Genomic DNA, 54,861 nt, shown 5'->3' on the forward strand with positions numbered 1-54,861 from the left:
GCCGTAGTCCAGTTTTTGATTGGGTAAGTTCCTTTAAGATTGCTAATTTTTCGAGTACCGTATGTTTAGATCTGGGCATACAAAAATCCCTCCATAGTTGTTAGATGAATTATTGTATTTCATCTGACAACCATAAAGGGATTATCGCATTAGGCTCTTTTTTCGTGCGGACATTTTTGCTTATGGTAAGATGAAGCTAAAAGGTGGTGCCAGCGATGAAACCAAGTAAACGGACTCGTTTATGGCAAATTATTAAAGTGTTACGTCAATATAATGTGTTACATGATTTTACTCATCAAACGCACCCAGAGCAGGTTCGCCAAGCTTTTATTGAGCTGGGGCCCACCTTTATTAAAGTTGGCCAAATGTTATCGACACGAACGGATTTGGTGACGCCGGAGTTTGCTAATGCGCTAAAAGAGTTGCAAGATCAGGTGCCGGCTGATGATTTTACGCAGGTTAAAGCGACTATTGAAGCACAAACTGGTCAGCCCTTGACGGCACAATATCAGCAATTTGAACAACAGGCTTTTGCTTCAGCATCAATGGGCCAAGCGCACCACGCAGTTACTAAAAGTGGTCAGCAGGTAGTGGTGAAGGTGCAACACCCCAATATTCGTGCCGCGGTGATCACTGATCTGGCCTTGTTTCAAAAGGCCATCAGTCTGCTTAAGTTTGTTCCTGAAGCTAGTGTGATCGATCCGCAAGCCATTTTTCGGGAAATTAAGCATGCGTTGTTTAGTGAATTAAATATGCAACTCGAAATAACTAACGGTCAACGGTTCTATGAATTAAATAATGACTGGGATATTATCCGTGTGCCTAAAATAGATACTGAACTTTCACAGGGAACGGTTTTAGTTAATCAAGCAATGCCGGGCAAAAGTATCGCAAGTTATTTGCCGGATATGTCAACAACGCAGCGCCAATATTTAGCTGATACACTGGTCCATAATTTTCTAAAGCAAGTATTTACTGACGGTTTCTTTCATGCTGATCCCCATCCAGGTAATATTTTATTGACACAAACGAAAATCCCGCCTGTGACTCAAACTAAGCGCACTTTTCAGCGCGCTAATTTAACTTATACCCAAACAGAAAACTTGCCGGCATACCGGTTGGTCTATTTAGATTTTGGGATGATGGGGCAACTAACACCAGCGCTGATCACTGGCTTGGCTAACGTTGTTATTGCGGTCACTAGTAAGGATAGCCGCCAAATCGGTCAAGCTGTGTTAGTGATTTGTAATCGGGTCGGTACGGTGGATGAGGAAAGCTTCTACCAACAGTTAGGCGCATTTATGCAGCCGTATTTTAATGCTGGGCTAGGCGAGATCGATTTTGAGAGCTTACTTTATGGTATTATCCAGCTTTGTCGCGCTAACCAATTACAAATGAAGCCGGAAGTTACCTTATTACTTAAAGCTTTTGGCGTGTTGGAAGGAACCGTTGCCCAATTAGCGCCAGATTTATCGATGCTAACTGTGGCACAGCAATTTGCCAAAGATTATTTTCAGCAACATTTTGATTGGCGACATGAGTCTGAAGTGGGGGCACTTAGATTATGGCAACTCACTAAAGCCGTTCCACAGTTACCTTTGAAGTTACTCAGCGCGCTTGAAATTTTCGAGCGCGGCGATACCAAAGTGAATTTAGAATTTAAACAGCGCGATGGTCTGCTGGACCGACTTGAAGCAATCATCAATCGATTGGTGATCGCGATTATTTTAGCGGCGTTGATCATTGGCTCCTCGCTACTAGTTCAGTCACGGCAGCCAGGCGATGCGATCGCCAAGCTTGGCTTACTGGGTTATAGCGCTGCGTTATTGGTGATGCTGAGTTTACTTGGTAGTAATTTATACCATCGTTATCAACGCTGGCACCATAAACATTAGCGTGAGCCACAAATCTTCTATTTAAATTTAAGAGGGAATATAATGCAAACTTTAATTATTGTCGCTCACCCGCAATTGGCGGAATCGAGTACACAACAATTTTTACGGCAAGGCGCTAATTTAGCTGATGCAACTTGGCGCCCGTTGCAGGCACCATTTACACTAGCAACAGAACAAGCTAAGCTACTTAGCGCGGAGCGGATCATTTGGCAATTTCCGCTTTATTGGTACAGTGCGCCGGCGATTCTAAAAAGCTGGCAAGATCAGGTATTAACTAGTGAGTTTGCCTTGCGCCAGCAATCGTTGGCTGGCAAAGAACTAGGCATTGTGGTCACGACTGATACAAAGGCGAGTGCGTACCAATCTGGCGCTGCAGAACAATTTACGCTAGCCGAATTATTGCGGCCATATCAAGCGTTGGCCAATAAGTTGGGGTTACGTTGGTTGCCACCATTTGCGATCCATCAATTTAAATATCAAACTGAGATCCAGCAACAACAACTGTTGATCGATTATCAACAATATTTGACTTTGCCGCAGCCGGCAACTTTTGAGCAGCGGCAACAGTGGTTTGAACAGCGATTGCAGCAAATGACGACCCGTGCGCCGGCGATGCAAAAAGAAACACTACAATTATTAGGTGAGCAACTTGCCACTAATCGAGATAACTTAGCGGAATTACGCTGGACGGTAGAACAGATGCGGGAGGATGAATAATGGCCGATTCTTGGTTATATCAAACGGCACAACAATTGGCGCAAACAAGTAGCGACTATGAAGAACGGGCTTTTTTTCAAGCGCTAAGTCAGTTGGCATTGGAACAAGAAAAGCGAATTGAGCAAGCTCAAGGTGAGATCGATGGTCGTAGCTGGGATGAGCAAGCTTGGTGAAAATCAGCGTTATTTAGACTAACTCACAGCTTGAAAATTATTTGGATTGCTGTTTTCCAAGAAGGGAGACCACAATGGATGATCAAGAAACCGCTGAGTTCTGGGATGATTTTGCGCCGGATTACGTGGCGGCACAGAATGAATCGCGCTTACCGATCACCGCTGATCTAACGCGCTATTTAAGTCAACAAAATATTTTACCAGAGGCGAGTGTGCTGGATATTGGCGGCGGCGCTGGTCGGTTTGCTTTACCGTTTGCCCAGGTGGCGCGGCAAGTCACGATCAGTGATATTTCACAGCAAATGTTAAATTTTGCGCGGCAAGTTGTTGCTAATACGAGCTTGACCAATTTAAAATTTCAGCATGCTGCTTGGTCACAACTACCAGCACAGCCACAAGCTGACGTGGTTTTTGCCAGTATGTTGCCGCTAGCGCCCGATGAACTAGCTAAATTTAGCCAGTTAGCGGGTCACTTTGCGGTGCTAAATCGTGCGGTGACGCATACAGATAGCATTACTACCGAGTTGCAGCAATTACTTGAGCTACCACCAGTTGAGGATCCAACTAATGACGCGGCAATTTTTATTGCCTACGAAAAGCAGGTACAACAACTCGGTTACCAGCCGTGGCAACGCACCTTCACCTACCAGCTAACGGAACAAGTCACTCAAGCAATGCTGGAAGCTGAATTAATGGCTGACTTATCTGCGCCGCAACAGCTGATATTCCAGCAATGGTTAGCACAACGGTTTGCACAACGATCAGAGATCACGGCGCAACAAACCTATATTTTTAAGACTTTGATCTGGCGAGTTTAGCTAGATATTTTGCTGCATTGACGGTGGCTAATTTAGCTTGAGGCGGCTATAATATAAGCAAAGTAACGAAAATAATCGTGAGGTGCAAAAATGATAACGGTATTTGACGTGCTAAAAATGGTTACCATCGACCATACGCCGGTTGATGTGCAGCAACTTGTTATGACGGATACGGCTGGCAAGCCGAATAGTATTTTAACTGACTTACTCAATGATGTTTTGGGTAAGATTCGGATTTTTATCGACTTGCAAGAAATTACTGGGATCAATCAATTAGTCAATGAACTAAAAATGTTTACACCGTTGCCAGTAGATGTATTAGATGAATACGAAAAAATTTTGGCGCAACCAGTTAGCAGTATCAATTTTACACCACGCAAACAACAAATCGAATTAGTTTACGATGAATACACGTATTAATTAAATAGTAGGGTCGTGACGGAATTAATTTTGTCGCGACCCTACTATATTTGTTACTGGCAGCTTTTGAGCCAACATCGAACGCAAACGTGTGTTCTCTAATCCGTAAATATATGTTATAGTGACATTAAATAAATAATAAAAGTAACGGCTAAATAAAAATAATTTTTAGAAAGTAGGCGTAAGGATGCGCTTCTTACATACAGCTGATTGGCATATCGGTAAAAAACTACACGGCTATGATCTGTGGTCGGAACAGGAAGATGCTTTTCGGCAAATTTTAACACTAGCCCAACAAGAAAAGGTCGATGCGATCGTATTGGCCGGCGATATTTATGATCGGGCGCTGCCGAATGAACGTGCCGTCGCAACGGTTAACCAGATGTTGCAGGAAATTAATTTAACGGCACATTTACCCTTATTGGCAATTTCCGGCAATCATGATAGTGCGATTCGTTTGGAAACAGGCAGTCCGTGGTTTGCGGCCACTGATTTTTATTTGCATACAAAATTAAGTCAGGCGTTTACGCCAATCGAATTAGCGGACACGCAATTTTTCTTGCTGCCTTATTTTGAACCTTTTGCAGCACGTCAATATTTTGCCGATGATAAGTTACGAACGATCGCCCAGGCGATGCCCCCAATCGTGGCGGCAATGCAGAAACAATTTAAGCCGGATAAGAAGCATGTGTTGGTGGCGCATTTCTTTGCTGCAGGTAGCCAACAAAGCGATTCAGAGACTAAAGTAACCGTTGGTGGCTTGGATGCAGTACCAACTGATAGCTTAGCTGCTTTTGATTATGTTGCGCTCGGTCATTTACATAATGAAACGGCATTGCACACTGAGCGAATCAAGTATAGTGGCTCACCGCTAAAATTTTCTGTGTCGGAAGCCCAGCAGCAAAAGGGGGTCTGGTTGGTTGATACGGAACCATTTCACGCCGCGTTTCTACCATTAACACCATTACGGGATGTGGTTGAGCTAACGGCTAGTTTTGCTGAGCTGATCGATCCGGCGTATTATGCGCAAGTCCAGCGGGATAGTTATCTGGCAATTAATTTAACCGATACTAAAGTGATCCCCAATGTGATGCAAGAATTGCGAAAGATTTACCCCAATATTTTAAATTTAACTCGTAAAAACGGCCGTGAAGCCACTGCCGCACCGACTATTCAGGTACAAGTACGTTCGCCATTAGTACTACTAGACGATTTTTTTCAAGAAACAACGGAACAAAAGCTGACTCAGCAACAACAAAAGTGGGCAGCAACTGCGCTTAAAGATGCTCAAAAGGAGGGTGAATAAAATGCGTCCCTTAACGCTAACCATGACCAATTTTGGCCCTTATGCGCAAGAAACTATTGATTTCACAAAATTTCAGGAACTGCCATTATTTTTAATTAGTGGTAAAACAGGTAGCGGTAAGACGACTATTTTTGACGGCCTTTGTTACGCGTTATTTGGTGTGACGTCGGGACAAGAGCGTGATGGTAAGATGCTGCGCTCTGATTTTGCAACGGCAGCTGATTTAACACAAGTTAGTTTTCGTTTTACCCATCGTGATCGTGAATATGTAATCGTTCGGCAGCCAGATCAGCTAGTGGCGAAGAAACGTGGTGACGGCTACCGTGATCAACCGGCTAAGGTCTCGTTGATAGTTTATGAACACGGCCAGGAGACAGAGGAGATCACTAAGCAAACGCTTGTGCTACGTTTTATTCAGGACTTGCTCCATTTGGATGCGAACCAATTTGCCCAAATCGTCTTATTGCCACAAGGAGAATTTCGTAAATTCTTGATGGCGGATAGTAATGATAAAGAAAAAGTATTACGCAATCTATTTGGGACGCAACTTTATGAGCGGTGGGCGCAAGAACTGAAAAATCAGCGGCGCGAAGCTGATAAAGCATTGACCCAAGCAAACCAGCAAGTTAGTGCTATTTTGCAGCAAGCTTATTGGTTGCCAGAGTTTCAAGACAGGGCTACTGCAACGAATCCTAATGATACAGTTGCGGCCTTGCAGCAACAATTACCACAATTAGAACAACAAGCTAATGTGGCAGAACAACAGGTACAGGTAGCGCGACAGGCTGAGCAACAGCAACAAACGGCCTTAACGTCAGCCCAACAACAGTTGCAATGGTTGCAGGAGCAAAGTGAAAACCAAACAGCTTTAGTCGCATTGCAGGCGCAGGCACCAGCAATAGCTGCTTTGCAGCAACAAATTCAAGCATTAGAGTGGGCACAAGGCGTCCAACCATTAAGCCAGCAACAGGCGCAACTGGCACAACAACAGCAAAATTTACAACAAAAATTGACTGATCTACGCCAGCAGCAACCTGATCTACAAGCTGCACTAACGACAGCAACAACGCAGCTAGATAAACTACAAGTAGTAGCTGATCAGCAAACGACCAAGCAGGCGCAACTACGCCAAGGCCAGACTTTGCTACCACTTTATCAAGAAGTTGCTCAATTGACGCAAGCAGTCACGGCAGCAACTGCTGATGAAGGGCAAGCCCACCAAGCAGAGCAAATTTTAGTGGCCAAGCAAACTGAATTGACGACGGAACAGACGCAGTTAAATGATTTAGTCGCCACTGGGACTCAGGTCGCTAATGAACTAGCCAATTTAACCAACCAACAGCAACAACAGCAACGAATTCAGCAACAGATCATTGAATTACAGCAGCAAGCAACACAATTAAGTACAACTGGCAGTGCGTTAGCTGCGCAACAAACTAAGTTAGCACAGTTACACCAGACTAGTGCGGCGACTGAAGCTACTTTTTTACAAGTCAAAAGTGATTGGGCGTTGACGCAGATCGCTCGTTTGCAGCAGGACTTATTACCAGGACAACCGTGTCCAGTTTGCGGTTCAACCACACACCAAGTCGATACAGTGGTAACCGAAAAAGTAGTTAGTGAGCAGGATTATCAGGTGGCAGAAACAGCTTGGCAACAGGCTCAAGCAGCGGTAGAACGATTGGCGGGCCAAGTTGAAAGTGCTAGTCAACATTTACAGCAGCAACAAGCTGATTGGCAGCAAGCTGTCACGACTTTAATTGAAAATAATGATTTACCGGCAGTGGAATTAGTCGATTTAGCCACTGTTATTAGTCAACAGCAAAACCAGTTAGCAACCGAATTACAGGAAAAACAAGTACAGCAAGAACGACTGACTCAAGCGACTATACGGTTAACTGAAATTAAGACAGAATTGACGAGCAATCATGCTGCTATCCAGCAACAACAAGCCAAACGGCAACAACAACAGCAGTATTTGATTAAATTACAAACTAAGCAACAAAGCAAACAACAGCAGCTGCCTAGTGATTTTACTGATCAAGCAGCTTTACAGCAACATTTAAATCAGTTACAGCAACAGATCACGACCTATGAACAGGCCCTAAACCAGGCTACAAAACAGCAACAAACAGCCAAGGAAGCTCAGCTAGTTAATCAGACACAAGTCGATGAGCAAACTAAGCAATTGGCACTAGTCACGCAGCAGGCGCAGCAAAAACAAAAAGAGTTGGAACAAGCATTAGCCAAAGCCGATAAATCCGCAGCGCAGTTACAACAACTTTTAGCTGAATTGACTCAACTCAACGCTTATCGCAAGCAAGTGCAAGCATTTAATGATCACCAATTACAGTTAGAAACACGGCAACAGAGCTTGGCAACACAAATAACGGTCACTGCACCACCTGATTTACGTAAACTTAAGACGACACTCGAGCAGACTACGGCCGATTTACGAAGACAAGAAAAAATGTACTATCAATTGAAGGAATACTGGCAACGTGATCAGCAGGTTTTGACTAAGGTGACCGAAAAGTTAGCTGGGATCCAGCAGCAAATGACTGCGTTAGCTGAATTGTCGCAGCTGGCCGAAGTTGCAAATGGGGATGGACCGCAAAAACTTAGTCTGGAACGTTACGTTTTACAAACTTATCTGCGTGAAGTGCTGCACGTTGCCAATCAGCGGCTAAGCGAATTAACGCAAGATCGTTATCAATTCCAATTACGAACCGCTAATGGCAGTTTTCGGACAAATACAGGTTTAGAAATTGATGTATACGATGATAATTGTGGTGCTGTGCGTAGCGTCCATACATTATCCGGTGGCGAAAGCTTTATTGCCGCTTTAACATTAGCTTTAGCGTTAGGCGAAGTGATTCAGCAGGAATCTGGCGGCGTTGAGATCGAAGCCTTGTTTATTGATGAAGGTTTTGGCTCGTTGGATGAGGATGCGCTGGAAACGGCCTTAGATGCGCTGGAAACGGTAGAAGGTAAGCAGCGCATGATCGGTATTATTAGCCACGTTAAAGAATTACAAGAGCGCGTGCCAGATCAATTGCAAGTGCTGACCAATGGTAATGGGCAAAGTCATGTTCGCTACCAACTTGGTTTTGAGCTGTAGGTTTTAGTTATAAAAAGCTGTACTAACGCGGATCTTAGTTTAGTAGCATAATTTATAATTACAATACGATTAATTTAAGATTAATATTAAATTAAAAAACAAGTTGACAATCAACTTAAAAATAACTAACCTTTATATTAAGACGTGAATCGAAACTTGATTTGTTGAATAATTTAAATGGTGTGGTGAATAGCGTGATAAAAAGGTATGATAGCGAAAAAATTAAGCAATTAGTCTTTAATATTTATCAGGCGTACGGTTTTTCCACAGATGCAAGTCGTAAGGTGGCCAACACACTTATTTATACTGATCTGCACGGAATTGAATCGCACGGGGTCCAGCGCTTGGTGATGTACGATCATTTTATCCAAAATGGTAAAATTCGAGTGAATAGTCACCCTGAGATCGTCAAAGAAACTGATGTCAGCGCCGTAGTGGACGCTAATTTTGGTATTGGTCAACTAAATGGTATTTATAGTATGAATTTAGCTATTGAAAAGGCAAAAAAGCATGGCATTGGTATTGTCACTACACGCCGCTCAGGTCATTATGGCATTGCTGGTTATTACGCTGATATGGCAGCTCAGCAGGGATTGATCGGAATGTCGTCGTGTAACTCGCGGCCAGCAATGTTACCAACGCATGCGACTAAGGCATTTGTTGGAACTAATCCAATTGCGTTTGCGATGCCGGCTAAACCACATACTTTTATTTTTGATTGTGCTACGACAACCGTTCCGCAGGGAAAAATTGAAGTCTATAATAAGTTGGAAAAAGATTTACCAGCGCTATGGGTGGCAAAAAATGGCGCTGAACCAGTTTATGATCATAATCAAGTTGACGACTTCAAAGCGCTACGTGATCCTGACTCAAATGTTGGCTTAGCGCCATTAGGTGGGGTTACTGAGGAAACTGGTAGCCACAAAGGCTTCGGCTTAGGCATCATTGTTGAAGTTTTCACCTCAATTTTATCAATGGGTAATATTTCGACTGAGATCACACCGGAAAACTTAGAGGTTGGTCCTTGTCAAAGTTTTACCGCCATTGATCCAGCTATTTTTGGCGATAAGCAGCAAATTATCGATCGCTTTTCGCGTTATCTGCAAGATATTCGCGAGCTACCAGCTATTCCGGGTAAAACTATTTATGTTCATGGTGATAAGGAAGCTGCTGCCTACGAAGATCGGATAAAGAATGGTATCGAAATTGATGATCGAACACTTGAAGAAATAACCGATATTGCGCAGCGGTTAGGAATTGAATATGCTGCTTTTATGAAATAGATTCATTGAAACTTCTACCATAATCGGTGGAAGTTTTTTTAGTATTTAGTTGTTTCAGCAGCATACATAAAATCAGTTAATTTTTAGTGCTAAATAGGTGTATTTACATGAAAACAACGATAAATAACCGTTTTTAATCATTCTTTAATGTAAAAAATAAAAATATTTTGGCGTTTTTTGGATAAAAAAGCTATTTTTGTAATCTAAATAAAGGGGCATAAAAGACTATCAGAGCAAGAATATCTGCTTTGTATGAAAAAGTTGTATTGCAAGAGATTACAGCGGCATGACAATATTGCGTAAAAATCATGATCTGTAATGGTTTAGGTATTTGTTTGTTACAGCGAGTTGCTATAATCATCCTCGTTGATTGAATTACATCAGCAGTCGCGTGAACGTTGTTATTAACAAACTAATCTTACAAACCCAATTTAGGAGTGATTTTTATTTTATTAAGTAACCGTATTAAAATGTTAGTTTTATCTACTGTTGGTGCCGCTAGTTTATTCGTTGGTGGCGTTGCTCAAGCAAGCGCAGCTACCGTAACTGCTCAAGCAGGTGACACTGTTGCTGAATTGTCTAACGCAAATGGCGTTTCAATTACGGCTTTTGAACAAGCAAATGGCATTAACTCAAGCACACATTTGATCTACGCGGGACAAACTTATACATTGCCTGGTACGACACAGACAACAACTACTACTGTTGCGGCGCAACCTGCAGCAACACAAACACAAGCGGCACAACAAACAACACAGACAACTCAAGCTGCTACAACAGCTTCAACAACCACAGCTGCAGCAACAACTTCTGGCTCAAGTTCAGATGAAGCCGCTAAAGCTTGGATCGCCAACAAAGAATCTGGTGGTTCATACACTGCAACTAACGGTCAATATATTGGTAAATATCAATTAAGTTCTTCATACTTAAATGGTGATTACTCAGCTGCTAATCAGGAAACAGTAGCCAATAACTATGTAACTTCACGTTACGGTTCATGGACGGCTGCGCAATCATTCTGGCAAGCAAACGGCTGGTACTAGGCTTAAAATAAATCAGTAAAACAAGAGTGTAGCATAAGACGTTTAGCTTAGTCTGTCACTCTACAATTGTAGATATATTAGCAACTTTGCTAATATATCTTAGATACTACGAACGATGCGACTTAGACTTGCTCTTTCTAAAGTTTGCTGTAAGCAGAGTAAGTTAGCCTCCATTCCGTCGCCAGTGGACGGAGCGAGTGGCGCGTTGGCGAGCTAATTTTCCCTGGATAAACCCAAAAGCGGACGGGAAAATGGATCTCGCCAGCCACGCATAGTTCTAAATGGCATAAATCGCCATTAAGAACTATCGACACATCTGGTCCACTGGCGTCTCCATTCCAGCAGGCAATAATTGAACGTTCAATTGTTGATTGTTTAAGTAGTAATCAGAGTATAAATACCGGAAAAACAGTTGAAAGGCTGTTTTTCCGGTATTTTTATGCGCACATAACCTACGATAAAACTATGAATTCACTAATAACGATTGGTCAATCTCGATTGAACCAACTAAAACGTTTGATCCAATTCATGAAATACTGATCTAACACTGCCAACGTGCTACGCGTTCCATACGCCAGCGCCGGAATGGAACCAAACAAAATCTGTTTACAAGTTGATAGGACAGACATGCTTCAGAAAGAACTATTTTACTTATATCATAACCTTTTTTTATATTGTTTACTGAAATTCAGCTCAGATAGCACCAAATAGATGGCTTAAAAAGGTACATTTCAGCAACCAAACGTTTTTTCTGTCATAATGGAAGTTAACTTGAAGAAATGAGGTGGCAATATGCCACGAATTACCCGTTTCCAAATTCGTCAATTTCTACTGATGATCGTTGCCTTAGAGATCATTGCCGTTAGCATTAACTTATTTTATGCGCCCCATGCCGTTGCGGCTGGTGGTGTTACTGGTGTTGCTATCTTAGCGGAAGCTGCTTTTGGCTGGTCAGTATCTGCGGTGGTACTGATATTGAATACAATATTATTGATCATCGCTTATTTTTTTCTAGAGCGGGCAACAGTAGCGCGGATCGCTTTTGGCAGCTTCGTCTTGCCATTGTGTTTAGCGTTGACGCCACAAGTCAAGGTTTTGCAGGACCGGCTACTGACTGTAGTTGTTGGTGGGGTTATTTTTGCACTTGGCGTATCGTTGCTATACCGCATGGATGCTTCCAGCGGTGGAACAACGGTGCCGCCGATGATTTTGAAAAAATACTTCCAAATCAAGCCAGCGGTGAGCTTATTAGTGATCGATGGTTTAATTTGTCTCGGTAATCTATTGACCGCTAATTTTGAAACTTTTGTGCTGGCATTGTTGTCGTTGGTAGTAACTTCATTACTAATGAATTACATTGAAACGGGGCTAGATCGTAAGCGGGTGATCTACGTCATGAGTGATCGGGAAATGGAAATTAAGGCATTATTAGTTGATGATATGGCGCGCGGTTTGACTGCCTTGCAGGTGACTGGCGGCTTTAGTGGGGATGCACGGGAAATGTTGATGATAGTGGTAGAAAATCAAGATTATCCGCAAGTGATCAAGCAAATTCGGAGACTTGATCCGGCTGCATTCTTAATGGTTCACGATGTCGCGGAAGTCCATGGTGGAATTTTATGAAAACGGCAGGCTATTTTAAGCAATACTGGTTTTAGGTTACAGAAAAGTGTTATTATCGAGCCACAGCGTTAGAAATTTTTAGAAATTAGTAGGTAAGGTAAATGCAGAAAAATAATTTACGCAATAAATTATCGGTTGCTGGCGTGTTGGTCACGCTGGGAATTGTGTATGGTGATATTGGTACATCGCCGCTGTATGTGATGAACGCAATTGTCGCCGATGCTGGCGGTTTACAGAAAGCAACGCCCGACTATATCATCGGTAGTATTTCTCTGATTTTTTGGACACTAATGTTGGTGACCACCGTTAAATACGTGTTGATCGCCTTGCGGGCTGATAATAATGGTGAGGGCGGTATTTTTGCACTCTATGCTTTGGTGCATAAGCATGCACGTTGGTTGATGGTTCCGGCATTGATCGGTGGGGCTGCTTTGCTAGCGGATGGGACCTTAACGCCTGCTGTGACAGTGACCAGTGCGGTCGAAGGCTTAAAAGGGCAAGACTTTGGTCGCTTTGTTTTTAGCAATGATCAAAATGTGGTGGTCTTGACTACGATCATTATTTTGCTGCTGCTATTTACGATCCAACGCTTTGGTACCGCCACGATCGGTAAAGCGTTTGGTCCGATCATGCTATTGTGGTTTGCGTTGATCGGGACGATCGGTTTTGTTAATATGTTGCCTAACCTTGAAGTATTGAAAGCTTTATCGCCAGTCTATGCGGTCAAAACACTGTTTAGTCCAACCAATAAAGCCGGGGTCTTCATTCTCGGCAGTGTTTTTCTGGCCACAACTGGGGCTGAAGCATTGTATTCGGATATGGGTCATGTCGGCAAGAAAAATATTTATGCCAGCTGGCCATTTGTTTATGGCATGCTAACCTTGAGTTATTTTGGGCAAGGTGCGTGGTTGATTCGTAATTACCATTCACACGCTGTCAGCGGTTTTGCCAATCCTTTCTTTGCGGTTATACCAGCCCAGTTTAAATTATTTGTGATCATTGTGGCAACGTTAGCCGCAATCATTGCCTCACAAGCACTAATAACTGGCTCCTTTACGTTGGTCGCCGAAGCGATTCGACTGAAGATATTGCCACGCATGGTGATCAAGTATCCTAGTACTGAGCGGGGCCAGATTTATTTGGGCAATGTTAATTGGTTATTATGTTTGGTGACGGTAGGCGTGACGCTGTATTTTCGCACCTCTGAGCATATGGAAGCAGCGTATGGCCTAGCAATTACAGTGACCATGTTGATGACGACCCTATTGTTACACACGTATTTGCAACAAAAAATAAATCGATTAGTCGCGCTATTGATCACTTTATTTTTCGGTTCAGTAGAAATCGTGTTCTTTATTGCCAGTGTGGTCAAATTTGCCCACGGTGGCTATGTGACCGTCTTAATTACTTGCTTGATTCTGTCGGTAATGGCAATTTGGTTTTATGGCAATAAGATCCGTGATCGCCATGAATCTGAGCGTGAATATGTGTCGTTGTTAGCTTATCGCAACCAATTAGTTGAGTTATCGGCGGATGAAACTGTGCCGCTTTACGCGACTAATCTAGTTTATATGGCGAAAATGAAGCCAGGACATATGATCAAGCGCAGTATGTTATATTCAATTTTGGATAAGCGACCGAAACGGGCACGGGTTTATTGGTTTGTCACGGTGGTGATCACCGATGATCCGTATACGCAAAGTTACAAGGTTGACATGATGGATACAAAGAGCGTGGTCAACGTCACGTTATATCTGGGTTTCCGGCGTAATCAGTGGATCAATGTCTATATTCGGCAGATCATTCAAGATTTAATGCGTGAGAAGAAAATCGATTATCAACAGCAACGCTACACCACGATTCCTGATCGACACGTTGGCGATTTTAGGTTTGTTGTACTACGTGAACTACTCTCACCAGCCACTAATATTTCTAACTGGGAAAGGTTGATCATCGGTGCGCGTATCTGGTTGCAAAATCATACTGCTTCGCCGATTCAATGGTTCGGCCTTGAATTTAGTGACGTGAGTATTGAGGCGGTACCCCTGATCCTCGGGAAACGTTATCACATTAAATTAAAACAAATTAAATAAAAAAGCAGCGACTGATCAAAACGATAAATTCGTTTTAGTCAGTCGCTGTTTGTGTATAGCCTAAAATAGGGATAATTTAATGACGACGTGCTTGCCACCAAGCCACAATTTCACCAATACTCATGACGATCAGACCAACACCAAATATCTGGAAGCCGAGCAAAACACTGCGGAATGGATTGATCAGCAGAAAGCCACCGATCAAGATAATTAAAATACTGTAAATAAAGCCACTCCAAGGCGTCACGTTAACGAATTGGCGTTGATCACGCGTACGGATCAGCTTGAAAATACCGTAGATCAGCAATAGGATACCCAGAAAAACAGGTAGGATACTGACCAAAACACGGGCAAAAATTAGGACAAACAAAGCAGCGATGATCTTAAAGACACCACTGAAAACAGGCAAAATATAGCTACGGTTTTGCTGTTGTACCCGGCGTCCGTTTATTAAGTTAAAGCAACCTGAAAGCAATAAATATAATGAAATTGCGTAGACGCTAAAACTAAAAACAGGGTGGGGAAAGAGCAAGATAACAGCACCAAAAATAAAATAGACCAAAGCTCGTAACCAGGTGTAGCGTTGTAATGTTTGCATCGTATCATCCTCTATTCCACAAATAAGGTAGATTGTTAGCTTTTGAAAGTTTTCGCTTTGATTTTACCACGAACGTGGGGATTAAATCGAGTTTTCGACATTTTCCATTTGCTGGCAATCACCATATTCAACCTGGATCGTGATATGTTGAATGTTATAACTTGTGCGCAACTGCTGATCAAGATCATTTAAGAAACAATCATTGTTGGTTGCGGTGTTACGGACTAAATGGACACTCAGTGCGTTATCAGTTGTACCGATCGCCCAGATGTGTAGATCGTGTACTTTGGAAACACTGGGTTGACTGGCAATACAATTACTAATCGCTTTGATGTCAACGTTGTTCGGAACTCCATTTAGCGCAAGGTTGATTGCATCACGTAGCAAACCCCAAGTGCCGATTAAGATAACGACGGCGATCACTAGGCTGACCACGGGATCTAGCCAAGTCCAATCCGTCACTAACATCACGATCCCAGTAACAACGACACCTAGGGAAACGCCAGTGTCGGCGGCCATATGCATAAATGCGCCTTTGACGTTTAAGTCTTCCTTCTGGCCATGGACGAATAAAATAGTGGTCAGACCATTGATGACAACACCAAGTAGGGCAACGATGATCACGGTCCAGCCATGTGGTGTGGCCGGTTGTTGCAAACGCTGAATTGCCTCAGTGGCGATACCACCAATGGCGATCAGCAAAAAGACAGCATTGAATAAAGCCGCCAAAATTGAGGCACTTTTATAGCCGTAAGTACGCTTGGCGGTTGGTGCTTTTTGACTTAACCAAACCGCGATCCACGCAACTAATAGGCCGAGAACATCACTAAAATTATGGCTGGCATCGGCGATCAACGCCATCGAATTGGTGGAAAAGCCAAAACCTAATTCAGCAACAATATAAATAAGATTGAGACTAACGCCAATAATAAATGGCGTTTGTTTTTCTGTAATAGTCAAACGATCACGCCTCTCAGCTTTTATATGAGTATCTGCTCATATGTTTACTATAACACATAACCAGCAGTGCGCCAGCATAATTTTAGTTTGAAAGGCAGTTTTTTGAATGCGCTTTTTTATGCAAGCGAAAATCAGCGGACGACCAAGGCGGCACCCACTTAATTTTGTACTAGCAGGTTTACGTTAATGATTTATGCTTAAACATTTGGGTTGCAGCGACGGCTTCTTGCCAACCTTGATAAAGATTATCCCGCCGCGCTGCTGTCATATTGGGTTGGAACGTTTCGCCCGCCGCATATTCAGCTTTAATGGCATCAAGATCTTGCCAGTAGCCGACAGCCAAGCCTGCGAGAAAGGCAGCGCCTAAAGCAGTTGTCTCAAGATCATGGGCGCGCTGAATTGGGATATCCAAAATATCGGCTTGAAATTGCATCAGCATATTATTTTTAGCGGCGCCGCCATCAACTTTGAGTAGTGGAATATCAATGCCAGAATCCAGCTTCATGGTATCGACCACATCTCGCGTTTGGTAAGCAACTGCTTGAAGGGTTGCTTTGACGAAATCTTCACGCGTGGTGCCGCGGGTGATGCCGAAAACTGAGCCGCGTACATCTGAATCCCAGTAGGGGGCACCTAAACCGGTAAATGCTGGCACAACATAAACTTCATCATTATCGGTTGAGGCTTGGGCCAGTTTTTCTGACTCTGGCGCGGTGCTGATCAGGTGCATACCATCGCGCAGCCATTGAATCGCTGAGCCAGCCACAAAAATACTACCTTCCAAGGCGTAATAGACTTTGCCGTTGATACCGTAGCCGATCGTTGTCAGTAGATTATGCTGTGACATTTGCGGTTTTTCACCAGTATTCATGACAATAAATGAGCCGGTACCGTAAGTGTTTTTGACCATACCAGGTTCAAAAGCCATTTGACCGAAAAGCGCAGCCTGTTGATCGCCAGCCATACCAGAGATAGGGACTTCACTACCATAGAAATGATAATCTTTGGTTTTGCCGTAGACTTCTGAATTTGGTCGTGCTTCAGGCAACATGACTTTGGGAATATTTAAGATTTTCAGGATCTCATCATCCCAAGTCAGATCATGAATATTAAATAGCATCGTTCGGCTGGCGTTGGAGTAATCGGTAACGTGGACCTCGCCGCCAGTTAGTTTCCAGACGAGCCAACTGTCGATGGTGCCAAATAAAAGCTCACCTTTTTCAGCACGTTCTTGAGCGCCGGCAACGTGATCCAAAATCCAACGAATTTTAGTGGCAGAAAAATAAGCATCGATCAGCAAGCCGGTTTTATCATGAATTAAATCAGAATAACCGTCTTCCTTGAGTTGTGCGGCAATATCCGCTGTTTGCCGTGATTGCCAGACAATGGCGTTATAAATGGGTAAGCCGGTTTTTTTATCCCAAACGATCGTCGTTTCGCGCTGATTAGTAATGCCGATACCGGCAATTTGCGTTGGTTTCACACTAGATTCAATGAAAGCATTGGCGATGGTCGATAATACAGCATTCCAGATCTCGTTGGCATTATGCTCGACCCAACCAGGTTGCGGAAAGTATTGCGGAAATTCGCGTTGCGAGTCGGCCGCTTTACGACCTTGATGATCGAAAATAATCGTTCGTGTACTGGTGGTGCCTTCGTCAATTGCTAAAATATACTGCTCTTCTGCCAAAATGAGCTCCTCCTTAAGGTGATCCAATAAATAATCAGCATAATTAAAAATAGTTTAACTGTATTCATTATAAATGATTCGTTAAATGATAGAAAGCGTTGTCAAATTTATATGTGCATAATATACGCTATTGCTAGTAGTTTATGGCTGTTGCTGTACGGTTATAATTTAGCCAAATGATGGGCTAGACTTGTGCTACAATAAGTTCGGTAATCATTTTTTTGTCATGAGTAGCTGGCGTGGCTGAAATTAACCTTAATTATAAGTAGGAGGGCAAGTATGGCAATTTTAGTAGCAGGCGGTGCCGGATATATCGGCTCGCATATGGTCGATCGCTTGATTGAAAAAGGACAAGATGTGGTTGTGGTCGATAATTTATCAACGGGGCATTTAGCTGCTGTTCACGAAAAAGCCCGCTTTTATCAAGGCGATACCCGTGATAAAACTTTTTTGACTAATGTATTTAAAAAAGAAAAAATTGATGGCGTTATTCATATGGATGCTTTTTCGTTGGTCGGTGAATCAATGACTGATCCGTTGAAGTACTTTGATAATAACATCTACGGGATGATCGTTTTACTTGAAGTGATGCACGAACAAGGTGTGAAGTACATGGTCTTTTCATCTACAGCGGCCACTTATGGTGAACCTGAAAATGAATTGATCGCTGAAACTGATCATCAAGAACCAATCAATCCTTATGGTGAAAGCAAACTAGCGATGGAGCGCATGATCCGCTGGGCTGATGAAGCTTATGGTATTAAATTTGTGGCACTACGTTACTTTAACGCTGCCGGCGCGAAGGCTGATGGTAGTATTGGTGAAGACCATCATCCGGAAACTCATTTGATCCCGATTATTTTGCAGGTTGCTGCAGGACAACGGGCTGAATTACAAATTTTTGGGGCTGATTACAAAACGCCAGATGGGACTAACGTTCGCGATTACGTGCATGTGCTGGATTTAGCTGACGCGCATATGTTAGCTTTAGAATATTTGCAAGCAGGCAATCCAAGTCAGGCCTTTAACCTAGGTTCATCAACTGGATTCTCTAATCAGCAAATGCTGGAAGCGGCACGTAAAGTGACTGGTAAAGCGATTCCGGCTAAGGTTGCGCCTCGACGTGGCGGTGATCCTGATTCGTTGGTTGCCGATAGCAAAAAAGCACGTCAAGTGTTAGGTTGGCAACCACAGTACGATGACGTTGAAGATATTATTCGGACTGCGTGGGCGTGGAAACAGAGCCACCCACAAGGTTATGCTGATAAATAAATGTTGTAAATAGAAAATAACGGTTATGCGCGAGGATGATTTCCTAAACGCATTAACCGTTATTTTTTTAGTAATATGACGTTTAATGTCAGCTTGCTATCGATTTGGATAACAAAAAAGTCCTAACGTTAAGGACTTTTTTGCTAAGTATTAAACGATGATCGCTGTTTTTAAGGTTGCTTCCAGCCACTCGCCAAAGAATGAATAAGTTTTGGCTAATTCATAAATTTGGGTATCCGCATCAGGGTAGTGTAGGGTCAGGGTTTCGTCTTGCGAGTTCACGGTGATACCTAGTTCCTGCTTGTTTGGCAACTCTAATTGGAAACTACCAACTTGTTCGCCGGTACGCATCAAAATATTATTACCTGAAGCAATAACAAACAAGTTATCTAGGCAAGGTAGTGTGTCAATGGCAACTGCTTCGACCGTCAGCGTTAACGTCTGATTAGTCAACTCAGGCAGGTGCTGTGCTTCCCAGCTGAAAGTACCGCTAGCAGAAACATGGGGCTTACCGATGGTCGTCACGTCGTTGCCAGTTTCGTCAACCACTTGAAAACTCCGAACATCGTAATGGCCAATTTCCACATTGATCTTAACGGGCACTGCTACGTTGTTACTAACTTTAAGCGTGGCGGTGAAGGTTTTAGCATCAGGGAATTTAACGCCAAAATGAAGATCATTAACTGGTTGTAGAATGGTTTCCTTAGGTGAGCGGAAACGTAGATCGGCTGCATACAATAATTTGATTATTTGTAGTAACGCTGGGAACATTTTTTCATTGATCAAATAATCAGGGGCTTCATCAGTGATATCAGCTAAGACCGGCAACTCGTGAGCCGTCAGATGCGCCTGCACGTGTAGGGCTTGGTCGATCGCAAATAGTACATGATTTTCACCAGCTTCATCAGCGTAGTTAACATTCACGGCGGTGCCATGTTCTTGTTGCACGACTTGTAGCCATAAATGTTCGATCAGTGCCGAATCGCCGATCAATTTATCTTCGTTGAAAGCTTCCCACATTTTATCCATAAATAAGCGGGTATAGCTAGCACCAGCTTCAAATAAAGCCGCATCGTTATGTGCCCAGTGTGCTTTATCAGTTAACAATTGCCGTTTTTGTTGATACAAGCGGGCAAGATTCGTACGTACTTGGGCGATATCGGCGGGAGCTTCGATAACATCGCGTAATTGTGGTTGTTTGAAATTAAGCATTGTCGTCGTCACTCTCCCTCTGTGTCGCCAATTGTGGACCAGCTGCTAAGCTAGCCATATAGCTATCAGCAATATGCTGTAACGAATTTTCAAATTGTTTTAAGGAACTATATTGACTAATGATTGCTTGATATTCGTAGTTGGTCACGGCTGCTTCAACTTGAATTTGCCGTTTTTCTTCATCGTAACGTGCTTGCGCTGCAGCACGAGCCGCGTTTAAACTTGATTGTAAGCTAGCCACTTCGCTAGTATCACCGCTGGCTTGTGGGGACGCGCCTTCTTCTGGCTGATCAATGAAATTTTTCATTAAGCCTTTGAAGCCACCACTATTACGATCGCGATTACTACGTGTTTGCGCGTCGGGCTCAGCCACTGCGGCTGCTTCTGCTTTTTCTAACTGGCTTTGTAAATGATCAGCCTCAGCAAAAGCGTCATCGTGCAAGCTAGCTAAGCGCTTTTTAAGATAATTCTTGGGATCAGCCGCGTAAGTCTCTAAATCAGGTATGATCTGGCGCTCGGCATCGGAATATTGCATAATTTGGCGCGTCCATACATCAAGTACGCCAAATTGTCGCCGATGATACCAATCGCCGAACATCACGATGCCATCGGCGCTAACTTCAAAGAATGGGATATAAGTCTGTAACCATTCAACTAGACCTTTTTGCAAATAAGCACGCAATTCAGATTGAGCTTGCTTATCGTACGCTAAAATATAGCCTGGTACTTCAGAGAGGTCAAGCCTTAGTGCCTCAGCGGTTGCATCAATTCCACGGTAGAGATCAAGATCAGAATGATCTTGCCAAGCTGCCGCAAAGTTCGTAAAAAACCGTTTTTGATAGTCCAAAGATTTTTCAATATCCACGGAAAAATTCCCCCCAGCGATGTATTTTTACTCTTACTACCATTCTACAGCTTTTAGCGCTATCTTGGAAAGCTTTATATATTTAAGAAAATTGTAACAAATTATTTTAAGCATCATAAATGAAGCTATCGCGTTTTTGTTAGGGTGAAAACGCGGGCAGCTTGGTCCTAAAATGGAATTTAAGCAGCAGAAATAAAAAAATCCCACAAATTTTGCGGGATTTTTCAAAGAATAATTATTTATTGATGGCATCAACGATTGATTGCACATAACCGTTAGTGTCTTCAAGTGTAGCGCCAGAAACTACATCAGTCATCTTGGAATGAGCATTTAAGTCATTCTTCAATTGATCAGCAGTCTTGCCAGCGGCATACTTGTTGATAGCGTTGATCGAAGTCATCCGTGGTTTGGTTGCTTTAGCTTCCTTCTTCATCAAAGCACTATAAGCTTTATTATTAACTTGTTTAGAAATTAAGATTTTACCTTTAGGATAATTTTTGCCGAAATCAGAGTTGCTGTTTGGAACACCCTTGAAGCCCTTTTTAGGTACAAATTGGAATTCATCGATGCTAGCAGCAGCAACTTTATCGCCGCTCATAGCAACAGTGGTAACGCCAAATGAGTCAGTCCCATGGGGTGCTGCTTCGACTTGTTTCAAAGTAATGTTGTCATCAGTCACATCGATACCCTTAGTTACATAACCTTTAGTCGCTGCTTGCGCAATTGATTTTACATAACCATTAGTATCAGCCAAGGTTGCGCCAGAAATAACTTTCTCTTGCATTTTCTTGTCTTTAGCTAGGGCTGTATTTAATTGTGCTGCTGTTTTACCAACTGTGTATTTTTGAATTGCTTCTAGAGACTGTTCACGACCTTGTGTTGCTTTAACTTCTTTCCTCATTAAACCGCTATAAGCTTCATCATTAGTTGCTTTTGAGATCAGCATTTGCTTATTCTTAACACCCTTAGCAAAACCTTTAGTGCTGTTAGGAACAGGGGTCATGCCGTCAGAGCCTTTTTTGACGAATTGGAATTCATCAATGTAGGCAGCGACGATCTTGTCACCCTTCATAGCAACTGTGGTCACAGCGAAAGCTTGCTTACCATGTGGTGCAGTATCCAATTGTTTCAATACCACTTGGTTATTGTCGGTAGCGGCTTGTGCGCCACCAACAGCAGAGAACGTTGCAACTGAGCCGCCCATTAAGACTGCAGCTGCCAACGTCACGATTTTGCGACTTAACTTATTCAATATATCCAGCTCCTTAATTTGTAATTAGAAACGTTTGCTGAGAACGTTCCCCAAAACGTACGACGTCATCGTAGCACGTTGTTAGTGATTTGTATAACTATTTTTTGTAAGCATATTCTTAACCATCAGTGCCAAGTAAAAAAGCGTCAGCTAGACGCTTTTATTTACCAAGTGATCGTATCTGGATTAGTTGCAACGCCGGCGACACCGTGTAATTGATCAATGGCAGCAACGTCAGCAGAACTTAATTCAAAGTCGAATAACTGTGTGTTTTCACGAATACGTTCGGCATGCACCGATTTTGGTAGTGGTAAAAAGCCGTGTTGTAGTGACCAACGCAAAACAACTTGGGCAACTGTTTTGTGATATTTTTCCGCAATTGTCTTCAATTCAGGTACAGCAAAAATCTTACCAGTACCTAGTGGACTATAGGCCTCAGATAGGATGTTGTGGTTATTGTTGTAGGCGACAACTTCAGACTGTAGATCACTGGGGTTTAAGAAAATTTGGTTAACTTGGGGAACGACCGTTGCTGTTTTAAGTAGTTCGTCTAAATGCTTAGGCCGAAAATTAGAAACACCGATCGCTCTTAGTTTGCCGGCTGTTTGCGCTTCTTCCATGGCACGCCAGGAACCTGCATTAGCTTCGATCCATTCGTCACGAAAAGCAATTGGATTAGGCCAGTGAATTAAGTAAAGATCTAGGTAATCAAGGCCTAAATTATTCAGTGAAGTATCGATCGCTTTTTTAGTATTATTGTAGCCGTGATCGTTACCGGTTAGTTTTGAGGTGACCCATAATTCGTCACGCTTAACGCCACTTTCACGAATGCCGGCACCAACACTAGCCTCATTACCATACGCAAAAGCGGTATCAATGTGCCGATAACCAGCTGCGATCGCTGCTTTAACAGATTCCTTAGCCACAGTACCATCAGGCGTTTGCCAAGTACCAAAACCAACAATTGGGATCTTTGTCCCGTTATTCAAAGTAAATGTATCCGTTAATTTAGTTAGTTGAACCAAAATAATCACTCCGTTTCTATAATAACTATAACAATAAACACTGTGAAGCAGTCAGTATTTGTTGTGAAATTTATTTTCACAGTAGCATAACCTTATAGCGGACAACAAAAATAGCGCCGGTAAGGGCGCTATTTTCAGATTAATTTTCGCGTTGGGCTTTTTGAGCGGCAACGTTGATGATATTCCAAGGCCGATCAAAGCCAGGCTGGAAGAAGAAGTCGGCGTAAGCCAAATCATCGATCGTCATTTTACCTTGAATAGCAAGTGAAATGGCATTGATGTTAGCAGTAACGTCAGCTTTTGACATAATCTGTGCACCAAGCACACGACCGTTTTTAGGGTCGTAAGTTAGCTTGAACAATACTTCTGTATTACCAGCAGTTTCAGGAACAAATGGTGGCCGGTAAGTATCGGTAACGAAGACGGATTTAGTCGCGACACCATAATTACCAGCAGTACCTTCCTTGATCCCAGTGGAAGCAAATTTGTAATCAAAAACAGATAATGCAGAAGAACCAGAAACAGCAGGTACTGGATATTTAGCATCGACTAAGTTTTTAGCAGCATACCGACCTTGACGGCGAGCATTGGTTGCCAAAGCGATCCGTGCTGAACCACCAGTTGGAGCGAAACGAACCAAAGTAGCGTCACCAACCGCAAAGATATCGGGTTGACTAGTCCGCAAATATTCGTCGATCTTGATCAAGCCTTTTTCATCTAATTCAAGGGTATCTTTGAGCCAAGCGGTGTTAGGTTTGATCCCAGCCGCTTCGATCACTAGATTAGCGGGGAAGGTTGCTTGGTCAGTCACAACTTGAGTGACTTTACCAGCATTACCTTCAAAACGTTGAACTGATTGGCCAACTGCTGCATAGATATCACGTTCAGCCATTTCTTTGGTTAGAACGTCAGTAAATTCAGCGTCCAAGTATAGGCTCAATAGACGTGGTAATAAGTCGATCACGGTAACGTGCTTACCAGCTTTAGCGAAAACTTCAGCGGCTTCGATACCGATATAACCAGACCCAATGACGACGACGTTTTTAACGTCAGGATCAACTGTTTTAGCCTTAAGTTTAATTGCCCAATCGCGGCCACGCATCGCGTAAACATTATCTAAATCTTTACCGGGAACAGGTATCATTGCTGGTACTGCACCGGCGCTAAGAATTAATTTGTCGTATTTTTCTTCTCGTTCAGTCTCATTATTATGATTTTGTACATGGACGGTGTGTGCTTGTGGATCAATGGCAGTGATTTCTTCGCGTGTATAAACGGATACACCTTGTGCGCGCATCTTTTCTGGTGTTGCGTAGCGGACGGAATTAACATCCTTAACGGTACCTTCAAGATATAATTGCATGCCACAAGAAAGGAAGGATAAGAAATCACCTTTTTCATACCATTGAATTTCAGTTGTTGGGTCATTGGCTAAAATTTCCCGAACAGCTTCATAACCACCATGTGATGAACCTACAACGATTACTTTCATAAAAATATTGACCTCCTATGAAGTTTATTGGTAGCCAAATAAATTTGGCTACGCTTTTATTATAAGCCATTTAGTGCTAAATTAAAACCACTTCTTAATAATAATGATTATAAATTTTACACAATTAATTACGAATAAACACTATAAAAACGGTCTTTAATACTTATTTAGTGTAAATAAAATTTCATTCTAACTGCAGAATAATCTAAAAAAATAAACAGTAGCTGAAAAAGTGTCCGTTTACAAAAATATATTGACTGATTAGTCATTGACTGTATAGTCAAAAGAGCCTATACTCATGGCACAAATGATAAATAAGGCAATTGTACTGGGAATTTAGTAGGTGTGACTTCAGAGGAGGAAGCGATGATCATGGTGGAAAATGTAGTTGAGATCGAACATTTACAAAAAAAGTTTGGTAAGACGGTTGCGCTGGAAGATATAACCTTTGCTGTACGTCAGGGGGAAGTCTTTGGCTTTATTGGCCCCAATGGTGCGGGTAAATCGACGACCATTCGAACCTTATTGGGGATCCTACGCGCTAGTGGCGGGGCGGCGACAATTTTTGGTCAGGATGTTTGGCGCGATGCGGTGGCAATTCACACGCGCTTAGCATACGTACCAGGGGATGTGTATCTGTGGCCTAATCTAACTGGTGGCGAAGTGATCGATTTATTTTTAAAGTTAAATCACCAAAAGCATTCAGCCAAAACAGATACATTGATCAAGCAATTTGAATTAGATCCAACTAAGAAAACGAGAACTTATTCCAAAGGCAATCGGCAAAAAGTAGCCTTGATCGCTGCTTTCTCAACTGAAGCCGATCTATATATTTTTGACGAACCCACTTCAGGCTTAGATCCATTGAATGAAGAGATTTTCCAAAAAAATGTGTTGGCGCTAAAACAGGCTGGTAAAAGTATTTTGTTGTCCAGCCATATTTTATCGGAAGTGGAACGGATGTGTGATCGCATTGGTATTATTCGCCAAGGACGGATCATTGAAACTGGCTCATTGGAAGAGATGCGTCACCTTACTCGGACGGTCGTTCAGGTACAAACTAAACAAGCACCGAATGATATTAGTCAGTTAGCTGGGGTTCATGATATTAAGGTAGATTCTAGTGAAGTAAATAAAATTTCATTTGCGGTCGATTCTGACCAAATGAGTCCAGTTATGGCAGCTTTAGCCGCTAAAGAAATTATTAGTTTACAAAGCACACCGCCAACGCTGGAAGATCTCTTTTTACGTTATTACAATGATGACCGTCAAGAGGTGAAACGCGATGCACAATAATAACTTTAGTCAGACCGGCTACCTAACGCGCTTTTATTTACGACGAGACTGGCTCAAAATTTTAATTTGGTTAATTGGTCTCGTTGGCTTGATGGGTATTGGTGGTGGTAAGTTTGATGGCCTATATGGCACCAAAGCGGCAATGAATTCAATTGTGGCGACACTAAAAACACCGGCAATGATTTCGATGTTTGGTCCTTTTACCGCACAACAGCCTTATAACGTGGCGCTTATCTTTGCGATGGAAATGATGGTATTCATGGGCTTATTCATGGCAATAATGAATATTTATTTTGCGGTCAAAGCAACGCGCGCAGAAGAAGATAACGGTATCTTGGAGTTAGTCCGTGCTCATGCGGTCGGTAAATACGCACCATTATTGGCGGCTACACTAGAACTTTTGATCATCAATTTAGTGATCGGTATTTTAGAGTCGCTCAGTTTAATTGCTGCTAATATGACTGGGGCAAATGCAGCTGGTAGTTGGCTATTTGGCCTTGGACTAGCTGCAGTTGGTTTTATGTTCGGTGTTTTTTCTTTGTTGATGGCTCAACTAAGTGATAATGCCCGTGGCGCCACAATTTTAAGTTATTTGGTGTTAGCCATTTTATTTTTAGTCCGTATGCTGACTGACGTCACGAACCCTGACTATACTTGGTGGTCACCGTTTGGATGGATCGAGAAATTATCGGTTTATGATCAAAATATCTGGTGGCCAGTGTTGGCAATGCTTGGCGTAGCGCTATTAGTGATTGGTGCCACATTTTACGCCTATGCACATCGTGATGTGACCGCTGGCTTAATTGCCACACGTCCTGGACGTAAGCAGGCGTCGGCATTGTTGGCAGGGCCATTGACTTTGATTTTCCGGCTAGAACGGACTAGCTTTATTGTTTGGCTAATTGGCCTGTTTGTTTTAGGCGCCAGCTATGGTTCAATTTTTGGAACTGTTGGCGATATTATGAAAACTAATCCAATGGTGGCTCAATTAATGGGTAGCAAAGCGGTGAATGCGGCCACGCAAACCGTTATTTTAAACTTTGCAGCGTTATTAGCAATTGTATTTGTGGTGCTAAGTACGATACCGGCCATGCAAATCATTCTGAAACTTAACGGTGATGAACGTAAAGGTTGGTTGGAACAGATCCATGCTAAATCAATTTCCCGGTTGCATCTATATTGCAGCTATGTTGTATTAGCCCTGATTACTGGAAGCTTAAGCCTGTTATTGGGCGTTATCGGGATGTACGCTGCAGGGCAGTCAGTGATGGATACACCGATTCCACTAAGCCGTTTTTTACGTGCTTTCTATGGCTACCTGCCGGCATTGTTGGTTACAGTGGGTATTAGTGCGGTATTCGCCGGGCTATTACCGCGGCTACAAGCAATCAGTTGGCTAGTGCCGATCTATGGTTTTATTTCCCTATATTTAGGTAATTTATTGGATCTGCCTAAATGGGCCGTGAATTTAACGCCTTACGGTTGGATCAATAATGTACCCTTGCGGCAGGTTCAATGGCCGCTGACTGGAGCATTAGTGGCGCTGGCATTTGCGTTATTTGTGATTGGGTTTATGCTTTATAGAAGAAGAGATATGGTTGAAAATTAAGCAGGAGGCAGCAGGTTAATGACTGAAGACATCACAACAGTTCCTAAGGACCCCGCTAAGGTTGCGCGAATTTTGGCCAGCGCAATGCATAACTTCGCCATCTATGGCTACCGTGCCACTAAAACTGATGTCATTGCTCATGAAGCAGCGGTATCCAAAGGCATTGTTTTTCGCTATTTTGGCAATAAGGCTCACCTATTTGTGGCGGCATTACAACAGGCAGTCGATAAAATGGAAGCAGTGGCGGATTACAGTATTTGGCGCGAGGCCAATGATTTAGTGGATATGATCGTACGTGCCACAAAATATAAAATTGCGTTAGAATTGCAGTATCCGGATGAATTTGGTGTGTTGATGAATGGTTATGTTAGCGCCGATCAAGCGCCAGCAGAAGTGCAGGCCGCTATTAAAGGCATTTATCAAAGTGCAACTAAAAATAATCTGGCTCGGTTGGTTACGCCAGTATTGGACCGCCTGCCGTTACGGCCAGAGATAGATCAGCAGACCATTATGATCATGATGAATGCAGTAATGGGGCAAATTGAAAAAGAAACTAAGCTATTCATGAAGAAAAATCCGCAGGCAACGCTGAATGAGTTTGACGAAATTATTGCTCATGCCAAAAAATATATTGGTGTAGTTGAACACGGTATTTTAAGCGAGCGCGCTTGAAGCTAATTACTAGCGCGCTTGAAATAAATTTGCGATTGACAGCCTTGATTTTAGATGATAGGCTACAGTTACTTTATATCATGTGAACGATGCAGAACAAAAAGTAGTTAATTTATCTGGGTGTCAGAAAGTCGGTGGTTGCTGCGAACCGATCAGGGTAAGTTAACCAAATACCGTTCTGGGTTCAAACGGCATTCAAGCGCCGATACTCGCTTGCAGAGTGGAGCTCTAGGCTCAATCTGGGTGGTACCACGGCATTTGTCGTCCCTGTTGCAATTTATTTTGCGGCAGGGACTTTTTTTATACTTAATTTTGAGGGGAAGTAAACGTGATGCAACAACACTGCGGTGGTAAGGCGCGTTATTGAAACTGACCAGTGGTTCAACAAAGTCAGTTTAACTAAACGATGAAAGACAGGAGAACAAAAATTATGCAGAATAAAATGAAAAAATTAAGTTTCACCGAAGCACTGATCGTATTGATCATTGTTTTAGCAGTGATGGGGGTTGGCGTGATCGGCTTTGGTTTATCACCACAAGTGCCGGTGATGCTGGCGATGAGTTTGGTCATGGTGTGGGCTAAGTGGCGTCACTCTGATTGGGCAACCGTCAATGTCGGCATTGCAGAAGGCATTGAGAAAGGGATCATCCCGATTTTTATTTTTATCTTGATTGGCGCGATGATCAGTACTTGGATCGCTGCCGGGACCATTCCAACCTTGATGGTAGTCGGTTTTAAATTGATCAGCGTCCGCTGGTTCCTACCATCTGTGTTTGTGGTTTGTGCCTTAGTTGGGGCCGCTGTTGGTAGTACCTTTACCGTCGCGTCAACGGTCGGTTTAGCTTTCTTCGGCATGGGAATGACGATGAATTTAAATCCAGCAATGGTAGCCGGTGCGATCATTTCCGGTGGGATCATGGGTGATAAGTTATCACCATTATCAGAAACCAATAATTTAGCCGCGGCCGTTGTTGATATTGATCTGTTCACCCATATGCGCAACTTATACTGGTCGATTTTACCCGCTGGTGGGATCACGTTGATTATTTTTAGCTTTTTGGGGCATACAAGTACCAATGCTAGCCTAGATCGCATTCAACAAACCGTTGGGATCTTGAATCAGCACTTCACAGTTTCATTTTGGGCATTGATCCCGATTATTTTAGTGTTTGCTTGTGCTGCGTTTAAAGTGCCCGCCATTCCAACGATGTTACTCAATGTTTTTGTCACCGCCGGTCTATTATTTGTTGAGCAGCCACATTTAGGTTTGAAAAATTTAGCGACGATCATCACCGACGGTTTTGTGGCCCATACTAGTAACGCGGGTGTCGATAAATTATTATCCCGTGGCGGTATCGTCAGCATGATGCCGACGGTTGCGCTAATTGTATTGACGCTATCATTAGGTGGTTTATTGGTGAAATTTGGTTTGATCGAGGCCGTAATGACACCAATTGCACAGCATTTAAATAGTAATGGCAAGTTAATTTTGGCTGGCTTAGCAGCTTGTATTGGCGTTAACTTATTTGTTGGCGAACAATTTTTATCAATTATTTTACCAGGGCGAGCGTTTAAAAAGGCCTTTAATCAAGGTGGCTTAAGCGATGAAGCTTTAGGCCGCGTCTTAGAGGATGGCGGTACGGTCATCAATTACTTGGTACCATGGGGTGTCGGTGGCGTGTTCTTAGCCAATACGTTGGGCATTCCGACTATTGAGTACTTACCGTTTGTGTTCTTCAGTTTACTCTGCCCAGTAATGTCACTGATCAGTGGTTTTGCGGGGATCGGGTTGCAACGTTTCAAAGTAGCAGCAAACTCGCTATAATAGAATCAGCTGCTGTCCAAACGCATTAGTGCGGCTGGGCAGTTTTTACTACAATAGAAGAAGGTTGATCGCTGATGCATCTAAAGAATGCTGGTCAAGTTGGCCAAATTCAAACTGAGAAACACATTTATCACGGTTATATTTTTGATTTAGTCCAGCGTCAAATTAAAACGCCGGATCAAATGACGGTAACGCGGGATGTTATTTTACATCGGCCTGCGGTGGCAATTCTAGCACTAACAGCCGATCAGCAAGTAGTCATCAATACCGAATATCGCTCGGGCTTCAATCAAGAAAGTATTGCGCTACCAGCAGGCTTACTAAATGAGGGCGAAAATACCTTAGCAGCCGCTCCCCGTGAGCTAAGCGAGGAAACTGGCTACGTGGCGCATAACCTACAAGAACTGACGACTGTGGCTTCATCGGAAGGTTTCACTGATGAACGGGTAACGTTGGTCCTAGCGCGCATTGACGCTACTGAGCGAGTGGCAACGCACTTCGACGCTGATGAATTTGTTAATAGCCAATTGATACCCTTAACTGAGCTGGTTAAACTGATCAAAAACGGAACTGTACAATCAGCGCAAACTGTTGCGGCGGTCAGCTATTATTTGGCCTTTTGTCAAGCTAATTAGTTTTTTTAGACAGTTGCGCTGGCCACTAGTTTAGCAGATTGATCGAATTAGTTTTAAAAACTAAAATAAAGTTAATGATGAATTTTACTGATCTAGGATTACACCACAGATAATAATTATGGTGTAATCTTTTTTTATTTTCTGAACATTTTAGGCCGTGCTGCATAAGTCAGCCGCGGCCACCATTTTGTGATTAGAAAAAGTGATCTACATAATTAAGCTAGTTGCTGGCACTATATTTTTATAGAAAAATTTAGTCGTATGCCGGATTTTTTTCTAATATTGTGGAGTAAATAGGTGATCAGCTTAAGCTATATTTTTTCATAGACAATGATAGCTATTTATGTAAATATTTCCTGATAACCGGCGATTCCCATGGAAATCACCGGTTTGATTTTGAGCTTGGCGTCACGCTTTTCTGCAAGCCTAAACATTTAGTTGGAAGTATGGTAAAATGATAGTATGATGAAAAAAACAGAGCGCGAAAAAATGACTGCCGGCGAAGTTTACCAACAATTTGATCCTGAATTGATCGAACGCCGGAAAATGATTCGGCGGCAGTTAAAAGAAATCAACCTAATTGACGACAATGCAGAACGTAATCAGCGTTTCAAAGCGTTATTAGCGGATACTGGGGAAGACTTTTTCGTCGAAAGTGAATTTAAGTTTGATTATGGCTTTAATATTCATATCGGCGATCACTTTTACGGTAACTATGATATGACGTTTTTGGACACATGCCCGATCACGATTGGTCATCATTGCTATTTTGGCCCGAATATTGGGCTATACACGCCGATTCATCCTTTAGATGCAGCGCGGCGTGATGCTGATATTGAAATGGGTGCACCGATCACGATCGGCAATAGCTGCTGGTTTGGCGGCCGCGTGACGGTGTTGCCTGGTGTGACGCTAGGGAATGAAGTCGTTGTCGGTGCAGGTTCTGTTGTGACAAAATCATTTCCAGATAAGGTCGTGATCGCCGGTAATCCAGCGCGTGTGATTAAACAGCTTTAATTAGAGAGTGCCAAAAAAGGCAGATTATTCCACATAACTACGCTTGTTAAACGATTCGCTATGCGAATCTTATTAGCAAGCTAGGTTATGTTCTATAATCTAAGCGCCTTTTTTAGCACTCTGCAAAAGGTCACGAATTCCTTGAGCTCATTTTAAATGAGTAATCTTAATTCCAAAAAAAAGAAAGAAGGCAATACTGCGACTGAAACTCACCTAGAACGGGGGCAACCTCGCGTGGCACTATATGTACCGGTGATCAAGGATGAATCCGGGAATTAACGACTGGGGACTGGAAGCATGGCGGATAACCAAGCTATAGTTTGTCAGTAAAGTGCAGACACTTTGCGACAACACCAGGACGAATCAGTAATTTTCCTCTAGGGCACGCCAGTTGTGGACGTGTTTTCAGGCGCAGGTTTATAATTTTAAAAGCAAAACAAATTGATCGAACCGTTTTTGTACCAACTGTAAGTCTCTTCGTGTTAATGTCGCTGATTTTACTGCTTGGCGGTCATTCAGTTCAGCGTTGGTTAGCTAGCGTAATGACTGGTATTACGACTAACATGGGCTGGCTATTCTTCGGTGTATATATTCTGAACTTCGTTTTCTTTGTTTACTTAGCTAGTAGCCACTTTGGTCGTATTCGTCTTGGCAAAGCGACCGACAAACCCAAGTATAATAATTTTCAATGGGGAAGTATGGTTTTTGCAACGGCGATCGACGCCAGCATTTTAATGTTAAGTATGGTCGATCCATTGCGGGCTGTTGCTCATCCCGCTTTTAACGTTAAGCCATTTTCACACTTAGCCTATTTAGATGCTAGTATGTTTGGCCAGTTTGATTGGGGTCCGATGGCGTGGATGATGTTTGCTTCGGCAACGATTGCGATCGGTTATGCGATGTACAATAAGCATCGTTCAGTGCAACGCTTGAGTGAAGCTATTACCTTGCTTGACGGTCAACAAGGCTACAAAAAAATGTTGCGCACATTTGTCGACTTTTTAGTGGTTGTTGGTATTATGGGTGGCATTGGCTCATCGGTTGGGCTGGAGATTCCGATTTTAGCAACGGTAGTCCACAGTTTTACCGGTGTTCCCGATAACTTCATGCTGAAATTAGCCTTATTTGCGATTTTATTTGTTTTATTTGCAGTTACTGTGTTTGCTGGCTTAGAAGGCGGTATTGATCGCTTGAGTGCAGCACATATTTGGACGGCGGTGGGCTTTTTAGCCTTTGTTTTGTTGTTAGGGCCAACTAAGTTTATAAGCCAATTGGAGCTCGGTAATCTGGGCCACCTAGTCAGTCGCTTTATTCCACTAAGCACAGGTTTAGTTGGGAAAAATGCCATTGTGACCAATGCCAATACGATTTTTTATTGGGGCTGGTGGTTATCATATATGCCATTTACTGGGTTATTTATCGCCAAAATCTCTAAAGGACGCACGATTCGGCAAATTATCGTGGGCATGCTCGTTTTCGGTGCTTTAGGTTGCATGAGTTTCTACGCCATTTTAGGTGGCTATTCGCTGTATTTGCAGCATAGCGGCGTTATTAATTTGGTCCAGATCTTAAATACCCAAGGTCAAGCCGCAGTTATCGCTAAAGTATTGAGCACCTTACCATTTAAGGTAGCGGTTTTGATTTTCTATAGCTTATCTTGCTTTATTTTCCTGGCCACAACGATCTCATCTTCAGCCTTTATCGTTTCTTCATTGACTAGCTTGAAATTGAAAGCAGGCCAAGAACCCAGCCGCTTCAATCGGATGATCTGGGTCGGTGTTTTCATTCTCTTCTCAATGGGGATCGTCGTTGTTGGCGGTTTTAAAACCGTACAAACGATTTGTACCTTAGCCGGTTTACCGTTGATTTTTGTCTGTATTCTGTTGCTGGGCTCAACCGTACAAATGGTACGGGCTGATCAGACTGTCTATGCGACAAAGCGGACGCGGGCTGGCTTAGAGCATGATGCTGAAATGCAAGTCCAACAGTTGCGGCATAAGCAGCAGCGTAAAGTCCAACATAGCGGCATCGCACCAATTAGATACTAAAAGTGTCCAAAAAGAGCTTAGTGAATATATACATTCACTAAGCTCTTTTTAAATCAATCTTCTTTTTCCGTTGCCTTACTTACTGTGATCCAAGTAATATGCTGATTATCACCAATTTCAGCGACGGTCAGGCTGAAAGGTGGTACGATCAATTGTTCATGTAAACCGATAGTTGGCTGTTGCTCTAATAAATAGCCGGATAAGGTGACGGCATTACTTTCTTCTAAGGCGGGAATACGGACTTTAAAAGCAACTTCAAAATCACTTAGTGTAATTTTGCCATTGACGCGATAACTACCGTCGTCTTGGGCCTGGACGTAATCTTTATCACGATCATTTTCGTCTTGGATATCACCCAGGAGCTCTTCGTTGATATCTTCATCGGTGATGATACCAGCTGTACCGCCATATTCATCGGTAACTAGGGCAAATGGTGATTTAGTTCGTACCATCATGCGGTAAATTTCATTGATCAGCATACCTTCTGGCACATGTGCGATCGGCCGAATCAATGTTTGGACTGAAACGGTGGCATCAATGGCGTTTTGTTTAGCTAAATCATAAGCGTAAAGATAACCACAAACTTGGTCATGATTTTGGTTGCGCATCACCGGAAAACGAGTTAAGCCAGTTTCTAAATAGCGTTGGTAAGCCGTTGCAACATCATCTTGATTACTAATGAAAATGGCTGAAGTACGATCGATCATAACGTCTTTGGCGGTGCGATCATTGAAGTCGAAGCCACGTGAAATAAAAGTAGCGTCAGCAGAATCAATTGTGCCGCCGCGCACTGCCTCACGAGTGATACCGAGGATCTCCGCTTGGGTAAAAATATCTTCGCTTTCAGTGGCCACGGTGTAGCCGAGTACTTTTAAAACGGCAGCAGCGGATAGATTCATGAACCAAACTAATGGGAAGGCAATTTTTTGGAAACCGCTAACGGGGCGAGTGATCAATAGAACGATTTTATTCGGCCGATCGATCGCCATTGACTTAGGGACTAGTTCGGTTAAAACGACTTCTAAGTAAGTTAGGATAATGATACTGACAGTGGAAAGTATCCAGTTTTCTGGGAGCTTGACGCCAAATTGAGCGAAAAGTAGAACGATTGTTTCCGACAGTGTACTTTCACCGATCGCCCCCATTAAAATTCCGGTGAAAGTGATCGCCACCTGCGTGGTGGAAAGTGTGTCATTAAGTTTTTCCAGTAAACCTTGTGCCACTTTGGCGGTGCGATTACCGTTATTGATCAATTCTTTTAAATAGGATGGTCGAACTTTAAGCACTGAGAATTCTGCCGCAACAAAAATTGCCGCAATAAAGCCGACCACAATAATGATCAACCAATTAATTAATAAGCTCACACTGATTCCTCCAACAAATTATAGATTTAAGTTACCATATAGTTTAGCGGATTTATTGCAATTACGCCACTTCTAGAATTATCACACTAAAGTCGTAGATGAAAATCGTTAATAAGCGTGATTCTAATTTGTTAATTTTTAGTTAAGCTAGATAATAACAAATTAAACGGGAGGCAGTATAATGCGATTTCTGAAACGTTTTGATTTTTGGTTGGCAGTGATTTTCGTCGGCTTATTTATTAGTTGTTTACCGCACAATATTGAGGAGATCCATTGGTTGAGCTTAATGCTGACTGCCACAGGCGCATTGCTCGCCAGTATCAGTGCTGCGCGAGAATTATAAAATACATAGGCAAATAGAGTGTGCCATAAGACGGTCAGCTCCTGAGCATTAGCCTAGATTGACGAATAATACACGTAGTGGATTATTTGACGATCGTAGCTAAGCGGAGGGAGCGGTCTTATGGCACACGTTTAAGCTATAATGTTCGGCAATAAAAATGAGACTGCGACATAATTTCACTTATGTTACAGTCTCTTGATGACAAATTATTGAATTTCGATTTGATGTTTAGTCGCGTTAGCTGATTTTGGTAAAGTGATCTTTAAGACGCCGTCGTCATATTTCGCAGTGATTTTAGCTTGATCCACGTTAGGCAGTTGATATTGCCGTGAAAATTGACCGTAGTGCCGTTCGCGCCGGACTAACTGATCATTTTTATCGCGTTCATCAGTGTTTTGCTCGTTTTTAGCGCTAACGGTTAAGACGTCGTTTTGATAATCGATTTGCAGGTTCTTTTTATCAATTCCAGGCAAATCAATGGTTGCGTGATAGGCCTGATCACTTTCTTTGATATCTGTCCGCATGGTGTCGTCGAACTCTGGAAATTGGAAAGCGTCGTCAAAGAAGCTATGCGCTAGCCGATTGAAGAAGCGACCTGTACCTAAGTCCATCAAGTCATTTTGCCGATTCGTTAAATCATTTGCCATAACAAAAGCCTCCAATTAATTTTTTTGTTTAGTAATACTTGATTACCTTACAAATTCTATTATAGTCAAAGTTGGTCAAAATGCTAGTAATTAGCACTCAATGATTCAGAGTGCTAATTTGCATTTATTTTTTAGTTCAAGGATAATAGATATATTGTGAAGTAACTCGAAAATTAGTTAGTAGGCAATATAAGCAGGTACAATCAGAATGATTCGTCGTGTTTAAAGCTTAAGTGAATAGGATTAGTAGGGATAGTTAGCCGAGTTGCATAAGCAATCACTGTAATAAAATTAAGCTACTTTATAGTGCAAATAACGGCATATATTTTTGCAATTAGATTGAAAGTATGTTTACCATTATAGAGACATGATTCTAAAAGAAGGTGATGAGCAAATGACATTACTAACAATGTCGCATTTGAACAAGATTTATAACGGCAACAAAGCAGTAGATGATTTTAATTTGGAGATTGAAAAAGGTGAATTTATTTGTTTTATCGGGACATCTGGTTCAGGTAAAACCACCACAATGCGGATGATCAATCGGATGCTTCATCAAACTTCCGGAACGATTAAAATTAACGGCGAAAACATCGCTAAAATGGATCCAGTAAAGTTACGACGTAAAATCGGTTATGTGATCCAGAACGTGGGCTTGATGCCACACATGACGATTCGCGAAAATATTACTTTAGTACCCAAATTACTAAAGTGGTCTGAAGCGAAGCGTAACGAAAAAGCAGTAGAAATGATCAAATTAGCTGAATTACCAGAGGACTATTTGGATCGTTATCCAGCTGAATTATCTGGTGGTCAGCAACAGCGGATCGGGGTAGTTCGGGCATTAGCTGCGGATCAAGATATTATTTTAATGGATGAGCCCTTTGGTGCATTGGATCCGATCACGCGTGAATCGTTGCAGGATCTGGTCAAGGATCTACAGGAACGTTTAGGCAAAACGTTTATTTTTGTGACCCATGATATGGATGAGGCTTTAACGTTGGCAACACGGATCGTTATTATGTCGCACGGTAAGCAAATTCAGGTGGACACGCCAGATAATATTTTGCGTCATCCAGAAAATGAATTTGTTGAAAGTTTGATTGGTCAAGAACGCTTGATTCAAGCGCGACCAAGTATTACTACTGTTGGTCAGGTTGCGACCAAGGCGGTTTCGGCCCGTGAAACCCAGACTTTAAAAGAAGCGTTGGGCGAAATGCATACCAAGCGTGTTGATACATTGTTAGTAACTGATGATGACGGCGTTTTGCGCGGCTTTGTTGGCATTGAACAAATCAACCAATTTTACGGTACGGGTAAAGAAATCGGTGATATCATGGATCGGAATATCTTCTACGTTAAGGAAGATTCAGTTATTCGTGATACAGTTGAGCGGATTTTGAAACGCGGCTTTAAAAACGTCCCCGTTATTGATCACGATCATCATTTAGTTGGGATCGTTACTCGGGCGACTTTAGTTGATATGGTTTATGACGCGCTTTGGGGTGAATCAGACAAGCCGGATAATACCGAGGCAGGTGACAAAGCGTGATCGCATTTTTCCAAGAATTTGGCGGCCAGTTACTATTAAAAACTTGGCAGCATATTTATATCTCTGCAATTGCACTATTTTTAGGTGTGATCGTGGCGATTCCATTAGGTGTCTTATTAACTCGGTATAAAAAGGTTGCCGGTTTTACTATTGGCCTAGCCAGTGTGCTACAAACGGTGCCAGCAATGGCTTTGTTGGCGATGATGATCCCACTTTTTGGTATTGGGGCTTTGCCAGCGATCGTTGCGCTATTTATCTACTCATTATTGCCAATTTTACGTAATACTTATTTGGGGATGGAAAATGTCGATCCCACATTGCGCGATGCGGCTAAAGGGATGGGTATGAGCAATTTACAGTCGATCCTACAGGTTGAGTTACGGATGGCGGCACCGGTGATCATGGCGGGTGTTCGGTTGTCTGCCACTTATGTTATTGCCTGGACTGCATTAGCTTCCTATATTGGTGCCGGCGGTCTTGGGGATTTCATTTTCAATGGGTTAAATTTATACCGGCCTGACCTGATTTTAGGTGGTTCGATTCCGGTGATTATTTTAGCGTTGATCGTTGATTTTCTGCTGGGTCGATTGGAGTCGTTACTGACGCCGCGAACGAAACAGGAGGGGAGTCACTAATGCGTAAGCACAAACTATTTAAATTAACGCTACTCTTTCTGTCGCTAGTCACGGTACTATCCGGTTGCGGTTTTCCTGGCTTAAGTAGTAGCAGTAAGGATACCGTTAAAATTGCGGCACAAAATACGACAGAGCAGCAGATCATGGCTGCCGTCATTCAACAAATGATCGAACACTATTCTGACTTGAATACTGCTGTTATTAGTAATTTAGGATCGGGTACAGTTAGTTTTCAAGCACAAAAGCGTGGCGATGCTGACCTAACTGCGATTCGTTATAATGGGACGGACATGCAGACGATCCTTAATGAATCAGGCGAAACTGATCCGGCCAAGGTCGATCAAATTGTGCGTAAAGAATTTAAAGATAAATACCATATGACTTATTTTCCGAGCTACGGCTTTGCGGATACGTACCAATTCATGGTGACGCAAAAGTTTGCTAAGGAACATAATTTAAATACCGTCAGTGATCTAAAAGAAGTTGCACCCAGCATGAAAGTGGGTATTGATCAGATTTGGATGAATCGTAAAGGGGACGGCTATGATGATTTCCAAAAGCAGTATGGCTTTAGCTTTGGCCGAGTTTACCCCATGCAGATCGGTCTAGTTTATAACGCTTTAGCTAGCGGTAAAATGGACGCGGTCCTTGGTTATTCAACTGATGGTCGTATCGGCAGCTACAATTTAAAACTGTTGAAGGATGACCTGCATTATTTTCCACCTTATGAAGCCAGTGTGGTCGTCAACGATTCAGCGTTGAAGCGGCATCCGCAGCTTAAGGGGATTTTACGCCGTTTAGATGGCAAATTTCCATTGAAGACGATGCAAAAGCTAAACTATCAAGTTGATAACAACTTACAAGAACCAGCTGTCGTCGCACGGAATTTCCTTAAGCAGCATAACTATTTTGAAAGGAGCGATGATTAATGCAGAGCATGAATGTGTTAGAACAATTAGCTTATTATTTTGCGCATAATGGCATGTATGTGCTGGAGCAGTTTAGTCGTCACTTTTTGATTTCAATTTATGGTGTGCTGCTAGCGGCAATTGTTGGCATTCCGATCGGCATTCTGATTGCTCGTTATCGTAAACTCAGCGGATGGGTGATCGGTATCGCTAATGTGATCCAAACGATTCCGTCATTAGCAATGTTATCGATTATTATGTTGGGCTTAGGTCTCGGCGTAAACACGGTCATCGTCACTGTCTTCTTTTACGCATTATTACCGATCATTAAGAACACCTATACAGGAATGGTCAACGTGAACCGCGATGTGTTAGATGCAGGTAAAGGAATGGGCATGACGCGAATCCAGGTGTTACGGCTGATCGAAATACCTTTATCATTGTCTGTCATCATGGCCGGCTTACGTAATGCGCTAGTTTTGGCGATCGGGATTACGGCAATTGGTTCATTTGTCGGTGCTGGCGGCCTCGGTGATATCATCATCCGCGGGACCAACGCAACAAATGGTGGCGCAATTATTTTAGCGGGTGCGTTACCAACGGCGTTGATGGCAATCATTGCTGACTTAGTGCTTGGTTTCTTCGAGAAACGTTTTGATCCAAGTACACGCAAAGCAAAGCAAGCGTAAGTTAGTTTTTATTTGCTAAAATAGGTAATGCTCACCGAGTGTAATCGCTTGCAAAAATGATCATTTCTTGATATATTTAAATCAAGGAAGACGAAGAGACTAATATGGGATGACGAGTCAGTCATTACCGGTGAGACGCCAGTGTGAGCTTGCGGAAGAAAGCAGCAGCACTGTGCTAAGTTAGTCAAGCAAATAGGATAACGAATCGTATCGTGCTACTGGAAAGTAGTGTAACGGCGCTGATTGCGAAATCAGGTTATCACGAAAGCGTTGGTGATCGTGTCGGATCACTGAAAATTGGTCTCGGAAGTTGTCTTCCGCTAGTATCGATCCGCAGGCTGCAATTAGGCCTGCGGTTTTTTTATGCTTATTTTTTATAAGGGGTGCGGTGATATGCACAAGAATGACCAAAACGAATGGACGGGTAATGGCACGCAAGAATATTCAGCATATTTTGGGACCATGACCCATGATGATCATATTCTATTTGAATTATTGACGGTCGGTGTGTTTCAGGTTGGTTTGAGCTGGCAGGCAGCCGCCAGTAAATTACCAGTTTATCGACGTGATTTTGCTGGAATGGTAATTGACCAAGTGGCTGGTTTTAGCGCGGCCGATATTGAACGCATTACTGCGGATCCAGTAATGATCCGTAATCCACGTAAAATTGCGGCAACAATTACAAATGCGCAAGCAATTATCGCGATTCAACATGAGTTCGGCAGCTTTGCTAATTATTTATGGCAGTTTGTAGACAATGTGCCGCTGCTAATAACGTATATTGATCGGCACGAGGTGGCTAACCAGTCACCGTTAACCAGTAAAGTTGCGCAAGATATGAAACAGCGCGGTTTTAAATTTGTGGGTCCAGTAGTAACGCATATGTTTATGAAGGCAGCTGGGCTGATTCAGGATGAGATTCTCGATCAGTAACAGGAAAAGGTTAAGGGAAAACAGCTAATAAATATTAGCTGTTTTTATTATGCTTATTTTAACGGCGATGTTAGTAAATCTATCATATAGTGATAATTGAGGCAATTAAAAGAGAAAATGATTAAAAATAAATTTGATAATTTTAATCATTTTAATTATAATCTAATTTATGGTAATTAATTTATTTAGCAAAGGGAGGTTGTCGATGTTACCCTATGATTTAATTCCAGCTAGTGATCAAGCGTTGAATGTCACTTTTCCAAATAGAATTGATCCTAAAATCAATCTAATTATTAGTCATTTGGCGACTGATTTAAAACAGCATGAAGCTATTGTTGCTTTATTACCGGCTTTTCGAACGTTAACTATTTTTTACCAACCTTTAGTTATAAGTTTGGAACAGCTAAAGCTTTTGGTTGATAAAACGATTAAAAATTTAGATTTTCAACAAACTGAGCAGGTAAAGGTCGTACACATTCCGGTCTGCTATACGTCTGAGTTTGGGCCAGATTTAGAGCGTGTCGCATTGCATGCACAGCTAAGCGTTACCGATTTGATTCAGCGGCATAGCCGACCAAACTATTTAATCTATATGTTAGGTTTTCTACCAGGGTTTGCTTACCTAGGCGGATTGGATGCGCAATTAGCAATGCCGCGCCTAGCTTCACCCCGAGCGACAATTCCCGCTGGTTCAGTTGGGATTGCAGGTGAGCAGACAGGTATGTATCCAGTGGTCTCTCCCGGTGGGTGGCAGCTAATTGGTCGAACACCGCTTAAATTATTCGATGTGCACCGGGCACAGCCATTGTTTTATCAGGCCGGTGATTATATTCATTTTGATGTAATTGATCAAACCGAGTTTGCACGAATCGCTGCTGCACCGGAGACTTATCAAATTCAGATTACGCAAGAGTAGGTGAAAAGAAAATGTCAGTAACAATTCTAGCCGGTGGTTTATTGACCACTGTTCAGGATGCAGGTCGTGTGACCCAGCAAGCGAGTGGTTTTGGTGTCGCCGGCGTGATGGATCCTTGGGCTTTTCGTTTAGCTAACTTATTAGTCGATAATTCACCTCAGGCCGCTGTTTTGGAAATGACCAGTGTGGGACCTGATTTACAATTTAATCAGGATTGTGTTGTTGCTATAACCGGTGCTACTGGTCAAGCGACCTTGAATGGGCAACCATTCCCTTTTTATCAGGCACAATTAGTTTTGCGGGGACAACGATTAGCAATCCAACGATTGACCAATGGCGTGCGTAGCTATTTAGCTGTTGCTGGTGGTTTTATGGTACCTAAAGTGATGGGGAGCCGCTCAACTAGCACCCGATATCAGCTAGGTGGCTTTCATGGTCGACCATTGCAAAGTGGCGATGTTTTACCGTTAAAGTCCAGTACTGCCTACGTTTCGGATTATGGGAACCGTCATTTGCCAATACCAACTTATGCGGCGGCGCAAATTACAGTAAACGTAACGCCGGGACCGCAGTTTGATCAATTTGGTCAGGCTGTGCAACAAGCTTTTACACAAGCGACGTTTACCGTTAGTAATGCTGCTGACCGCATGGGTTATCGGTTGACCGGCGCAAAATTAAAGGTGGCACAAACCGGTAATTTATTGTCGGAAGGTACTTTTTTTGGCGGTATCCAGGTACCACAAAATGGTGATCCAATTATTTTATTAGCTGATCGACAGACGACCGGCGGGTACCCAGTGATCGCCGTCATTGCCAGCGTTGACTTACCTTTGATTGCGCAATTACAACCAGGGATGACGATCAAATTTAAATTAATTTCGATTGCGGCAGCACAACAATTGATTGAAGCTCAACGAAATAAATTGACACTTTTAAAGCAGCAAGTCGGCCAAGCAAGCGAGCAAGATTTAAGCCCGCGCTTGGCCGCTACCCGGGTCGCGCGTTTATTTAACGGATCAAGTAGGTAGCGAAATGAAGGGGAGGATCGCAATGGATTTATCTGAAATAAAGGCGTTGATGGATCATATGGCCGCCAGCAACTTAACGACTTTTGTTTATCGTGACGGGCAAACAACTTTAAAATTAGCTAAAACAGCCGCTAGCCCAGCAAATCAGCCAGCCCAGCAGGTCACGCCGACGCCAACGACAAATGCAAAAAAAATATTGAAAGCTCCTTTAGTCGGCGTCTTCTACGCAGCGGCCGCGCCAGATGAACCGCCATTTGTGAAGGCCGGCGATACAGTTGTGCTTGGTCAAACGATCGGCGTTATTGAAGCGATGAAAATGATGCATGAGGTGAAAGCTGACCAAGCTGGCAAAATTAGTCAGGTGTTAGTCGGCAACGAGCAGCGGGTCGGCTTTGATGATCCGTTATTTGAACTAGCTTAGTCGAAAAATAACTATCTTGTGAAGTGGAAGTGAGCCCTTGAAAAAAGTATTGATTGCTAATCGTGGTGAAATTGCGGTGCGCATCATTCGTGCTTGTCATGAACTTAATATCGCGACGGTGGCGATTTATTCGGCGGCAGATAAGCTGGCGCTACATGTGCAGTTAGCAGATGAATCGATTTGCGTTGGTCCTGCTGATCCGCAAAAAAGTTATCTGAATATTGACAATATTGTGGCGGCAGCCGTAGCACTTGGCGCTGATGCAGTTCATCCGGGCTATGGTTTCTTATCGGAAAATGCAGAATTTGCGCGACGTTGTGAAGCGCAAGGACTGACTTTTATAGGTCCATCAGCTAAAGTGATCGCACAAATGGGTGATAAAGCTGCGGCCCGTGAAATTATGCAAGCTGCCGGTGTGCCAGTTATCCCAGGTAGTCCACAGGGATTTACTGACCAAAAAATTGGGGCCCGTTTAGCTGCTGATATTGGTTATCCGGTGATGTTGAAAGCAGCAGCTGGCGGCGGCGGTAAAGGAATGCGAGTTATTACGGCGGCAAAGCAGTTTAACCATGAGTTTCAGTTAGCACAAAGTGAAGCGGAGAAATCTTTTGCTAATGGTGAAATGTATTTAGAAAAATTTATTGCACGGCCACGCCATATTGAAATACAGATCATGGGCGACACGCACGGTCAGGTGTTAACTTTCGGTGAGCGCGACTGTTCTTTACAACAAAATCATCAAAAAATGATTGAAGAAGCGCCTAGTGATGTTGTAGATCCAGCCACACGTAAACAAATGTTGGCGACTTCGATCATGGCAGCCAAAGCCATTCATTATGTTGGCGCCGGGACGATTGAATTTTTGTACTCAGGTCCTGATCAGTTTTACTTTATGGAAATGAATACGCGGGTTCAGGTCGAACATCCGATCACTGAGCTGATCACTGGGCAAGATATTGTCGCGCTTCAATTACAGATTGCCGCGGGTCAAGCACTACCGACCACGACGCCATCAATCCAGGGGCATGCGCTGGAATGTCGGATCAACGCGCGAACGCCGGGGCTGATCACGGGGTTACATTTGCCTGGTGGTAACGGAATAAGGATCGATACGGCACTATATCAAGGCTACACTGTACCGTCAGATTATGATGCAATGATCGCTAAAATAATTGTTTATGCAGTTGATCGACCAACAGCAATCGCCAAAATGCGCGCCGCGATCGGTGAAACTGTGATCAATGGAATTCAAACTAATTTAGATTTTTTGGCTGAATTACTGATGGCGCCAGACTATCTTGCTGATGACATCAATATTACCTTTATCGATGATTTTGTAGCCGCACAATCAAGGTTACAAGCAACGGATCAATTGTAGAAAGAAGACGATAAGATGGTGAAAATTGATTTGAACTGTGATCTTGGCGAAAGCTTTGGTCGCTATACACTAGGTTTGGACGCCGAAGTTTTACCATACGTGACGTCGGCTAATATTGCGTGCGGTTTTCATGCTGGTGATCCAACTGTGATGGCGGCTACAGTGGCTTTGGCCGAGCAAAATCAAGTTGCGTTAGGGGCACATCCTGGCTTGCCTGATCTAGTCGGCTTCGGTCGACGTAAAATGCAGATTACACCAGCGCAAGCGCAAGCAGACGTTCAGTACCAAGTTGGCGCGTTAGCTGCTTTTAGTAAAAATGGTAAATTGCATCACGTTAAACCGCACGGTGCACTTTATAATATGGCGGCACAAGATTATGAGTTGGCTCGCGGTATTTGCTTAGGCATCAAAGCAGTCGATCCGACGTTGATTTTGGTTGGTTTAGCGAATAGTCAATTGATCAAAGCAGCACAAGCTGTTGATCTGCCTTATGCGCAGGAAATATTTGCTGATCGTAATTATTTGGCCGATGGGTCGCTAGTGCCACGTTCGCAGCCCGATGCAATGGTGACTGATGAAACGACGGCTGTGCAACGAACGATTGAAATGATCCAGACGCAAAGCGTTACTGCCATCGATGGTCAACAAGTAGCGTTGACGCCAGATACAGTTTGCGTCCATGGCGATGGCGCCAAAGCAGTGGCGTTTGTTCAGAAGATCCACGCTGCCTTGCTGGCTGCAGGAATTGAAATTGCCGCACTATAAAACGGTTACCTAATTGTGAAGTAGAGGAGCGAATTGAATGAAAGAAAAGCAAATGAAAAAACAATCGCCATTAAATGTGGCGATGGGCGCAGCTTTCATGATGGCAATGGCCGCAGTTGGTCCAGGATTTTTGACCCAAACAGCGAATTTTACTGGTAAAATGGGTGCCAATTTTGGCTTTGCAATTTTAATTTGTATTGTCGTGGATGTGATCGTGCAATTGAATATCTGGCGGATCATCGTTGTTTCTGGTAAGCGAGCTCAGGTGCTGGCTAACGAAGTATTGCCAGGCCTTGGTTACTTATTGACAGTTTTGATCGTGATCGGCGGGTTTTTCTTTAATATTGGTAATATCGGTGGTGCTGGGCTGGGCTTAAATGTACTTTTCGGTATTTCTCCTGAAAATGGTGCATTGATCGCAGCAACAGTAGCGATTATTATTTTCTTGGTTAAAGACGCGATGCGGGTGGTCGATCGTTCAGTTCAATTTTTAGCAATTATCAAGGTGGCAATTTTAATTTACATCTTGGCCGTGACGACAGTGCCATATCAGGCAGCAGTCACGCACGCCTTTATGCCAACTCATGTTGATTTTTACGCCATTGTCACGATCGTTGGTGGGACAGTCGGTGGGTACATTTCATTTTCTGGTGGTCATCGTCTGCTCGAAGGTGGGGTACAAGGGAAAGACAAAATAAAATATGTCAATGCAGGAGCGCTAACCGGGATCGGTGTGGCATCAACCATTCGAGTGATGCTATTTCTAGCTGGCTTAGCAGTGGTCTTAGCAGGGCATACGTTAGACCCAACCAATCCCGCTGCTTCTATTTTCAAAGTTGCGGCTGGCCAGTTTGGCTATAAGTTTTTCGGTCTGTTATTGTTGGCCGCCGGGATGACATCAACGTTAGGTTCGACCTTTACTTCAATTTCATTTTTGGACTACACTGATAATCAAGGTGCCAAAAAGAAATATTTACGATTGCGTTCATGGTTGATCGTTGCTTTTATTGTTTGTTCAACGGTAATTTTTTATTTTGTGGGTAATCCGGCCAAAATTTTAGTTTTAGTCGGTGCACTAAATGGCTTGATTTTACCGATCGCGCTGGCTATTTTATTGATCGCGGCTACTAAAAAGAAAATTATGGGCAGTTATCGCCATCCACGCTGGCTACTATATACCGGTTGGTTCGTGGTTGTATTTATGGCGTATGCGGGTGTGCGCGCGATCTTAACAATACAATTTTAACTGTAGATCACATTTACTACTTACTTAGTAGCAGATGTGATTTTTTTATTTATCATGAATTTTAAGTGTGAATTTAATTAGAAAATAAAATAACTTAAAAACTATAATCGCTGTTATAAAGGTGATAATTACGTTATTTTTGTGAATATTATGAGAAACAGCGTTGACTACCGGTTATATTTATGTTAATTTATTAAAAACAAATTAGAATTCTAATTTATACATAATAGGAGATGGAGATAGATGAAAGGTAAGAAATTTTTCGCCATGCTGGGCGCCGTCGCAGCAACTGGCTTATTGTTGGCTGGATGTAGTGGTAATAGTAGTGCTACAGGCGGTGGCAACAAACAATCAGGCAATACAATTAAAATTGGTGGTAACTTCGAACTTTCTGGGAGTGCTGCGGCATACGGGCAGGCGATGCAACGGGGGACTGAACTAGCCGTTAAGCAAATTAATAAAGACGGTGGCGTTAAAGTTAACGGCAAGAAAATGAAGCTGGAATTAGTTCAAAAAGATAATAAGAGCGATAACGCACAAGTTGCGTCAGTTGCCTCTAACTTAACTACACAAAGCAAAGTTGTCGCAACCGTTGGCCCCATCACTTCTGGCGCTGATTTAGCAGCTTTACCTAATCAAACCAAGGCAAAGGTACCGTTCATTACACCAGGTGGGACTCAGGATTCCTTAACCGTACAAAAGAACGGTAAGGTTCAACCTTATATTTTCCGTTCTTGCTTTGAAGATAGCTATCAAGGTAAAGCGTTGGCCAAATACGTTTATAACAATATGAAGTTGAAGAAAGTGGCAATTTTAGCTGATAAATCAACTGATTATGGTCAAGGCTTAACTAAAGCGTTCAAGAAGGAATACAAAGGCCAAGTTGTTGAAACGCAATATTATCAGGCTGGCGATAAAGACTTCCAAGCGTTGTTAACTAAGCTAAAGGGTAAAGATTTTGATGCGATCTTCGTTCCTGGTTATTATTCCGAAGCAGGATTGATCGTCAAACAAGCACGGCAAATGGGGATCACAGCACCGATCTTAGGCGCTGATGGTTTCGCTGATCCGAAATTAGTTAAAATTGCCGGCAAAGAAAATGCCAGCAACATTTACTACACCACCCATTTTGATGCTAAAGCAACGACCAATGCTAAAGCCAAAGCTTACATGGCGCTTTACCAAAAGACTTACCATGAACAAGCTGGTACATTTGATGCTTTAGCTTACGATGCCACTTACATGATCAAGCAAGCTATTGAAGATCAGAAATCAGCAGATTCGACGAAGATCGCCACTGGTTTAGCTAACTTGAAAGACTTCAATGGTGTCACAGGTACGATCACAATGGATAAGAAACACAACCCGCAAAAGCAAGTCATTATCGCTAAAGTAAATAATGGTGAAGAAGTCAGTGCCACTGCGGTTAAATAGTCAATATTATTGATCGAATTTTTAGCTAAGGTCACGCTAACATTTTAATCGAAGTGCTCAAGGATCGCTGAAATCTATTGCTGAAAGGCAAGATTTACAGCGATCCTTCCACTTTACCGGATATTTAGTAATTTAATTACTATTAAACTAACCGTAAGTTCATATTATTTCGGAATAACTTTAAGGAGGGAATTGCCTGTGCAGACAGTCTTACAACAATTGGTGAACGGCTTATCATTGGGTAGTATCTACGCGTTACTAGCGTTAGGCTACACCATGGTTTACGGGATCATCAAACTGATCAACTTCGCTCATGGCGATATTTATATGTTAGGCGCATTCTGGGGCTATTATGTCATCAATCAATGGCATTTTAGTTTCTGGCCAGCGTTATTGTCGGCAATGGTTTTTTGCGCCTTAGCGGGTGTGGTCATCGAATACTTGGCTTACCGTCCATTGCGTAATTCACCGCGGATCGCTGCGTTGATCACCGCGATCGGGGTTTCGTTCTTATTGGAAAATGGGATGTCCTACTTGTTCAGTTCCAATGTACGTAATTTCCCGCAAGCGATGGCGGTTAAAAGCTACAACTTTCTTGGCGTCAAAATTTCCAACATTCAGATCTTGATTTTAGTCGTTTCAATTGTTTTGATGATTTTATTACAATTGATCATTCGCCGCACTAAAATGGGTAAAGCAATGCGGGCAGTCAGTGTTGATCCTGACGCCGCGCAACTGATCGGAATCAATATTGATCGGACGATCTCCTTTACCTTTGCTTTAGGCTCCGCTTTAGCGGGTGCCGCAGGTGTATTGATTGGGTTATATTATAATTCGATCGATCCATTGATGGGCATGACGCCTGGGATCAAAGCCTTCGTTGCTGCTGTTTTAGGCGGGATCGGCTTGATTCCTGGTGCCGCATTAGGTGGCTTCGTGATTGGGCTTTTGGAAACCGCCACGCAAGCGCTGGGCTTCTCCGCCTTTAAAGATGCAGTGGTCTATGTTGTTTTGATCATCATCTTATTAGTTCGTCCGGCTGGGATCCTCGGTAAAAACATCAAAGAGAAAGTGTAGGTGGCAGCGATGAAAAAGAATTTAAAATACAATGCCATTTGGCTAGCCATTGCAATTCTTGGCTATGTCTTGATCTACGCTTTGGAAATGGTCGGCGTGATCGATCAATTTGGTGAAACGACTTTGGTTTTGATCGGGATCAATATTATTTTGGCTACTAGTTTAAACTTAGTGATCGGCTTTGCCGGCCAATTTTCGTTAGGCCATGCTGGGTTTATGGCTTTAGGGGCGTATAGTTCGGCCCTAGTCACATCAGTGATCCCTACAGTAGGTGGTTTCTTGATCGGCTTATTGGTGGGTATTCTGGTTGCCGGTTTAGTAGCCTTAATTGTTGGGATTCCAACGTTGCGGTTAAATGGTGATTATTTAGCGATTGCGACCATGGGGGCAGCTGAAATTATTCGGATCATTTTGAATAACTTGAAGGTCACTAACGGCCCTGCTGGTTTGTATAATATTCCAATGTTAGCTAATTGGGGGACCGTGTATATCTTGGTGGTGATCACAACTTTGATCATCGTCAACTTCGTCCATAGTCGTAACGGGCGTGCAGTTATGTCAGTGCGTGAAGATGAAATTGCCGCTGAATCGATCGGCATCAACACGACTAAATATAAAATTATTGCCTTCGTTTTAGGCGCAGCGATTGCCAGCATTGGTGGTGCTTTACACGCTAACTATATTCAAACGATCAATCCTAGTGATTTCGGGATCATGGAATCGATCAATATTTTGATCATCGTTGTGCTTGGTGGCATCGGTAGTATTACCGGTACTTTTGTGGCTGCCTTTGTTTTAGGCCTGCTGGATATGGTTTTACAAAATTTCGGCACACTGCGGATGGTATTGTATTCATTGGCATTGATTTTGATCATGGTATTCAAGCCATCAGGACTGTTAGGAACGTGGGAGTTCTCCGTTCGGCGCTTGTTTAATCATAAAAAAGCGAAGGGAGATGCATAGGATGACTTTACTGGACGTTAAAGCGTTGACCAAGAATTTCGGTGGCTTAACTGCGGTCTCTAATGTGACTATGCATCTTGATAATAATGAACTAGTCGCATTAATTGGGCCGAACGGTGCCGGCAAAACCACCTTGTTTAACTTATTAACTGGTGTGATCATCCCGTCAGAAGGCACCGTTAGTTTGCAGACTGAGCATGGCCTACAAGTTTTGAATAAGCAAAAGCCGTATAAGATTGCAGCTGCGGGGATGGCACGTACATTCCAAAATATCCGCTTGTTTAAAGACTTAACCGTTGAAGAAAATGTACTGATCGCCATGACTGATAAAAACAAGGAAGGTTTCGTCGAAAGTATTTTCCGGTTGCCAAGTTTTTATCGTAAAGAAGCAGCGCTACATCAGCAGGTCGTTGAACTGTTAAGTATTTTTAAAATGGAAAACCAGTTGGAGACATTGGCGCGTAATTTACCATATGGGGCGCAACGGCGGTTGGAAATTGTCCGTGCTTTGGCAACCAAACCGCAGATCCTCTTTTTAGATGAGCCAGCCGCTGGGATGAACCCTGAAGAAACGGCGGATCTGACTCGTTTGATTCAACAAATTCAATCTGAGTTCCATATTACCGTTTTATTGATCGAGCACGATATGTCGTTGGTGATGAACTTGGCCGAGCGGATCTATGTGTTGGAATACGGTAAGTTGATTGCGGAAGGGACACCAAAAGAAATTCAAAGTAATCAGCGCGTGATCAACGCTTATCTAGGAGGTGGCGACTAATGGCATTATTGAAAGTAACCGATCTTTCCGTTAATTACGGGGTGATCCAAGCGGTTAAAAAAGTTAATTTTGAAGTTAATACTGGTGAGATCGTGACGCTGATTGGTGCGAATGGTGCTGGTAAAACCACTATTTTGAAGACGATCTCTGGCTTGCTACATCCATCTGCTGGTACAATTACCTATGAAGATCAGGAAATTCAAAAACAGAAATCACAAAAAATTGTTGCTGCTGGTATTTCTCAAGTCCCAGAAGGTCGGCATATTTTCCCAGGGTTAACGGTAGTTGAAAATTTACAAATGGGCGCTTTCTTGCGTAAAGATCGTGATGGCGTTAAAGCAGATTATGAAATGGTGTTTGAGCGTTTTCCTGTTTTAAAGGAGCGTCGTAACCAAGATGCCGCTACGTTATCTGGTGGCGAACAGCAAATGCTAGCCATGGGGCGGGCGTTGATGGCTAAGCCAAAATTGATTTTGCTGGACGAACCGTCAATGGGCTTAGCACCGATTTTTATCCAAGAAATTTTTGATATCATTCAGGTGATCCAGCAGCAGGGAACGACAGTGTTGTTGATCGAGCAAAATGCTGCCAAAGCCTTGGCAATTGCGGATCGGGGTTATGTTTTGCAGACTGGTAATATTTTATTGAGTGGTACCGGTAAAGAATTATTGGCTAATGATGATGTTCAAAAAGCTTATTTAGGGGGTTAGAGAATATGAGCGTAGCAGATTATATGACGAAAAAGTTGATCACGGTACGACCAGAAACGCGGATCAACGATGCAGTCGATCTCATGAAAAATAACGATATTCACCGCTTACCAGTATTAAACAATGGCCAATTAGTCGGCTTAGTCACTGAAGGCATCATCCAAGCAGCTTTGCCATCAAAAGCTACTAGCTTATCGGTTTACGAAGTAAATTATTTATTGAATAAAACCACGGTAGCTGATGTGATGGAAAAAGACGTCCGTACGATCCCTGCAGAGGCGGTACTAGAAGATGCGATTTATCAAATGCGCCATTATAAAATCGGTGTGTTACCAGTTTTAGCTGATGGCCAGTTGGTCGGTATTATTACGAATAATGATATTTTTGATGCTTTCTTAGATATTGCTGGTTATGATCAGGGCGGGACCACGGTGACAATCAAGGTGACCCAAAACGTTGCCGGGTTTCTCGCCAAAGTCAGCGACGCCTTAGCCGAGCATGATTACAACATTTTAACGTTGATGGTGACTGATCGAGCGGATGTTCGACTAATCGAGTTACACGTCGATACCACTGATGCTAGCGGCGTAAAAGCGGCGCTGACCGGTGCCGGATTTGAACTGATTTAAGTAACTCAAGCCAGTGCGCAATTTGTGCACTGGCTTTTTCTTGTCTATAATGAGTAAAAAAGATAATAAGGGTGAAGATGATGGTAGCAAAAAAATATTACGCAATCGCTAGCGGCCGTAAAATCGGTGCTTTTTATACAACATGGGCGGAAGCTAAAAAGCTAGTTGAGGGTTTTCCCGGTGCACGCTATAAAGGCTTCACTGATGAAGCGGCAGCGCAAGCATGGCTTAAAGCTGGTGCTGCCACAACTAAATCAACTAAAAAAAAGGTAACAGCAAAAAAAGATGACACACCTTTGCCTGCAGATGCACTACAAATCTATACAGATGGTGGGTCGCGTAATACAGGTAATGTTCAAGGTGGCCACGTTAAAAGCGGTGACAGGGCAGCTTGGGCGTATTTGATCGAATATCACGGCCAACAAGTCAGCGACTCTGCCGGTGAATTTGGCGCGACTAATAACAAAATGGAAATCACTGCCTTAGTAGAAGCTTTGCGCAAAGTAAAAGCGACTTGGGGAACTGATTTACCGATCATTGTGATCGCGGATTCACGGTACGTGCTTAATGCGATCACTAAAAATTGGTTGGCCGGTTGGCAACGGCGCGGCTGGCAGCGTAGTGGCAATCAGCCATTGGCCAACAAAGAGCTGTGGCAGCAGTTGGCGCAACTTTTACGCGACTTTAAAAAGATCGATTATCGTTGGACTAAAGGGCACGCCACCAACGCAGGCAATGTATTCGTTGATGCAGCGCTGAATCGAACCATGGATCAGCTCACGCCAAACCAGTTGCATCCCGTGGCAGCACAGACAAGTGAAAAAATAACGCCACCAATTAAGACGGATAAAAAAATGGCTAAACCAGCGATCACGGCCGAATCGACTGAAAAGCATCAACGCGCATCGGCAGAATCAATGACCGCGATTCGGGCGCAACTACGCGAGATGGGTTACTTACAAAATCAGGAGCATGGTGAATAAATGCGCATTTCAAATTTTTTTTACTTTGTGATCTTCCTATTTGTCGGTTATACGATGTTGCGTTACAGTAATTGGTTTTGGCTTGGTGCGACGCTTCTTTTAATGTTACTGAGTGTTGGCTTAGGCCATTATTTGCGCAAACGCTGATTCAAGTCTGCCGCGTTAAATTAATTAAAAGACTTGAGCTGGCTTTGAGTCTGTAACTCAATTGTGGTAGGCTTTAATGAGTATTTCTGAAAGTGAGACGGTATTTTCATGCAACAAAGTGAACGAAAAAAACGCCATTGGCTGCGCTGGAGCCTATTAACGGTGCTAGCAATGATTTTAATTATTGGTAGCGGCTTTATTTATCACATTTACCAGGTTACTGAAACCAGCTTTAATAAAATGTCCGCGCCAACTGGTCAGGAAACTTCCGCGGCGATCAAAAAAGGTCGGCCGTTTTCAATATTGATCCTAGGCGTTGATACTGGTGCTGATGGGCGAATCGATAAAGGTAACTCGGATACTTTGATCGTAGCGACAGTTAATCCGCAGACGTATAAAACAGTTTTGCATAGTATTCCGCGGGACACCTTAACCGAAATGATCGGCGATAAAAAACGCAATATGCAGAAATTAAATGCTGCCTATAATCTAGGTGGTGCTAAAATGGCTAAAGCATCAGTCAGCAAGCTGCTAGGGATACCCATCGATTACTATTTAACGATGAATATGGGTGGCTTGGAAACTATGGTGGATGCCGTTGGTGGCGTCACTGTCAGCAGTGAGCTGACCTTTAGTTTTAACAATGTGACGATCAAAAAAGGAACGCAACATCTAAATGGTAAGCAAGCACTAAGTTATGCGCGGATGCGGTACGATGATCCTAAAGGCGATTACGGGCGGCAAATGCGGCAGCAGGCAGTGATTCGAGCTGTTACGAAGAAGTTGGCGTCGACTGATGGTATATCCCGGTATCAGAAATTATTAAAAGCGTTGGAACCGAATGTGCGCACAGATATTGTTTTCAAAGATTTAGTCCGTGGTGGTTTAAATTATCGCCAGAACGCCAGTCATATTGCTTCACAGCACTTACAAGGCGCGGATGCTTGGATCAATGGTAGTTCTTACCAAATTGCGACAACGGCTGCATTGTCTAAAACATCAACGGCCTTGCGTCGTGAATTAGATCTACCGCAAAAGCAAGTTGATAATGAAGAAACACGGCTTAACGCGCTCAATCCAACTTTTGATGGTAAAAATAGCCAATTGTACAATACTTTCGGCTTAGATACGGTTTACTACACAGAGAATACGTACTAAAAAAGGAACAAAAGCCACTTATCATGGTTTTCGTTCCTTTTTATTTTTCGCCGAGTTTACAATTGAAGTGCAACACCCAATGAACTAGACCAACTATAGACAAAAAGGCCATGAAGACCTATTCTTATAATCGCCAAGAAAATAAGAGAGTAGGTGCCTTCATGACCCAATCCCAGAGTACCATGTCTAGCCATTAT

The 54,861-nt window shown here is 42.9% G+C and carries 51 protein-coding genes; 41 read left to right on the forward strand and 10 right to left on the reverse strand.

Translation table 11 applies throughout. The features are described from left to right. Positions 1–215 precede the first annotated feature (215 nt). The 11 genes from EKM76_RS04110 (at position 216) to EKM76_RS04155 (ending at position 14,492) form a co-directional block, all read left to right on the forward strand. The gene (locus tag EKM76_RS04110; protein WP_125549431.1) at positions 216–1,895 is read left to right on the forward strand and encodes an ABC1 kinase family protein; all 1,680 of its coding nucleotides are present in this window, start codon (positions 216–218) and stop codon (positions 1,893–1,895) included. Positions 1,896–1,937: 42 nt separating this feature from the next. Then, complete coding sequence (locus tag EKM76_RS04115; RefSeq protein WP_125549432.1) at positions 1,938–2,612, forward strand: NAD(P)H-dependent oxidoreductase; 675 nt, start codon at positions 1,938–1,940, stop codon at positions 2,610–2,612. Further along, positions 2,612–2,785: a hypothetical protein gene (locus EKM76_RS13405; protein ID WP_164507578.1), complete on the forward strand. Its 174-nt coding sequence runs from the start codon at positions 2,612–2,614 to the stop codon at positions 2,783–2,785. Before EKM76_RS04115 ends, EKM76_RS13405 begins: the two co-directional genes overlap by 1 nt. 74 nt (positions 2,786–2,859) lie before the next feature. Next, a complete protein-coding gene (locus EKM76_RS04120; RefSeq protein WP_125549433.1) occupies positions 2,860–3,603 on the forward strand; it encodes a class I SAM-dependent methyltransferase in 744 nt (247 codons plus the stop codon). Positions 3,604–3,693: 90 nt separating this feature from the next. Further along, positions 3,694–4,023 (forward strand): hypothetical protein, encoded by a 330-nt coding sequence (locus EKM76_RS04125; RefSeq protein ID WP_125549434.1) that lies wholly within the window; start codon positions 3,694–3,696, stop codon positions 4,021–4,023. A gap of 187 nt (positions 4,024–4,210) precedes the next feature. Further along, positions 4,211–5,329: an exonuclease SbcCD subunit D gene (locus EKM76_RS04130; RefSeq protein ID WP_125549435.1), complete on the forward strand. Its 1,119-nt coding sequence runs from the start codon at positions 4,211–4,213 to the stop codon at positions 5,327–5,329. Position 5,330: 1 nt separating this feature from the next. Beyond that, entirely contained in the window at positions 5,331–8,450 is a 3,120-nt protein-coding gene (locus tag EKM76_RS04135; RefSeq protein ID WP_125549436.1) for an AAA family ATPase, read from the forward strand. Between the two features lie 194 nt (positions 8,451–8,644). Then, entirely contained in the window at positions 8,645–9,733 is a 1,089-nt protein-coding gene (locus EKM76_RS04140; RefSeq protein WP_125549437.1) for an Ldh family oxidoreductase, read from the forward strand. 470 nt (positions 9,734–10,203) lie between these two features. Next, the gene (apf, locus tag EKM76_RS04145) at positions 10,204–10,776 is read left to right on the forward strand and encodes an aggregation-promoting factor (protein WP_125549474.1); all 573 of its coding nucleotides are present in this window, start codon (positions 10,204–10,206) and stop codon (positions 10,774–10,776) included. A 792-nt stretch (positions 10,777–11,568) separates the two neighbouring features. Beyond that, positions 11,569–12,399, forward strand: coding sequence for a YitT family protein (locus tag EKM76_RS04150; protein WP_125549438.1), 831 nt, complete (start codon positions 11,569–11,571; stop codon positions 12,397–12,399). 101 nt (positions 12,400–12,500) lie between these two features. Next, positions 12,501–14,492: a KUP/HAK/KT family potassium transporter gene (locus EKM76_RS04155; protein ID WP_125549439.1), complete on the forward strand. Its 1,992-nt coding sequence runs from the start codon at positions 12,501–12,503 to the stop codon at positions 14,490–14,492. A gap of 76 nt (positions 14,493–14,568) precedes the next feature. Here the strand turns inward: EKM76_RS04155 and EKM76_RS04160 are convergent, their stop codons facing one another. From EKM76_RS04160 to glpK, 3 genes are all read right to left on the reverse strand, one after another. Further along, a complete protein-coding gene (locus tag EKM76_RS04160; RefSeq protein ID WP_125549440.1) occupies positions 14,569–15,090 on the reverse strand; it encodes an HdeD family acid-resistance protein in 522 nt (173 codons plus the stop codon). Positions 15,091–15,171: 81 nt separating this feature from the next. Then, the gene (locus EKM76_RS04165) at positions 15,172–16,050 is read right to left on the reverse strand and encodes a cation diffusion facilitator family transporter (RefSeq protein ID WP_125549441.1); all 879 of its coding nucleotides are present in this window, start codon (positions 16,048–16,050) and stop codon (positions 15,172–15,174) included. 178 nt (positions 16,051–16,228) lie between these two features. Continuing rightward, positions 16,229–17,740, reverse strand: a complete 1,512-nt coding sequence (gene glpK / locus EKM76_RS04170; protein ID WP_125549442.1) for a glycerol kinase GlpK — start codon at positions 17,738–17,740, stop codon at positions 16,229–16,231. A 279-nt stretch (positions 17,741–18,019) separates the two neighbouring features. Between glpK and galE the strand changes: the two genes are divergently transcribed. Beyond that, the gene (gene galE, locus EKM76_RS04175) at positions 18,020–19,012 is read left to right on the forward strand and encodes a UDP-glucose 4-epimerase GalE (RefSeq protein ID WP_125549443.1); all 993 of its coding nucleotides are present in this window, start codon (positions 18,020–18,022) and stop codon (positions 19,010–19,012) included. 150 nt (positions 19,013–19,162) lie between these two features. Here the strand turns inward: galE and EKM76_RS04180 are convergent, their stop codons facing one another. The 5 genes from EKM76_RS04180 to EKM76_RS04200 form a co-directional block, all read right to left on the reverse strand. Further along, a complete protein-coding gene (locus EKM76_RS04180) occupies positions 19,163–20,224 on the reverse strand; it encodes a hypothetical protein (RefSeq protein ID WP_125549444.1) in 1,062 nt (353 codons plus the stop codon). Further along, positions 20,217–21,089, reverse strand: a complete 873-nt coding sequence (locus EKM76_RS04185) for a hypothetical protein (RefSeq protein WP_125549445.1) — start codon at positions 21,087–21,089, stop codon at positions 20,217–20,219. The genes EKM76_RS04180 and EKM76_RS04185 overlap by 8 nt, the downstream gene beginning before the upstream one ends. Positions 21,090–21,324: 235 nt before the next feature. Beyond that, entirely contained in the window at positions 21,325–22,341 is a 1,017-nt protein-coding gene (locus tag EKM76_RS04190; protein ID WP_125549446.1) for a hypothetical protein, read from the reverse strand. 164 nt (positions 22,342–22,505) lie between these two features. Beyond that, a complete protein-coding gene (locus EKM76_RS04195; RefSeq protein WP_125549447.1) occupies positions 22,506–23,366 on the reverse strand; it encodes an aldo/keto reductase in 861 nt (286 codons plus the stop codon). A 139-nt stretch (positions 23,367–23,505) separates the two neighbouring features. Next, the gene (locus EKM76_RS04200) at positions 23,506–24,858 is read right to left on the reverse strand and encodes an FAD-dependent oxidoreductase (protein ID WP_125549448.1); all 1,353 of its coding nucleotides are present in this window, start codon (positions 24,856–24,858) and stop codon (positions 23,506–23,508) included. Between the two features lie 366 nt (positions 24,859–25,224). Here EKM76_RS04200 and EKM76_RS04205 point away from each other — a divergent pair, with 366 nt between their 5' ends. The 8 genes from EKM76_RS04205 to EKM76_RS04235 all read left to right on the forward strand — a co-directional run bounded on the left by EKM76_RS04205 (position 25,225) and on the right by EKM76_RS04235 (position 33,960). Next, positions 25,225–26,154 carry an ABC transporter ATP-binding protein gene (locus tag EKM76_RS04205; RefSeq protein ID WP_164507579.1) on the forward strand — a complete coding sequence of 310 codons (930 nt, stop codon included), beginning with the start codon at positions 25,225–25,227 and terminating at the stop codon, positions 26,152–26,154. Further along, complete coding sequence (locus EKM76_RS04210; RefSeq protein ID WP_125549449.1) at positions 26,144–27,763, forward strand: ABC transporter permease; 1,620 nt, start codon at positions 26,144–26,146, stop codon at positions 27,761–27,763. The genes EKM76_RS04205 and EKM76_RS04210 overlap by 11 nt, the downstream gene beginning before the upstream one ends. An 18-nt stretch (positions 27,764–27,781) precedes the next feature. Further along, a complete protein-coding gene (locus tag EKM76_RS04215; RefSeq protein WP_125549450.1) occupies positions 27,782–28,435 on the forward strand; it encodes a TetR/AcrR family transcriptional regulator in 654 nt (217 codons plus the stop codon). A 430-nt stretch (positions 28,436–28,865) separates the two neighbouring features. Beyond that, positions 28,866–30,260: a Na+/H+ antiporter NhaC family protein gene (locus EKM76_RS04220; RefSeq protein ID WP_125549451.1), complete on the forward strand. Its 1,395-nt coding sequence runs from the start codon at positions 28,866–28,868 to the stop codon at positions 30,258–30,260. Positions 30,261–30,334: 74 nt separating this feature from the next. Then, positions 30,335–30,895: an NUDIX hydrolase gene (locus EKM76_RS04225; RefSeq protein ID WP_164507580.1), complete on the forward strand. Its 561-nt coding sequence runs from the start codon at positions 30,335–30,337 to the stop codon at positions 30,893–30,895. A 465-nt stretch (positions 30,896–31,360) separates the two neighbouring features. Further along, positions 31,361–31,912, forward strand: coding sequence for a sugar O-acetyltransferase (locus tag EKM76_RS04230; protein ID WP_125549476.1), 552 nt, complete (start codon positions 31,361–31,363; stop codon positions 31,910–31,912). 156 nt (positions 31,913–32,068) lie between these two features. Beyond that, positions 32,069–32,191, forward strand: coding sequence for a hypothetical protein (locus tag EKM76_RS13770; protein ID WP_263853674.1), 123 nt, complete (start codon positions 32,069–32,071; stop codon positions 32,189–32,191). Between the two features lie 161 nt (positions 32,192–32,352). Continuing rightward, entirely contained in the window at positions 32,353–33,960 is a 1,608-nt protein-coding gene (locus EKM76_RS04235) for a BCCT family transporter (protein WP_263853675.1), read from the forward strand. Positions 33,961–34,013: 53 nt separating this feature from the next. Here the strand turns inward: EKM76_RS04235 and EKM76_RS04240 are convergent, their stop codons facing one another. After that, on the reverse strand, positions 34,014–35,324 hold the full coding sequence (locus tag EKM76_RS04240; RefSeq protein WP_125549454.1) for a hemolysin family protein: 1,311 nt from the start codon (positions 35,322–35,324) through the stop codon (positions 34,014–34,016). A gap of 181 nt (positions 35,325–35,505) precedes the next feature. On the opposite strand from EKM76_RS04240, the gene EKM76_RS13410 reads away from it, so the two are divergent. Continuing rightward, the gene (locus EKM76_RS13410) at positions 35,506–35,667 is read left to right on the forward strand and encodes a hypothetical protein (protein WP_164507581.1); all 162 of its coding nucleotides are present in this window, start codon (positions 35,506–35,508) and stop codon (positions 35,665–35,667) included. A gap of 206 nt (positions 35,668–35,873) precedes the next feature. Here the strand turns inward: EKM76_RS13410 and EKM76_RS04245 are convergent, their stop codons facing one another. Further along, on the reverse strand, positions 35,874–36,314 hold the full coding sequence (locus EKM76_RS04245) for an Hsp20/alpha crystallin family protein (protein ID WP_125549455.1): 441 nt from the start codon (positions 36,312–36,314) through the stop codon (positions 35,874–35,876). Positions 36,315–36,708: 394 nt separating this feature from the next. On the opposite strand from EKM76_RS04245, the gene EKM76_RS04250 reads away from it, so the two are divergent. The 20 genes from EKM76_RS04250 (at position 36,709) to EKM76_RS04340 (ending at position 54,664) form a co-directional block, all read left to right on the forward strand. Continuing rightward, entirely contained in the window at positions 36,709–37,866 is a 1,158-nt protein-coding gene (locus EKM76_RS04250; protein WP_125549456.1) for a betaine/proline/choline family ABC transporter ATP-binding protein, read from the forward strand. Next, the gene (locus EKM76_RS04255; RefSeq protein ID WP_125549457.1) at positions 37,863–38,501 is read left to right on the forward strand and encodes an ABC transporter permease; all 639 of its coding nucleotides are present in this window, start codon (positions 37,863–37,865) and stop codon (positions 38,499–38,501) included. The genes EKM76_RS04250 and EKM76_RS04255 overlap by 4 nt, the downstream gene beginning before the upstream one ends. Then, on the forward strand, positions 38,501–39,430 hold the full coding sequence (locus tag EKM76_RS04260) for an osmoprotectant ABC transporter substrate-binding protein (RefSeq protein ID WP_125549458.1): 930 nt from the start codon (positions 38,501–38,503) through the stop codon (positions 39,428–39,430). The genes EKM76_RS04255 and EKM76_RS04260 overlap by 1 nt, the downstream gene beginning before the upstream one ends. Next, a complete protein-coding gene (locus EKM76_RS04265) occupies positions 39,430–40,098 on the forward strand; it encodes an ABC transporter permease (RefSeq protein WP_125549459.1) in 669 nt (222 codons plus the stop codon). Before EKM76_RS04260 ends, EKM76_RS04265 begins: the two co-directional genes overlap by 1 nt. Before the next feature lie 393 nt (positions 40,099–40,491). Further along, positions 40,492–41,031, forward strand: coding sequence for a DNA-3-methyladenine glycosylase I (locus EKM76_RS04270; RefSeq protein WP_125549460.1), 540 nt, complete (start codon positions 40,492–40,494; stop codon positions 41,029–41,031). Between the two features lie 205 nt (positions 41,032–41,236). Further along, positions 41,237–41,947: a 5-oxoprolinase subunit PxpB gene (pxpB, locus tag EKM76_RS04275; RefSeq protein WP_125549461.1), complete on the forward strand. Its 711-nt coding sequence runs from the start codon at positions 41,237–41,239 to the stop codon at positions 41,945–41,947. Positions 41,948–41,958: 11 nt separating this feature from the next. Beyond that, complete coding sequence (locus EKM76_RS04280) at positions 41,959–42,975, forward strand: 5-oxoprolinase subunit C family protein (protein ID WP_125549462.1); 1,017 nt, start codon at positions 41,959–41,961, stop codon at positions 42,973–42,975. 22 nt (positions 42,976–42,997) lie between these two features. Continuing rightward, complete coding sequence (locus tag EKM76_RS04285; protein ID WP_164507582.1) at positions 42,998–43,396, forward strand: acetyl-CoA carboxylase biotin carboxyl carrier protein; 399 nt, start codon at positions 42,998–43,000, stop codon at positions 43,394–43,396. A 37-nt stretch (positions 43,397–43,433) separates the two neighbouring features. Continuing rightward, positions 43,434–44,774 carry an acetyl-CoA carboxylase biotin carboxylase subunit gene (locus EKM76_RS04290; protein WP_125549464.1) on the forward strand — a complete coding sequence of 447 codons (1,341 nt, stop codon included), beginning with the start codon at positions 43,434–43,436 and terminating at the stop codon, positions 44,772–44,774. 15 nt (positions 44,775–44,789) lie between these two features. Then, complete coding sequence (locus EKM76_RS04295) at positions 44,790–45,539, forward strand: LamB/YcsF family protein (RefSeq protein WP_164507583.1); 750 nt, start codon at positions 44,790–44,792, stop codon at positions 45,537–45,539. Positions 45,540–45,576: 37 nt separating this feature from the next. Continuing rightward, positions 45,577–46,785, forward strand: coding sequence for an NRAMP family divalent metal transporter (locus tag EKM76_RS04300; RefSeq protein ID WP_125549465.1), 1,209 nt, complete (start codon positions 45,577–45,579; stop codon positions 46,783–46,785). Positions 46,786–47,028: 243 nt separating this feature from the next. Continuing rightward, positions 47,029–48,219, forward strand: coding sequence for an ABC transporter substrate-binding protein (locus EKM76_RS04305; RefSeq protein ID WP_125549466.1), 1,191 nt, complete (start codon positions 47,029–47,031; stop codon positions 48,217–48,219). A gap of 198 nt (positions 48,220–48,417) precedes the next feature. Continuing rightward, on the forward strand, positions 48,418–49,296 hold the full coding sequence (locus tag EKM76_RS04310) for a branched-chain amino acid ABC transporter permease (RefSeq protein WP_125549467.1): 879 nt from the start codon (positions 48,418–48,420) through the stop codon (positions 49,294–49,296). Between the two features lie 9 nt (positions 49,297–49,305). Beyond that, positions 49,306–50,259 carry a branched-chain amino acid ABC transporter permease gene (locus tag EKM76_RS04315; RefSeq protein WP_164507584.1) on the forward strand — a complete coding sequence of 318 codons (954 nt, stop codon included), beginning with the start codon at positions 49,306–49,308 and terminating at the stop codon, positions 50,257–50,259. Between the two features lies 1 nt (position 50,260). Further along, positions 50,261–51,037: an ABC transporter ATP-binding protein gene (locus EKM76_RS04320; protein ID WP_125549469.1), complete on the forward strand. Its 777-nt coding sequence runs from the start codon at positions 50,261–50,263 to the stop codon at positions 51,035–51,037. Continuing rightward, positions 51,037–51,747, forward strand: coding sequence for an ABC transporter ATP-binding protein (locus EKM76_RS04325; RefSeq protein ID WP_125549470.1), 711 nt, complete (start codon positions 51,037–51,039; stop codon positions 51,745–51,747). The genes EKM76_RS04320 and EKM76_RS04325 overlap by 1 nt, the downstream gene beginning before the upstream one ends. Positions 51,748–51,752: 5 nt before the next feature. Next, on the forward strand, positions 51,753–52,376 hold the full coding sequence (locus tag EKM76_RS04330) for a CBS and ACT domain-containing protein (protein WP_125549471.1): 624 nt from the start codon (positions 51,753–51,755) through the stop codon (positions 52,374–52,376). An 80-nt stretch (positions 52,377–52,456) separates the two neighbouring features. Continuing rightward, positions 52,457–53,359 carry a ribonuclease H family protein gene (locus EKM76_RS04335; RefSeq protein ID WP_125549472.1) on the forward strand — a complete coding sequence of 301 codons (903 nt, stop codon included), beginning with the start codon at positions 52,457–52,459 and terminating at the stop codon, positions 53,357–53,359. Beyond that, positions 53,360–53,506, forward strand: coding sequence for a hypothetical protein (locus tag EKM76_RS13415; protein WP_164507585.1), 147 nt, complete (start codon positions 53,360–53,362; stop codon positions 53,504–53,506). A gap of 108 nt (positions 53,507–53,614) precedes the next feature. Next, a complete protein-coding gene (locus EKM76_RS04340) occupies positions 53,615–54,664 on the forward strand; it encodes an LCP family glycopolymer transferase (protein WP_125549473.1) in 1,050 nt (349 codons plus the stop codon). Positions 54,665–54,861: the final 197 nt, after the last annotated feature.

Source organism: Loigolactobacillus zhaoyuanensis (genome assembly GCF_003946385.1).
Lineage (GTDB): Bacteria > Bacillota > Bacilli > Lactobacillales > Lactobacillaceae > Loigolactobacillus > Loigolactobacillus zhaoyuanensis.

Excerpts from the sequence above, each read along its gene's own strand:
- EKM76_RS04110 (WP_125549431.1), top strand. The coding sequence starts at position 216 with ATGAAACCAAGTAAACGGACTCGTTTATGGCAAATTATTAAAGTGTTA.
- EKM76_RS04115 (WP_125549432.1), top strand. The coding sequence starts at position 1,938 with ATGCAAACTTTAATTATTGTCGCTCACCCGCAATTGGCGGAATCGAGT.
- EKM76_RS13405 (WP_164507578.1), top strand. The coding sequence starts at position 2,612 with ATGGCCGATTCTTGGTTATATCAAACGGCACAACAATTGGCGCAAACA.
- EKM76_RS04120 (WP_125549433.1), top strand. The coding sequence starts at position 2,860 with ATGGATGATCAAGAAACCGCTGAGTTCTGGGATGATTTTGCGCCGGAT.
- EKM76_RS04125 (WP_125549434.1), top strand. The coding sequence starts at position 3,694 with ATGATAACGGTATTTGACGTGCTAAAAATGGTTACCATCGACCATACG.
- EKM76_RS04130 (WP_125549435.1), top strand. The coding sequence starts at position 4,211 with ATGCGCTTCTTACATACAGCTGATTGGCATATCGGTAAAAAACTACAC.
- EKM76_RS04135 (WP_125549436.1), top strand. The coding sequence starts at position 5,331 with ATGCGTCCCTTAACGCTAACCATGACCAATTTTGGCCCTTATGCGCAA.
- apf (WP_125549474.1), top strand. The coding sequence starts at position 10,204 with ATGTTAGTTTTATCTACTGTTGGTGCCGCTAGTTTATTCGTTGGTGGC.
- EKM76_RS04150 (WP_125549438.1), top strand. The coding sequence starts at position 11,569 with ATGCCACGAATTACCCGTTTCCAAATTCGTCAATTTCTACTGATGATC.
- EKM76_RS04155 (WP_125549439.1), top strand. The coding sequence starts at position 12,501 with ATGCAGAAAAATAATTTACGCAATAAATTATCGGTTGCTGGCGTGTTG.
- EKM76_RS04160 (WP_125549440.1), bottom strand. The coding sequence starts at position 15,090 with ATGCAAACATTACAACGCTACACCTGGTTACGAGCTTTGGTCTATTTT.
- galE (WP_125549443.1), top strand. The coding sequence starts at position 18,020 with ATGGCAATTTTAGTAGCAGGCGGTGCCGGATATATCGGCTCGCATATG.
- EKM76_RS04180 (WP_125549444.1), bottom strand. The coding sequence starts at position 20,224 with ATGCTTAATTTCAAACAACCACAATTACGCGATGTTATCGAAGCTCCC.
- EKM76_RS04200 (WP_125549448.1), bottom strand. The coding sequence starts at position 24,858 with ATGAAAGTAATCGTTGTAGGTTCATCACATGGTGGTTATGAAGCTGTT.
- EKM76_RS04205 (WP_164507579.1), top strand. The coding sequence starts at position 25,225 with ATGATCATGGTGGAAAATGTAGTTGAGATCGAACATTTACAAAAAAAG.
- EKM76_RS04210 (WP_125549449.1), top strand. The coding sequence starts at position 26,144 with ATGCACAATAATAACTTTAGTCAGACCGGCTACCTAACGCGCTTTTAT.
- EKM76_RS04215 (WP_125549450.1), top strand. The coding sequence starts at position 27,782 with ATGACTGAAGACATCACAACAGTTCCTAAGGACCCCGCTAAGGTTGCG.
- EKM76_RS04220 (WP_125549451.1), top strand. The coding sequence starts at position 28,866 with ATGCAGAATAAAATGAAAAAATTAAGTTTCACCGAAGCACTGATCGTA.
- EKM76_RS04225 (WP_164507580.1), top strand. The coding sequence starts at position 30,335 with ATGCATCTAAAGAATGCTGGTCAAGTTGGCCAAATTCAAACTGAGAAA.
- EKM76_RS04230 (WP_125549476.1), top strand. The coding sequence starts at position 31,361 with ATGAAAAAAACAGAGCGCGAAAAAATGACTGCCGGCGAAGTTTACCAA.
- EKM76_RS13770 (WP_263853674.1), top strand. The coding sequence starts at position 32,069 with ATGAGTAATCTTAATTCCAAAAAAAAGAAAGAAGGCAATACTGCGACT.
- EKM76_RS13410 (WP_164507581.1), top strand. The coding sequence starts at position 35,506 with ATGCGATTTCTGAAACGTTTTGATTTTTGGTTGGCAGTGATTTTCGTC.
- EKM76_RS04245 (WP_125549455.1), bottom strand. The coding sequence starts at position 36,314 with ATGGCAAATGATTTAACGAATCGGCAAAATGACTTGATGGACTTAGGT.
- EKM76_RS04250 (WP_125549456.1), top strand. The coding sequence starts at position 36,709 with ATGACATTACTAACAATGTCGCATTTGAACAAGATTTATAACGGCAAC.
- EKM76_RS04260 (WP_125549458.1), top strand. The coding sequence starts at position 38,501 with ATGCGTAAGCACAAACTATTTAAATTAACGCTACTCTTTCTGTCGCTA.
- EKM76_RS04265 (WP_125549459.1), top strand. The coding sequence starts at position 39,430 with ATGCAGAGCATGAATGTGTTAGAACAATTAGCTTATTATTTTGCGCAT.
- EKM76_RS04270 (WP_125549460.1), top strand. The coding sequence starts at position 40,492 with ATGCACAAGAATGACCAAAACGAATGGACGGGTAATGGCACGCAAGAA.
- pxpB (WP_125549461.1), top strand. The coding sequence starts at position 41,237 with ATGTTACCCTATGATTTAATTCCAGCTAGTGATCAAGCGTTGAATGTC.
- EKM76_RS04280 (WP_125549462.1), top strand. The coding sequence starts at position 41,959 with ATGTCAGTAACAATTCTAGCCGGTGGTTTATTGACCACTGTTCAGGAT.
- EKM76_RS04285 (WP_164507582.1), top strand. The coding sequence starts at position 42,998 with ATGGATTTATCTGAAATAAAGGCGTTGATGGATCATATGGCCGCCAGC.
- EKM76_RS04295 (WP_164507583.1), top strand. The coding sequence starts at position 44,790 with ATGGTGAAAATTGATTTGAACTGTGATCTTGGCGAAAGCTTTGGTCGC.
- EKM76_RS04300 (WP_125549465.1), top strand. The coding sequence starts at position 45,577 with ATGAAAGAAAAGCAAATGAAAAAACAATCGCCATTAAATGTGGCGATG.
- EKM76_RS04305 (WP_125549466.1), top strand. The coding sequence starts at position 47,029 with ATGAAAGGTAAGAAATTTTTCGCCATGCTGGGCGCCGTCGCAGCAACT.
- EKM76_RS04315 (WP_164507584.1), top strand. The coding sequence starts at position 49,306 with ATGAAAAAGAATTTAAAATACAATGCCATTTGGCTAGCCATTGCAATT.
- EKM76_RS04320 (WP_125549469.1), top strand. The coding sequence starts at position 50,261 with ATGACTTTACTGGACGTTAAAGCGTTGACCAAGAATTTCGGTGGCTTA.
- EKM76_RS04325 (WP_125549470.1), top strand. The coding sequence starts at position 51,037 with ATGGCATTATTGAAAGTAACCGATCTTTCCGTTAATTACGGGGTGATC.
- EKM76_RS04330 (WP_125549471.1), top strand. The coding sequence starts at position 51,753 with ATGAGCGTAGCAGATTATATGACGAAAAAGTTGATCACGGTACGACCA.
- EKM76_RS04335 (WP_125549472.1), top strand. The coding sequence starts at position 52,457 with ATGGTAGCAAAAAAATATTACGCAATCGCTAGCGGCCGTAAAATCGGT.
- EKM76_RS13415 (WP_164507585.1), top strand. The coding sequence starts at position 53,360 with ATGCGCATTTCAAATTTTTTTTACTTTGTGATCTTCCTATTTGTCGGT.
- EKM76_RS04340 (WP_125549473.1), top strand. The coding sequence starts at position 53,615 with ATGCAACAAAGTGAACGAAAAAAACGCCATTGGCTGCGCTGGAGCCTA.